The organism is Sphingobium sp. MI1205 (genome assembly GCF_001563285.1).
Lineage (GTDB): Bacteria > Pseudomonadota > Alphaproteobacteria > Sphingomonadales > Sphingomonadaceae > Sphingobium.
Genome location: NZ_CP005188.1, coordinates 2,912,541 through 2,968,927, shown reverse-complemented (window position 1 = coordinate 2,968,927; position 56,387 = coordinate 2,912,541). Strand labels below are relative to the sequence as shown.

Sequence of the window (56,387 nt, the reverse complement as noted above, 5' to 3'; positions counted from 1 at the left end):
GCTATGAAATGGACATGGACATGAAAATGACCGGTGCGCCAGGTGGCATGAACATGAGCATGAAGGCGAAGACCACTGGCAAGTGGGTTGGCGCGACCTGCACGACATCCTGACGCAGCGACGGCTATGCGCGGGAGAGCCGATTTTGCTGCGGCGATATTTCGCTTGCGCTTTTGATGCCGCAGAGCGAGCCTCCCGCCGTTCCGCAAGTGAACAGGGGAGAGGATATGCGAGAGACGATACTGGCGGCAGCCCCGCTGGCGGTGCTGCTTTGCCTGGCTGGATGCGGCAAAGAGGCGCCCGCGCCCGAACCGGTGGAAGCGCCGATCCTGATGAAGGCCGGGGAGTGGACGATCACCCGCAAGACCACCGGCTACAACACACCGACCGTCACACCTGCACAATATCAGGCCGCGCTCGAGAAAACAGACGAGGATAATATTTGTATCGCTGTCGATGCAGCCGGAGTGCCGGACGCCAATGCACTGGCGGGGGATGAGGGGGAGGATTGCACCTACAAGGACAAGATGCTGCGCAAGGGGCGATTGATCGCGACCCTGTCCTGTAAGTCCGGCGCCGGCACTTCGGAGATCGTGCTCGAAGGCAACTACACCGCCGACACGCTGACGCTGGGCAGCACCATGACGAAGACTGTGGACGGCAGCCCCGTGCTGCGCACGACCCACGATGTCAGCGGCAAGCTGGCAGGGGAATGCAGCAAGGTCTGACGCGGTTGCGTCTTTTCCATCCGCATCCTCCACTCGCCGTCGAAGGGAGGATGCGGGTGGGCCCGTTTTCTGTCATTCTGCAACGAGCATCAAAAGCGCGACGGAGAGTCGTCCCATGCTGTTTCATCTTTCGATCGCCGCTCATGATCCCAGGCGTGTCGCAGAGGTCATCGCGGAAATGTGGCGCGGCGAAGCCTTTTATTTTCCGCCGGTGACGCCGGCTAGCTGGATCGCCGTGGCGGGCGACGATCGCGGCACCGCGGTGGAGGTCTATCCGATCGACACTGTTTTGCGCGAGGAGGAGGGAGACGCCGACTCCTTTGGCGAGCGGACCGGCGAGACCCGCTTCACCGCTACCCACGCTGCCCTGGCGACGCCACTTACAATGTCAGAGGTGATGGCCATCGCGGCGCGCGAAGGCTGGCCCGCCAAATATCGCAAGCGCGGGGGCGTCTTCGGCGTGATCGAATTGTGGATCGAAGGACGGCAGATGATGGAACTGCTGACTTCGGAGATGCAGGCCGAATATCTCGCCGCGATGGCGGGACGGAATTATCGCGCTATGTTTGCGCCTTCGGCTCCGGCCTGAACTCGACTGGGATCAGTTTTCATCCAGCGCCCTGATCGCTCGCTGGTCGCATCGTTTAGGCCCGCGTGGTACGGCCGAATAGGCTGGCACCTGAATGTGCTGCCCGATGCGTAACGGTGCGAAACGGCTCCGCTCTATCCCGGCGCACCGCAGGTAAATCTCCAGCAGGCGTGGTGGCGTGCTCCATTGCTCATAAGACAAGCGGAATGTTCCCCAATGGATAGGTATCGCAGTCGATGCCTTCAGCTTTTCAAAGACGCTGACCGCCCGTTCCGGGCCGATGTGCGAGTTCGACTCCATTTGGCCCGCCCAAAAGCGGAACGCGCCTATCGGAATCATCGCCAGCCGGATCGGTCCCAGCCGTGCTGCTTCCTCCGGCCAGGCCATGTCCCCGGCGCCAGTGTCGCCTGCGAAGAAGATATTGCCCGCCCGCGTCGTGATGACGAAGCTTGACCATAAAGCGCGGCTGCGGTCCGCGCCCCAGCGGCTGCTCCAATGATGATTGCGCAGCACGTGAACGCGATAGTCGGGGCAATGCTCGTAATTTTCGCACTGGATCACGGTTTCCGCGCCTAGGCCATTTAGAGCGGCTCCGCTGATGGATTGCCCCCAGTCGAGCGCCGTCGATGGGATGCCGTTCGCTTTCAGGATCGTGTCGTTGCCGAGGCTGGTGACGATCTTGGGCCGATCTCGCTGCCACAGTTTTTTCAGCGTCGGCACATCCATATGGTCGTAATGATTGTGGCTTATGATGATCAGGTCGATCTTGGGCAGATCCTCGAAGCGGATGCCCGGTTGTGCCACGCGCTTCGGGCCCAACGGCGGAAAGGGGCTGGCATAATCCGACCAGATCGGATCGGTCAGTATGTTCAGGCCGGCGGCCTGCACCAGTACCGTCGCATGGCCAACCCAGGTTGCTGTCATGCCCCGGGGGGCCGCGAAGGACGGAGGCTGCGCAGGCTTCACGACCACTACGTCGGGCCATTCGGGCCGGTCGTCACCTCCTATCAGCCAGCGGGCGATAAAACCGCGACGGTTGCTTCCGGGCGGCGCTGAAAACTCGATTTCCCCATCGGGATTGAAGAAGCGCTCGCCATCATAATGGCGGCTGAGCGGACCGTCATAATAAGTGCGATCTAGGAAAGGGGGAATGATGGTGACCGCAAGGCAAAGGACGATGATGAGAAAAAGAAGTGCGACCCCCGCCCCGCGCATGAATTTTCCGATGACGCGGCCCATGCCGTCTCCTGCAATGATCACGATGCAGGGTCATAAACGTCATATGGCGGCGGGCAAGTGGCTGGGCGGCATCCGACCTTAATGTTGAATATGCCGCAGCCACGGTAGCAAGCGCCGTTCTACCGTGGCCTTGCCCGGATCTTCGCCGTCGAGAAGGGGAATGGCATAGGCTTTCAGGTCGTCCTTCAGCAGGCTCACCCCTTCGCTCTGACGGTGCAGGTCCACGACGGCGCCGTCGGGAAAATGGCTGGCAAGGGCGGCGATGCCGTCGCTTACATTCGAATAGGGGCCATCGACCTCATAGTCCTGCGCCTGCAAGAGATCGACGATCATCCCGGCCAGCGCCGGGTCATCCTCCACCAGAAGAATGCGCCCGTGATTGTAGGGCATCGTCGTCACCCCAGCCTGAAATGAGCGCGATACCGATCGAAACAGCGTTCGCCACAGCTCAAGCGGATCAGCGCGCCTTCGGCGATCGCCGTGGCACGGCGCGGATCCTCCGCCACCAGAGGCTTGATCGCCAATTCGTTCCAATCCCGGCTGTGCTTGACGTCCAGCACCGCGTGGAGGTCGAAATAACGGCGTTCAGACTGGGTGAGGCCGATGCGGCGCAGCGCTCGCGCGGTGTGCGCTGACCTGCCCGGCGCGGTCAGTTCGATCGCGCCCAGCGCGCCGACGCTGTGCCATGCATAACATCGGTTAGTCGCCATCGCGGTCATGGCGTTGGCAAGCGCGAGACTTTCCCAAACCGTGGCTTCTATCGAAGGGGACAGATCCAGCGTCATCACTAACTGGGACAACATCGGGCCATGCATGCCCTTGGCGTTGCCCCGGCCCATTTCGTCCCAATAATTTCTGGCCAGTTCAAGTTTAGGCGAATCGGGCAGCTTGACCTGCGTCAGCGCGACGAGGTCATCGAAGCCAGCCTCTCCCGCCGCCTCCTGCGTCAGGAACCAGCGTATCTCGTCCCGCTCCGCCTCTTCGGCTAGCCAGGGGAACAAGGCGTCGTACTGGCCGGGTCCAGACTGTTCCAGCGCCTCGAACCATCTGATGAAGCCATCTGGATCGGTCGGCGCCTGCGCAGCGCGGTCGCGTATCTGGACTCTCAATTCCTCGATAAAGCCATGCTCCAGCCGCAACATCACCTGATCCTGATGGAACCTCTCCTCCCAGTCGCCAGGATAGGCTGGAGCAAGTCGTTGCCGGTTCCAATGACTAAGTCGTTCTTGAAAATCTTGCTGAAGAAACTGCGATTCGCATTGAGGTGTAATGAAACGTGTAGCCACGGAAAATTCTCTCCTGCTTGTATGCTTGTTCAATTCGGGGGGCGGCGCGGCGTTCCCCTGAAATTGCCTAACCAGGATCAACCGTGCATGTTTTCCTTCATAGAAAGCGGCTTTTCGGCCGAGTTGGATCGAAGTCTTGGCGACTATGATCAGCCAGCAGTGTCGCCGTGCCGGAACCGGGCCTCATCATTTTGGGCGTCGAGCAAGCCGTCGCCTGTTTCCATCCACCGATTTGCGGTAATGCGTGATGGAGGCCCGCATGGCCTTTTCAGGCGTCGAACCCAAACTACCCGTCAGCGCCTTCCATTGCAGCACTCCCACGGCCTCGATCTTCTCGACCACCATGCGCTGTGCCTCCAACGCGGCGGCTGGATTGCCAGCGAGCAACTTGGGTATGCGGAGTCCGATCACCGTCCAGGCTTCCATGCCCAGCCGCCAGCTGTCGAACGCCAGCCCAAGCGGATCAGCCTTTAGCGTCGCGCCGGAAAGGCCGGTTTTTCGGCTTCCTTTGGTCCGTGCCGCTCGCGGCATCATCGTTGCTCGAGGAAACGCAGCAGATCGGCGTTTAGCCGGTCCGGCGCTGTCGCGAACAGTCCGTGCGGTTCGCCATCATATTCGACCAGTTCCGCGCCAGCTATGCCTGCCGCTGCCGCCCGTCCCGTGGGATCAATCGGCAACGTCTTGTCGCTCGTTCCGTGAATGATCAGTGTGGGAATGTTGAAAGCGGCAAGGTCCGGGCGGAAATCGGTGCGGCCAAAGGCGTTGATGCAATCGATCGTCGCCTTGGGACTCGCCATGATCGCCAGCGCGAAGGTCCAGTCCAACAGGGCACTGCTCACCGGCTTTGAGACCAGGCCAATGCCATAGAAGGTCTTGGCGAAGGTCTGGAGGAAAGCGAAGCGATCCTCGCGCACCTGCGCCTGCATCTGGTCCAGTACGGATTCCTCAACCCCATCGGGATTGCTGTCGTCTTTCAGCACATAGGGCACGACCGATGATATCAGCACCGCCCGATCGACTCTGGCCGATCCGTGGCGTGAAAGGTAACGGGCGATTTCGCCGCCGCCCATCGAAAAGCCTACGAGCGATACTCTGGGCGCACCGACATGGTCGATGACCGCCGCGAGATCATCGGCAAAAACATCATAATTATAGCCGTCTGCGGGGTGGCCCGAATGGCCGAAGCCACGCCGGTCATAGGTTATCACCCGATAGCCTGCTTCGAGTAGCGCCAGCACCTGATACTCCCACATGTCGCCTGTCAGCGGCCAGCCATGGATGAGGAGGACCGGGTGCCCGGAGCCCATGTCCTTGACGTGGATGGCATGGCCTTCAGCTGTTTGAATGTGCATCGAAGCCGCTCCTTATTACTTTAAGTTACGGCAACTGGCAGCCAGCCGCGACGTTCCATCAAATGCGTCAGGGAGCCATGAGCGGCGCGCTGAGTTGGGAAGGGCAAGGAGATGGAGATGACCCACAAACCCCGAGTTCCCACCGCCAGCCAGTCCCCCTATCCGCTGCACCCAGTTCCCACACAGCGGCAGAGGCGAACCCGCCCCGCCCGCGAGCGTCCGTTCGAAACGGAGCGGGCACCGCAGCGGGCGATGCATTCCAACGGCTGGACGATAGGAATGGGCCTGGTCGTGACGGCTTTTGCTTACCTGCTGTTTCGCCGCCGCTGAGCGCGGAACAAAGCGCTATCGACCAAGGTTAACAGCGGCAGCGGTGGGCGCCATCAGCGGCCTCAACAGGCCAAGGAGGATGTCATGGTGACGCTTACTCCCCTGGAAATCGGCTTGGGACTGGTCGTACTTGTCCTATTGGCTGGGATCTTCGCGCTCCTCATGCGCAACCGGCATCGCGCCAACCTGCGGTCGAAGTTCGGACCGGAATATTCCCGCACCGTCGAAGAGGTCGGCAGCTCCCGCAGGGCAGAAGCCGAATTGCAGGAACGCGAAAGGCGTGTGGCGAGCTTTTCGTTGAGGCGGCTGTCACCCCAGCAGGTTGATATGTTCAACGATGGCTGGATGAAGGTGCAAAGCCAGTTTGTCGATGATCCCCAAGGTGCGGTTTCTCGCGCCGACGTCCTGCTGACCGAAGTCATGGAAGCGCGGGGCTATCCGATCACCGACTTCGATCGCCGCTCGGCTGACCTATCCGTCGATCATCCGGAAGTTGTCCAAAACTACCGCTCTGCCCATGACATTGCCATCCGGCATGCCAGAGGCGAAGCCGATACCGAGGATCTTCGTCAGGCGATGATTCACTATCGCGCGTTGTTCGAAGAGTTGGTTCATGAGCCGGGCGAACCTAACGGTGCTTCGCATCTCCCTCGACAGAGTCGCTTTGGCGATGCCGATCATGGCAGGCGCGACCTGCATTAAAAGGGGGGATGTGGATTATTGCCGCCGCGCAGCCTGCGAACAGGATGCGCGGCGGCTTCAGTTTCAGGCGGCCCCCGTCAGCCCCGACCCACGAAGGTCGAAGCGGTCGGCATCCATCACCTTCACCCAGGCCGCGACGAAATCATCGACGAATTTCCTGCCTGCGTCAGCGGCGGCATAGACCTCGGACAGGGCGCGAAGCTGCGAATTGGAGCCGAAGACCAGATCGACGCGCGTTGCCGTCCATTTCTGCTCATCCGTCTCCCGACATGTGCCGATGAACAGGTCGCCCTTATCGCTATCCGCCTTCCATGCCGTGCCCATGTCGAGCAGGTTGACGAAGAAGTCGTTGGTCAGCTGCCCCGGCCGATCGGTGAACATACCATGCCGCGAACCGCCATGATTAACGCCCAGCACACGCAGGCCGCCGATCAGCACTGTCATTTGCGGCGCGCTTAATCGCAGCAGACTGGCGCGATCGATCAGCAGTTCCTCGACCGGCACACTGTAGCTGACGGGCAGATAGTTGCGGAAACCGTCCACCTTCGGCTCAAGCACGGCAAAGCCTTCAACATCGGTCTGATCCTGCGATGCGTCGGTGCGGCCGGCCGTGAACGGCACGACGATGTCGTGGCCCGCCTCTTTCGCTGCCTTTTCGATACCGACGGAACCGCCAAGCACGATGAGGTCGGCGATGCTGACCTTCTTGCCGCCCGTGGCGCTACCGTCGAACTCTGCCTTGATACGTTCCAGCACGCCGAGCACATGGGCGAGCTGACTTGGCTGATTGACGTCCCAATCCTTCTGGGGGGCCAGCCGGATGCGCGCGCCATTGGCGCCGCCCCGTTTGTCCGAACCCCGAAAGGTGGAGGCGGAAGCCCAAGCCGTCTGCACAAGTTCGGTTACCGTCAGCTCCGAAGCCGAAATCTTCTGCTTCAGAGCCGCCACATCCGCCTCCGCGATCGCAGCGTAATCCGCGACAGGGACGGGATCCTGCCAGATCAGGTCCTCGGCGGGGACGTCAGGGCCGAGGTAGCGGCTCTTCGGCCCCATGTCGCGATGACATAGTTTGAACCAGGCGCGGGCGAAGGCATCGGCAAACGCAACCGGATCATGGCGGAAGCGCTCGGCGATCTTGCGATAGTCCGGGTCTTCCCGGAACGCCATGTCCGCCGTCGTCATCATCGTCGGCAGGCGCTTGTCGGGGCTATGCGCGCCCGGCGCCATGTCTTCCGGCTTCTGGTTGATCGGTTGCCACTGTTTTGCGCCCGCCGGGCTCTTCACCAACTGATACTCATAGTCGAGCAGCATGTGAAAGAAGCTCATGTCCCACTGGATCGGAGTCGGCGTCCACGCGCCTTCGATGCCGCTGGTGATTGTGTGATCGCCGATGCCGCTTTCATGGCCGCTTTGCCAGCCAAGGCCCTGCTGCGCGATATCCGCGCCCTCCGGCTCCGCTCCCACCTTTGATGCGTCGCCCGCGCCATGCGCCTTCCCAAAGGTGTGACCTCCAGCGGTCAGCGCCAGTGTTTCCTCGTCATTCATGCCCATGCGCGCGAAAGTTTCACGAATGTCGCGCGCCGACTGAAGCGGGTCGGGATTACCGCCTGGACCTTCGGGATTGACGTAGATCAGGCCCATCTGAATCGCGGCAAGCGGGTCTTCCAGCGCCATTTCCTTGTCAGGTTGAATGCGCGTCTGGTTGTCGGGATTGCCGACCCACTGTTCCTCGGTGCCCCAGTAAATGTCCTTCTCCGGTTCCCATACATCCTCGCGCCCGCCGCCGAAGCCGAAGACAGGACCGCCCATCGATTCGATGGCGACGTTGCCGGTCAGGATCATCAGGTCGGCCCAGGACAGCTTGCGGCCATATTTCTGCTTGATCGGCCAGAGCAGGCGGCGTGCCTTGTCCAGATTGGCGTTGTCGGGCCAACTGTTGAGCGGTGCGAACCGCTGCCCGCCCGAAGACGCGCCACCGCGACCGTCGCCAGTACGGTAGGTGCCTGCGCTATGCCATGCCATGCGGATGAAGAACGGGCCGTAATGCCCGTAGTCCGCTGGCCACCAGGGCTGGCTGTCGGTCATCAACGCATGCAGGTCTTTCTTGACCGCTTCCAGGTCGAGCGACTGGAATTCCTTCGCATAGTCGAAAGACTCGCCCATCGGATTGGCGTGGGCGCCATCCCGGTGGAGGATTTCAAGAGACAGCTGATTGGGCCACCAATCGCGGTTCGTGCGTCCCAGGAGCGACCTGAGCGCGGCAGGCTCCTTGGCTGGGCAGCTAAGCGGGCTTCCGCCGGTTTTTGCGTCCATTGATGGCTCTCCTATCAAACATGGTTACGCAAACTAGGCCCGGCAGGCAGAGGGGGAAAGCGATTAACCTTCGTCATTATGATCGACAAAAACGATCAAAGGGAGATCGATCCTGCCCAGGTTCATGCTCCTGCGGCTTTCCTGTTCCGCTTCTTCCTGCTTTGGTGTAATGTCGGTTCGTTGGCCATGAGGCGTTCCTCATGCCGAGACGATACGCAGTGCAGGTCATGCAGAATGGCCGCCCCCGTACCGGTCCCGACTGAGGATGAGAATTTCTGAGCGTCATTCATGGTGACTTCGCAGGGAGAGCGACCATGGCAATTGCGCATCCAGCAGATCTTGTACCGGGCAGCGGCGATTATGAAATCCGCAAGATCGGCTTTGACGATCTTAGAATCTCGCTTCGTCAGGGTTGGGAGGACTTTCAGGCAAAGCGTGGCGACTTGGTGTTTATCGGGTTCATTTATCCTCTTGTGGTGCTCTTTGCCATCCTGATAGCCAGTCGTGTATCCATTTTGCCGCTGCTCTTTCCGCTGCTGGCCGGTTCCATCCTGTTCAGCCCACCGCTGGCAAGCGGCTTTTACGAATTGGCGCGACGCCGGGAACAGGGCCTGGATGCGCGGTGGCGGCATTTTCTGGATGTGGTTCGCGGGCCGTCCGCCCCGTCGCTCTTCGACCTGACCAGCGTCACGGCCATGCTGTTCCTGGCATGGATCGCCGCTGCCTGGTTCATCTATAATGCGACCGTAGGCGGGCTCGGGCCGGACGCTGTTTCTTCCGTAGAGGCCTTCCTGAATGCGGTATTCGGTACGACCGAAGGTTGGAAGATGATCATCATTGGCAATCTGGTGGGGCTGGGCTTCGCCATTGTGGCGCTGGCCATCAGTGTGGTGTCCTTCCCGATGATCATCGACAAGAACGTCAATTGGGGCGTCGCGCTGCGGACGTCGGTTCGGGTGGCGTGGAACAATCCCGTGACAGTCGCGACATGGGGGCTGATCGTGGTCGGCCTGCTGACCCTGGGCGCGTTGCCGGGTTTGGTCGGGCTTGCGGTGGTGCTGCCCTTGTTGGGCTATGCGACCTGGCACCTTTACACGCGAGCCGTGGTTCGCTGATTATTGGGGAGCGCCGTCCTGCGCGAGTTTCGGCAGCGGCGGCGCGCCACTTCCCAAAGTAGCGAGATACCTGATCAACGCTGCCCGATCCTCCGGTCGCCTAAGACCGGCAAAGGCCATCTTCGTCCCGGGCATGTCGCGTGCTGGCGACGCGAGGAATTCGAACAGCTTGTCATAGGTCCAGTCGCCACCCTGCGCATTCATCGCGGGCGAATAGGCAAAGCCGGGATGGCTTCCGACCGGACGTCCAACCACGCCCCACAAATTCGGCCCGATGCGGTTGGGCCCACCCAGGGTGAAGTCGTGGCAACTGGCGCATAACTGCATCTTCGCCTTTCCCATGGCGACATCGGCACGGGCGAGCAGCATGCCAAGATCGACCGGGGCTGAAGTCGGGCCGGTTCCGTCGGCGACGGGCAGGGGGGTCTTCCCTCGCATCTCACGATGATAGGCGATCAGCCGATTGCCCTCGCCGGGGCCGCCGAGGCTCTCGGGCCAGTCCCGCTGCACGGATACCATGTCGATGCGTGGCGGCATATCGTCCGCGGGCTTGTAGGCAAGGCCTCCGACATTGCCGTGTGGATAGAGCTGCCAGGCGAACCAGTTGACGCTCCAGAGCACGCCCATCGCTCCGGCAATGCAAAGGCCCGTGACCAGCCAGCGCATCCTGTTCATGGCTTCATCCTCCCCCGCCCATGAAGATCGCCCGCGTCCAATAGGCATAGTCCGCTTCGATCATCATGATGCGCACCAGCACCAGCAGCAGCAGTGGCGGCACCAGGATCGCGTAGATCAGCGACAGCCTTTCCCAGGCAAGATGCATGAAGATCGACAGGATAAGGCCCGCCTTCAGCAGCATGAACAGGATGATCAGCGTCCAGCGGATGATCCCCTGCACATGCATGTAATCGACCATGTACGACATGGCGCTCAGCACGAAGAGATAGCCCCATACCTTGAGGTAGAGGCTGGTGGGATGCTGCTGTCCTTCAGGGGAGGCAGTGGTTTCGGGACTGGCTATTTCATGTTTCATGGCCATCACCAGAGATAGAAGAAGGCGAATATGAAGACCCAGACCAGATCGACGAAATGCCAGTAGAGACCGGCAATCTCGACCGCACTGTAATCGCCATTCCGATCATAATGGCCGCGCGCTACCTTGGACGCGACGATCAACAGCAGGATGACCCCGCATGTGACATGCAGGCCGTGGAATCCGGTGATCATGAAGAAGGAAGCGCCGAATTGCGGCGCGCCCATGGGATTGCTCCAGGGGCGTACGCCTTCGTGGATCAGCTTGGTCCATTCAAAGGCCTGCATGCCGACGAACATCATGCCGAACACAGCGGTCAGCAGCATCAGTTTCGCCGTCTTGCGCCGGTCACGCCGGTATCCAAAATTGACCGCCATCGCCATCGTGCCGCTGGAACTGATCAGGACAAACGTCATGATCGCGATGAGGATGAGAGGGACGTCCTGTCCGCCGATGTTGAGCGCAAATACTTCGGCTGCGTTGGGCCAGGGCAGTGTGGCGGACGATCGCATCGTCATATAGCCCGTGAGGAAGCAGGAGAAGATGAAGGTGTCGGAAAGCAGAAAGATCCACATCATCGCCTTGCCCCAATGGGTATGGCGAAACACCTCCTGATCGGCCGACCAGTCGGCGGCTATTTCACGCAGGGAGGGGGTTATGATCTCCCGATCTCTTTTCTCCGACAGGCTATTGGACATGGCGATGTGACCTCATGTCGATACGAGCAGCGCGGTAATCAGAATCCAGATGAAGAGAAGGAAGTGCCAGTAGATGGCGCAAAGGCGGGCATGTGCCGGGTTCCGCTCCGCCAGCACCCATGCGGCGGCGACCAGCCCGCCAAGGATGTGAATGCCATGCAGCGCGGTCAGCAGATAGAAGAAGGCGTTGCTGGGATTGGACGAGAGATAATAGCCCCCCGCCTGATAATGGCGCCACAGCGCCCACTGGCCGATAAGGAAGCAAAGACCGAGCGCCGCTCCGGCAAGCGAAGCGCGCGCTCTGCGGCTTTCCGCATCGGACCGCCGCGCAATCTCCCAAGCCACACTGCTCGCGACCAAAATGGCGCTGTTGATCCACAGCAGAGGCGGATGGGGCATGGGGACCCAGTCGTCCGCATGGCCCATCGCGGCGTGTAGCCCCATGCGCATGAGATAGGCCGCGCCGAGCAGAGAGAACATGACCATCGCAACGGCGAAATAAACGGCAAGGCCGACGCTCCCTGCGGAAGGCCGGTCGCCGGGCAGGGCGTCGGGGTCACGGTCGCTCGTCGGCTCCCAGCTTTTTTCGGTGAGGCGCGAGAGGATGGTCATGTGCGCGGTTCCGTCTGGGGGATGAAGTCGCGCGGCGCACCCGGCACGCTATAGTCATAGGCCCAGCGATACACGACCGGCAGTTTCGTTCCCCAATTGCCGTGGGTTGGCGGCGTCTGGGGCGTCAGCCATTCAAGGCTCGCTGCGCCCCAGGGATTGGGGTCGGCGCGCGGCCCCCGGAACAGGCTCCAGATCATGTTGAAGAAGAAGAGGCCCTGTGCCGCGAACACGACCAGCGCGGCAATGCTGATCCATTCATTCGCCAGATGCACCGATTGTGGGATGAAGGCCGTTTCCCCCAACGCATAATAGCGGCGCGGCACGCCCAATATGCCCAGATAGTGCATCGGCAGGAAAATGGCGTAGGTCCCGAGAAAGGTGATCCAGAAGTGGAGCTTGCCCAGCGTCTCGTTCCACATCCGGCCGAAAATCTTGGGATACCAGTGATAAATGGCGCCGAAGATGACCAGAACCGGCGACACGCCCATCACCATGTGGAAATGCGCGACGACAAAGAAGGTGTCGGACAGTGGCACATCGACGCTGACATTGCCCAGAAACAGTCCCGACAGGCCGCCATGGATGAAGGTGAAGATGAAGGCGATGGCGAACAGCATCGGCACGCGCATATGAATGTCGCCACGCCACAGTGTCAGCAGCCAGTTATAGACCTTGATCGCGGTCGGAATGGCGATGATCAGCGTCGATGTGGCAAAGAAGAACCCGAAATAGGGGTTCATCCCGCTTACATACATATGATGCGCCCAGACGAGGAAGCTCAAGGCGCCGATGATGACGATCGCCCAGACCATCATGCGATATCCAAAGATGTTGCGTCGCGCATGGACGCTGATCAGGTCGGACACGATGCCAAAGGCTGGCAGGGCGACGATATAGACTTCGGGATGACCGAAGAACCAGAAGAGATGCTGGAACAGCAGGGGGCTGCCGCCTTGCGTATCGGTGACTGCGCCCATCGACTGCATCGTCGGCATGAAGAAGCTGGTGCCTGCAAAATGATCGAACAGCATCATGATCGCGGCGACGAACAGTGCCGGGAAGGCAAGCAGGCCCATGACCGAGGCGGTGAAGATGCCCCATACCGAAAGGGGCATCCGCATCAGGGTCATGCCCTTGGTCCGCGCCTGCAGCACGGTCGTCACATAATTAAGGCCTCCCATGGTGAAGGCGGCGACGAAGATGGCCAGGCTGACCAGCATCGTGGCGATGCCCCACTGATGCCCGGGCGTCCCTTCGCTGATCGCTTGCGGCGGATAGAGTGTCCACCCCGCCCCCGTCGGCCCGCCCGGTACGAAGAAGCCCGCCACCAGTACGATCACCGACAGCAGATAAAGCCAGTAGCTCAGCATATTGACGAAGGGGAATACCATGTCCCGCGCCCCGATCATCAACGGGATCAGATAATTGCCAAAGCCACCGAGCAGCAGGGCTGTCAGCAGATAAACGACCATGATCATGCCGTGCATCGACACGAACTGGAGATAATTGTCCGGCTGGATGGAGGGAAAGACCCCCGGAAAGCCCAGCTGCAACCGCATCAGCCCGGACAGCGCCAACGCCACCAGTCCGATCGAAATCGCGGTGACGCTATATTGGATGGCGATGACCTTGTGATCCTGGCTCCAGACATATTTGGTGATCCAACTGCGCGGATGATGCAGCGGTCGCAGGTCGTCAGCCAGGGTGGTAGCCATCAACGGGTGCTCCAGTTGGCAGGAACGATACAGGCGTTTGCCTTGATAAGCAGGATGGACATGGCGGCGGGCGGTGCTTCTGCAAGGATCTGACCAAAGCTTGTCTGCTGTGCCCGCCATTGCGCGAAGGCCTTGGGCGACTCGACAATCACCTTGCCCCGCATCTCATGATGCCCCGCACCGCACAGTTCCGCGCAGAGTATGTCGAAGGTCCCCGCCTTTGTGGGAGTCATCCAGAAATAGGTGACGATGCCCGGCACCAGATCCATCTTCGCCCTGAACTCAGGCACATAAAAGTTGTGCAGTACGTCTTTTGACCGCAGCACGATCTTCATTGGCTTGCCCAGCGGCAGATGCATGTCCCCGGCTTCTACCAGCAGATCGTCCCGTCCGAACGGGTCGAGAGGATCGAGGCCGAGTACATTTTCTGGGGTTATATATTTGACCCCGGCCGCGCCCAGCACGCCGTCGGGACCGGGGTAGCGGAAGGACCACTGCCACTGCTGGCCAACAGCCTCGACAACCGCCGCGTCTTGCGGCACCGACACAAAGCGGCCCCACGCCGCCAGTCCCGGCGCGAGCATCCCGGCTATGCCGATCGCGGTCCAGAAGGTCAGTCTCTTTTCCAGCGAGCTGTTTTCCGGCTCATAATGCGCGCGATGCCCTGCGCGATGCCGATAGCGAACCAGTGTCCACGCCATGAACAGGTTCAGCAGTACGAATGCCGCCGCGCAGATCCACAACGTTACGTCGAGCGCGGAGTCGATGGAGCCCCAATTGGAGGCAAGCGGTGTTTGCCACCACGGACTGAACAGATGAAATGCGACGGAACCCAACACCAGCATGGCGATGGCGACCGCAATCGGCACAAGCCCTCTCCCATCAATGTAGAAGCGCCTCGATGCCGTCTATTCCGGCTTCTTTCGATTCGCCTCGGAAATAAATCGCGAATGCCAGCTTATAGAAAAATGCACTCAAGTGAAAGCCGTGGGCCCGGCGGCCAGAAAGCCGACTTTAGTTGTCGCATATGACGCCTTCACGCCGAATGGCGGGCAACTTCTCTTTCGCGCGGTGATGCTCGAAGGGGTTAATCATTATTCCTGCCGACTGCGCCCTAAGATTGTTTGATTAGGTCCTTTAAAAGCAGGAGGGTCGGCGACTTATGGGGTCATGAACCCTGGTGGAGGACATTTTCATGTTATCGCAATCGGGAACGCTGAACGCACCGCTTCTCGAAGACAGATCTGACCGGCCGGTTGAAGGTGGAACAGGACCTTCCGGCCTCTCGGTTCGCCAGGTCATCAAGATTATCCGCCGGCATGAACTGTTGCTTGGCGCAATCGTGTTCTTCACCGTGCTGACCGTTCTCCTGATACAATTGACGGCAACGCCTGTTTATCAAGCCACTGCGACGGTCCAGGTTGAACTGAACGATGATAGCGGATCGCCGGATCTGGCCGCGCGCAACCAGCAGCGCGTCGCCAATGAAGCTGGCATCTATCGGTCCCGCTCTCTCGCCGAACGCGTGGTGCAGGATTTGAAGCTCGCCTATGATCCGCGCTTTACCGAGACGCCGCTCCCCGCAAACGCGATTCTGGATAATCGGCGGTTGCAGCGCCTTGCCGGGAGGCTGATGTCCAGCACGTCGATCACAAGCCTCAAGGAATCCGATTTCATCGAGATCACCGTGCGGTCCACATCGCCGGATCTGGCGTCGGAGATCGCCAACCAGTTTCCCGCCAGCCTCGCTGCTCACCGGTCGGTCATGCGCGATGACCGGCAGACAAAGATCGTCCGCCAATTGGATGACGAGCGGGCACGGCTTGCCACCGAGGCTCACGAGGCCGAGCGGGTGGTCGCCGACTTCCGCCGCGAGCATCAGCTGCTCACTGGCGCGGGCGGGGCGGAAGATTATGCACAGATCAATCGGATCGCGGCGGAAGCCGCATCCGCCGCCGCCATGCGTGCCGCGCAGAGCGCGCGCGCCGCTGGCGTAGCGCAGGCTGTAGGAAACATCACGACGGTTGGCGCGACCTCTCCCTTGCTTGACCAGCAAAGGCGGCAATTGGATGATCTGACCCGCACGCGCAGCGAACTGGCTATGATGTATGGGTCGGAACATCCCAAGATGCGTGGCCTCGAAGCGCAGATCTCGGAAACGTCCACCAGCATGCGCCAGGAACAGGCCAGGGTTCTTGCCGCGGCTTCAACGCAGGCGCAGGCGCAGGCCGCCCGCGAAGCGGGCATGGCGCGGAGCGAGGCCGCCTCCGCGGCATCCCGCGCCGGTCAATTGGAAGGAACGCTTCGGTCGATCACCGGTAAGGCGTTTGCGAATACGGCTGCTACCGTCGAACTGAACGCGCTTGAGCGGAATGCGGAGGCGGCTCGCAGCGCATTCGCCGCGATGAGCACGCGGGCGGAACAGGTAAAGACCAGTCTTGCCGCTTCGGGCATTCATTCGCGCCTGATGTCACCCGCAGCCGTCCCGCAGGATCCGATCTCGCCGCGCCCGAAGTCCGCAACCTTCGCCGCCTTCGCGGGGTCATTGATTCTTGGACTGCTGATAGTGTTTGGGATTGAGTTGACGGATAATCGCCTCTGGAATGCCGAGCAGATATACCATCAGTTCGGCCTTCGCACCTTCGCCATGTTGCCGGAACTGGCCGGTGACGCCCTGATGTCGGCGAAGGCGAATCCTGTGCTTCAGGATCCTCAGTCGCTGTTCGCCGAAGTGGCTCGGGGCCTTGGAAGCGAGGTGGCCGAGATAGCCCAGCCCGGAAAGGCGCAGACGGTGCTGATCACTTCGCCAATCACGGGCGATGGCAAATCAACGGTGACCCTTACATTGCTCGCGGCGGCTGTTGCCATGGGCCGCCGCGCCATCGTCATTGATCTCGATCTGCGCCGTCCCAGTGATGAGATGCGACGTTCGACCGACGATTCCGATGGAAGGCCTGACCTGGTCGATTATCTGACCGGGGCTGTCGATGCGCGTCACATACTTCCTGCGCCTTTGAGGCCACAATTGCCTGGAAGTGCAGAGTCGCCTGGGGTCACCGCCGTGGAGCCGGTTGTGCTCAGCGCACGGGAACCTGCGCGCAACCCGGTCGCGCTCATGCGGCTAGGCAGGGTCAACGAATTGCTGGATCATCTGCGCGAGCAATATGACCTCATGATCATCAACGCGCCACCCACGCTCGCCACCCGGGATTCACGTATGCTGATGAAGGCAGCCGACCACACCCTGCTGGTCGTGCGCTGGGGTCGCACCACGATCGAGCAAGTGCGCGCCGCCCTGCAGGTGCTGCAAAAGCCGGTGGACGGCGTGGTCATAAATCGTGTGGATTATGCAGAACATGCGCGCCGCGGTTATGGCGACCCCGTTCAGTTCTACATGGATTCAGCGGAATATTTCGACGGCGAGATGCCTACCCGCCGTCGTTGGTACGAGCGGGTAGCTTCGTTCCGCTGGCGGGATCGTGCAGGCCATATGGCGTGATCAGATTGGCTGGATCCGGATCGCCGGCGGCATAATCTGAGTTCTGTATAATAATTGACCTAATGTACAGGGGGGGCAACCCAGATCCTGGTCAGTCTCGAATGGGCAGAGAATAGACTCGTTTGCACGCAAGCCAACGAAGAGGATTTTCTACCATTACGTTGATAATTCAGGGATTGTTCGAACTCATAATCATGGCGGAATGACGCTGACCTATATCCATAAGCGTCGCAAATTGCCCCTTTTGATCCTGCGGCGACACTGGTTTGGCGCAGACCTCTATGGCAATACTATCTGCAACATTGCGCATGATAACGGTCAGCGAGCGAGTCTCGTTCGGTCAGCGATCGCTACGAGCGGGATTAGCTTATCTGCATTGCCGGAAGGAGCAGAAAGTGATGATCAACCAGTCTGACGCCACAAACCCGGGCGCCATTCCCTCTCAAGCATCGCTGCGCGACTATCTTGCAATCGCGCGCTTTGATCACATGACGAAGCACGTCTTCATCATCCCGGGCATTGTGTTGGCCTATGCTATCCACCAGGGCGCGGCGCATTTTTCGATCGATCGACTGGTGATTGGCTTCCTGAGCGCTATCCTGATTGCATCGGCCAATTATGTCATCAACGAATGGCTGGATCGCGAATCCGACGCCTTTCATCCGGTCAAATCAAAGCGTACCGCAGTTCATCATGCGCTTTCGCCGACTCTTGTTTATGCCGAATATTTCACGTTGCTGCTCCTTGGGCTATTCCTGGGCTACCAACTGGGACATCTCTTCTTCGTCGCTTCGGTGGCGTTCGGGCTCTCGGGGATAAGCTACAATGTCGAGCCGATCCGGACCAAGGACAAGGTCTATCTCGATGTCATCAGCGAATCGGTAAATAACCCGATCCGTCTGGTGCTTGGCTGGGCCATGGTTGATCCTAGCGCTCTCCCGCCGGTCAGTCTTGTCATAGCATATTGGGCAGGGGGCGCGTTCCTGATGGGCGCCAAACGACTGAGTGAATATCGCGATGTCGTTGCTGGTCAGGGCGTCGAGATGCTGCACCGTTATCGCAAGTCGTTCCGTAGCTATTCGAGTGAAAACCTCACGGTATCCTGCTTCCTCTACGCTATGCTGTCGGCATTCTTCATTGCCGTGTTTCTGATTAAGTATCGCCTCGAATATATTGTCGCCTTCCCTTTCATCGCAGGGCTGTTCGCAATCTATATGTGGTTAGCGTTGCGGCAGGGGTCGGTCGCGCAGCGGCCTGAACGACTATTCCGTTCGCGCCGCCTGCTGGCCGCGACTGGCCTGGCGGTACTGGCGGTGGCGGTCGCGACCTTTGTGGACCTGCCATGGCTGGACTCGCTCTCGCAGCCTTATCTTATAAAAGTCGATTGATCGGGCGCGACATGGCGGCACAGATGTCCATTCCGTTCGACTGGAACGCGATCGATCTCGTCATCTTCGATATGGACGGCACGCTCTACGATCAAAAGCGCTTGCGCGCGCGCATGCTGGTGGCTCTGATGCGCGACGCGATCGCCCGCCGAAGCCTCGACACGCTGCTGACGCTTCGTGAATTTCGTCGCTGTCGTGAGGCGCTGGCGGAAAGCCCGACCGCGGACTTCCTGGTTGCTCAATATGCCGTTCCCGCGACCCGGCGTGGTTGCACCGCCGACGCTGTGCGCGCGCTGGTCGCCGAATGGATGGAAGATCGCCCCCTTTCCATGCTTGCGGCCTGTCGCCGCTCGGGGGTCCAGCGGCTCTTCGAAGCAATAGCTCGCGAGGGCAAGCGGATCGCAATCTTTTCCGATTACCCGGCGGCGGCGAAGCTCGCCGCGCTGGGCCTCACCGCCGATTTTGTCGTCGCCGCTACTGATCCCGATGTGGGCCGTCCCAAGCCAGACCCGACAGGCCTTGAGAAACTGCTGCGGTTGACGGGGGTTGCTCCCGACCGTGCGGTGCTGATTGGCGATCGTGTCGATCGAGACTGGGCGGTGGCTGCTCGTCTTAATGTGCGCGCGCTTATCTTGTCCCGTGGTGCTTCAGGGGAAGTCGAGCGCTTCGCGTCTTTTGCGGACGCTTTGTTCCAGCCTCTATATACGGAAATGGCTTGACGCTTGGCGGCCGTAACAGTCCGGTAAGCACAAGGTTCAGAGGCGTGACGTCTGTACCAGCACGCCGGAGAGCTTTTCCGCCCTGTCCTTCGAGGACACGGAGAGGCCGATCAGCACCACTCCAAAAACAATGGCTCCGACCCCTACGAGCTTGGTCATGGGCATTGGTTCCCCAAGGATGAAGTAGCCCGACGCTACCGTGAGGACCAGGCCCAGTCCAATGAAGGGGTAAGCCGTCGAAAGATCGACGTGCGCCAGAACCAGTAACCACACCACCGCACTCAATATGAAGCAGCCAAGCCCAAGAATGATCAGAGGCGAGGTTGCAATGACGACTGCCGCACGGAACAACGACTGCTCAGATTGGGCTAGCGCGCTTTGCACTGTAGCGCTGGACATGCCGATCTTCAGGATCAGCTGTGCAGCCGCGGATAGGAGTACGCTTGTCACAATCAGTCCGAGGAGCATTGCCTTTGCCATAAATCCGATTTCCTTTTCGTAGGCATCGCCTTGTGCGACTACCAGACATGTCGTTAGCCAAGCCACCGTCTCTTCGGCACCTGCGGAGCATGGGTGTCGCCACGCCTCCTTAGCTAACGCTTGGCGAGGGTTTAGAGCCTTCGGCCTCTGCCAGGGTCGTAAACGGCGGGATGGAGCCCCTTGACCTTGCCACACTGCGCCCGGAATTATTCAGTGCGCGCGAACCCGCGCCTAGTGATGACCGCGCCATGCTCTCGACCGCGCCAAGCAGGAAAAGCGGCATTGAGAACATGACTATCCGGCCGACATTATACTGAACGTCAAGTGCTAGGGCGAACAGGAACAGGGCGATTATGCTGCCCAGATCGCAGACATAGACCATAGGATCACGGCTCTGCCTGATGCCCGTCCACCCCAAGACGAGCAAGACGATCGCCGGCCAAAGATTTTGATAGGCTCCCTTCATGCCGACGAGACTGCCGACCGAACCGATTATCCCGGAAAGATAGGTGCTCGGATCCCGTTGATTGTCGAGGCCAGGCAGTGCGAGCGTGAGGACCGCTGCGGCATAAGCTGCAAGCGCGACGGCGGCGATGCCCGCCATGACCAAATGAGCCCTGCGATGCTCTGCGACGAACAGCGTTCGAAGGCTCGTCGCAAAGAAGGCAATCAGCGCCACTTTCTCGTTGACGATTGTCCCGAGAATAACTGCGGCGGCGAAGGTGGCGATTCTGCGCTCCACCATGGCAATGGCCGCGATAATAAGCGGCAGCGTCGCTATGCCATCCACGGAGCCCATGCCCAGGTAGCGCGTCAGTAAAAGGAACATGAGGGCCGCGGAAAAGGCCCAGCCCATCGAAACATTGCGCCAGAATGCGAGATAAAGTCCCCCGATACAGGCGGAAAGGGTCGCATAGGCGGCATTGGCCGCGCACATTGCCTGCAATGCTCTGATATGTTCGGGATCCATCAATATGGGCGCTTGCTGAATGCCCTGACCGGAAAACATAACGACCGGCAGATAGTAGAATGGCGCCGCCAGGATTATGGAACCGAGACGATATGGGTGAGGGCTGGGTGGAATCTCTGCTCCGGGTTCGCCCAGCAGCCACAGCAGATATCGGGAATAATCATCATATGACATGATGCCAAAATAGGCGGCTCTATAGGATTCGAAGAACATGGGCAGGATAGCTGCCACGACTATGGTGACCAGAAATATTGGGGTCAGATAGGCTTCGCGCGTTTCCGTAGGATGCATTTCGAATGCCATGTCTTCGCCTCCTCATCCCCGCGCCGCGGTGAGTGATATCCATTTGGGAAGGAATCGATCGATCGGGATTGAGCGCAGAGTATGGCGGCCGGTCACGAGACATTCCCTTGGCTTTGGCTAATCACGACTTTTTTACAGTAGGCCCCCTTAATTCACACGTGCGATTTCGGGCAAACGCCACCCCTTGGGGGAATGCTCTGCCTCGTTGGATAAGTCCGGAATAGTTGTTTCGATTTTCGCCACGTAGGCGATCATTACGCAATGAAATTGGCGCGAAAAGCAGGCACGACCTGGGAAATGGTGCCCGCCGGGCACATCATGCTGCACCCCTTGCAAGCGGACGGCATGTCGCCGACACATGCCCGACGCGTGCCAGCCGCTGCATTGCCCCGGGTAAGCGTTGGGCGTTCGTGCGTCGCGCGTAGGGGCCTCCCAAAATTATGCATAATCTTCCTGATGATTACCCCGGCTGTTGCGGAGGCAAGGACCCAGGAGGCCTTTCCCGGGGCGGTCGGCCATGGTCGGTATGCCAGTGGCGGGCGAGGCGGCGCGATCATAGCGGTGACAAGCCTTGCCGACAGTGGTCCCGGGACATTGCGCGCCTGCATTGACGCTTCGGGGCCGCGCACTTGCGTTTTTCGTGTGAGTGGCGTGATCCGCTGGACGACTGAGCGCCCCGTGATCAGCAATCCCTATATAACTATCGCAGGACAGACGGCTCCCGGTGGTGGAATTCTGATAACGCATGCTGGCGGCAAATATGGCTTGACGCCGCTCGTCGTCAAAAACACGCATGATGTCATCATTCGCCACATCCGGGTGCGGCTGGACAACCGCGGTGAAACGCGAGCTTCCGACAGCGGGATCATCTTCGAAAAAAGCTCCAACGTCATCATCGACCATGTGAGCGTTTCATGGGCAGAGGATGAAAGCATTGGCGGGCAAGGCCAAAACGACAATATAACCATATCCAATTCGATCCTAGCCGAAGGTTTGCGCAAACATGACAAATGCGCACTTCTAAGCAGCGATCCGAAAGGAAAACAGAATCTGACATTCATAGGAAATATCTGCGCCCACAACGGAGATCGCAATCCCGATGTCAATTTCTTTCCCGGCTCTTGTGTCGATGTCGTCAACAACCTTATCTACAATGCGCGATCCGATTTTGTTGAGGTTTGGGAACAACATGGCGGAAGCCCCGTCAACATAGTAGGAAACTACTTCAAAGCCGGCCCTAACATGATCCCTGGACGATATATTGTCGCTCGTCAGTCGGTGAAGGCGACAGGCCGCGCGCGGATCTACGTAGCTGGTAACCACATTGACGGGATGATTGATCGTGAACCTCCGGCCTACGTCCGCGAAGCGATCGTGCAGACACCGTCATGTCCCATTGGCGTTCCGGTCATCGGCGCGAAGCGGGCCTATGATCGCGCGCTGACGATGGCCGGGGCCTTTCCCAGGGATGCGGTGGACAAACGGGTTGTGGATGAGGTGAAAAAGGGAACGGGCAATATCCGCCACAACCCCGGCACCATTCCCGAGATTACCGAGGGGACGCCTTATACCGATTCTGACGGTGACGGCATGGCCGACAGCTGGGAGAAAGCGAACGGCACCGATCCCAACAGAAACGATGCTTGGGAAGATGTGGATGGCGATGGATGGTCCAATTTGGATGAATTTCTGGATCATGCGCATCGGCACGTGTTGACAGGTTCAAGCCTTGCGGAAACCCAGGGATACTCCGTCAAAGCCGGGATTGTCACCGCAGGTGTCGTTGCTCTCGCCGTCGCCGCGATCGCTGGTCTGAGAGGCTTTCTAAAGGCGGCTGTGGCTTGAAGATGGAGGCAAGTCTGGCATCGTCCGTCCCCACTGAAAGGACATTCAACTCTCCAGCGGTGGAAGGGTGTTGCGCATGCCTCGGCGCTGCGTGGTAGAGGGGAAAAAGCGGGGATTGATCACACCCTGCCCCACCAGTGCCGGACTTACGGCAAGGAAGACGAACAGGAACCAGCAGCGTCCATAAGTATGCGGCATCGCCATGAGGGCGTTGGCAAATGTGACGACTGTGGTGAATATCGTCAGGAGCACGAGCTTCCCATATCGAGTTCTGTACCCTGCAATTCCCGTCAGCACTGGAACGGCCAGTAACACTAAATATCCCAGCAGCGAGAGGCCGCCACCTTCGTTCAGCAGCAGCAGGTAAAGGTTGTGGACAGGAAGACCATGTCGGCTGGCATGGCGATACTGATCTGCGCCCAGGCCAATGAGGAGATTCTCATCAGCCATCTCCAATGCTTCCTTGTTCAACTCCTGACGGCCCTCGAACGTCCCTGCGCTCGAAAGATCACCGGAGTTTACTGCGGAAAGGACCCTGGTTTGGAATGTTGCGGGAAGATAATTTTGGCCCAAGGTCAGCGCCGCGCTGCCGAGCAATGCAATAATGATCAGGGTTTTGAAATTGCGCCTGCCGCCGAAGAAGATCAGGGCAGCAGCGATCATGCTGTAGAGGCCGGTATTGGAACTGGTCAGGATTACGCCTGTGATGAGAAGGGTCATGCAGAGCAGCGCAACCCAGGGCCGCATCTGTTTGGAAAGCAGTAAAAGCCAGACGAGCGGCATGGCCATGACCGTCAGCACGGCCATGCCGTTGGGATTGCCGGCAAAACCCTGCAGCCGCCTGTTGCCCGTGACCAAGGCCATCTGCACCCTTTCCGTGCTGTAATGGCCGGCCCAATAGACGATGGCACCCAGAAGGCACATTGCCACCATGCCCAATATCCCGCATTTGATCAGGCGGATGACTTCCTCTTCCGGCCGCCGCAGCAGGACAAGAGGGACAAGCAGATAGGCAAAGCAGTATTGCGCGGTCAGCACCAGGCATCGGACAACGTCACCCTTGAAGACACTGCCGATGAAGAGGCCTCCACTGAGCATCAGCAGGCCCAGCAACCAAAGCCAGGTGAGATTGGCGAAGGGGGCGGCAACCCGGCCGGTAGAAACGCGCAGAAAGAAAGCGCCCGCGAACATCATGTCGCTCAAGGTGATGTAGATGCTTGGATATCGGAACGAATTATAAGGCGCAAAAAACACCGCACCTTGCAAAAGCATGAACTCCCACCTGTGAAGTTCGTCAGTCCAGAACTGAGGCTGTACCTGTGGGGGCCCGCTGCGGCCTCGCATGGGCAGAACATAGCTGCTTGTCTGATAACGACTCGTCTGCACGCCTGACGCTCCGGCTTCGGATTCTTCTCGGTTTCGTAGTTAGGATGCAAATCTCGCTTTGCTTAGTCCATTGCACATATTGCCTTGCCGAGCGTTAAAAAGGGCAGTCGGCAATACCCGATTGGATAAGTGGCCGACAGTAAAGCTGATAGCAGCGGCTGATGATAGTGCAGTTCCCGCCGCCAAGGGTTTCAGCTGCTGGCGGCGAATCCCGATGTGCTGGAGCCGGATGCTTTTGCAGAAAGCCCAAATGCCTTTACCGATGAAGACGAAGAGATTGCAGGGCCGCTGTCAGTCGCCGGGCCGTGCAGTCCCTGACTAGCAGCCCAAATGGCCGCCTGAGTGCGGTTGGATACTCGCAATTTGCGGAGAACCGCTTTCACATGAACCTTAACGGTAGCCTCGCTGATCGAAAGTTGACGCGAGATGATCTTATTGGGGAATCCTGCGGCCAGGCGGCGTAATATCTCCATTTCCCGCACCGACAAATTTGCGCAGTCAATCGACGATGCACTGGGCGTTTCCTCGCACAAGGCCGATTGATCGAGCAATTTCTGAGCCAGTTGCGACGGGAAAATCTTTTCGCCCAAGGCGATCAGGTCGAGATATCCTCCCAATCTTTCGCAGGACAGGTCGTTGATTAGATAGCCTTCGGCGCCGGATCGGAAGGCCTCCAGCATGCTGTCGAAATCGAACTTATTGGCCAGTATCGCGATCCTGGCGGCGGGACACTGCTCTCGAACTTCCGCAAGCGCTGCGCCGGTCCATTCCATGCCCTGATCCTCGATCAAGAGCATAAGGCATGCCGAATCGGCGACGTCAGCGAGACCAGGCTCGTCAAGCCGAGCGCCGGTATAGAGAATTTGTCGATGTTGAGAGGAAAGAACCCGCCGGAGACCCTCCCTGACGATCGAACTTCCACCCACGAGCACAACATCGGAAACAATTGTCATCGTCCGCTTCCTCTCAGCACCACGCAAGAGCTGTGATGGATTGAAATGCAAAAGCATTTTGACCGGAACGACCCAATTTATTGTGCGGGAGAGTATCACAAATGTTGTTCTGAACAACCATGCATACACATTGAAAAAAACTTAACCCAAATAAGGAATGGATTTTCATTAACTTGGTAACCGCATGAATATGAGGCTATTTTTCGTAGATTGCACACCGGCCTATATCAGCCCTGTCGCTAAGCGTTGAATATCCTGCGTGAAATCGAAGCGATCGATTCGTTTCGCACTCAATGAGAGTTCTGCCGCTGCCATGGATTTCATCGGACAGCCGCCCCGCAGACAAATTGCCGGGAACGTTTTCTCGGAACAGCGCTGGTGCAGCGATTCTTATGGTTTTGGACGACTCTGAATGTTGGCGGAGACGCACCGCTGGGCATGTCAACTAACCAAAAAGATTTAACCCTGCTTCATCGGGGAAATCATTCTGGCCGTTAGCCTCCATATCTGTTGCTCGTTCGGCCATCATTCGGCTCGTTCCTGCCACAAGGGATGATAGCTGTCTGGTTCATTGCGGAGCGGGACCAAGTCGCTACCGTTTCGTCAGTGATTTGGACAATCGAGGTCCTGCATGCTGTGACAGATCCTTTCTGGCTGCATGCGGCGCTCGCCGATCGAAGGTCTTTTTTTTGAACCGCAAAGGTTTTGCCATGGATGCGAGCGCGCCGCCCGCTGGATCTGACCCAATTCTCGATGACCTCGCGGATCGACGCGCAGGTGTTCCGGCGGGAGCCCCGGTTTGGGCGGTACTGCTTCACGATCTTCTGACCCGGCCGACCGGCTTCCCCGGCCCGGCCCGCTTCGCCGCGTTGATGCTGATCGACGCATCGCTGATCCTGGTCACGTTGCTTCTCGTTGTAATGGCTGTGCCAGGCGATGTGTCGGCGGCCTTCCATGATCGCCCCAGCCTCATGGTCTTCTTCAGCCTGGTGGCGGTGTTCACTATTTGCCTCACTGGCCTTTACTGGCGAAGCTGGCGCTTCCTGTCATTTGGCGACTGCATTGCCCTTTCGACGGCGGTGGCAGGCGGCGCGGGGGCGGCATGGGGTCTGTGTCTGATTATCTCGACAAAGATCCGCTCTGCTCCGCTGGAGGTGGTGGGCTTCGGACTGCTTCACTCGGCTCTGCTGCTGGTGGCGATGATCGGCGTGCGAACCATACGCCGGGGCCTGCGTGAATTTGCCCTGGCCCATATCGTGCCGCCGGGCGCCAGCCATAACATCTTGCTGCTGGGCGAGCTGGACTGGATCCGTTCGCTCATGGACATGCTCCGTGCGGAACGGGTCAATCGGTTCAATGTGGTAGGGGCGCTGACGTTCGACAGCCGCGAGACGAGGCTGCAGGTAGCCGGCGTGCCCGTGCTGGGCTCACCTGACAAACTGCCGCATATTGTGGAAATGCTGGCCATGCGGGGGCAGAAGCCGGAAAGCCTTGTCATTCGCAGTGACACGGCGATGCCGCGCCGTTCCTTTTCTCATCTGGTGAAGCTGGCTGATCAATGCGACCTCACCGTCGCGCATGCCAATGACCTTCAAAAGACGAAGGACGGCACTCCGCACATCGAGATCAAGCAGTTTGAGTTGGCCGATCTGCTCGGTCGTCCCGAGGTTTCGCTTCAGCGCAATATAGTGGATCGGTTGATCCGGGCGCGACGTATACTGGTCACGGGGGCGGGTGGTACGATCGGGGGCGAACTGGTGCGACAGATCGCAACCTTCAGGCCCGCGGAAATCGTGCTTCTCGACCATTGCGAGTTTAATCTCTATTCTATCGAAATGCAGGCGCGGGATATGTTCCCGGACCTGATCTGCCGCCCGGAACTATGCTCGATACGCGATAGCGCGGCGCTCAACGACGTATTCCAACGCCATCAGCCGGAGGTCGTGTTCCACGCGGCCGCCCTCAAGCATGTGCCGATCGTCGAAGCCAATCCCTGCGAAGGCGCGCATACGAATGTGCTTGGCACGCGGAACGTCGCCGATGCCGTTTGCGCCTATGGTTCGCTTGCCATGATTCAGGTTTCCACGGACAAGGCGGTCAATCCGGTCGGCGTCATGGGCGCCACCAAGCGCCTGGGTGAACTTTATTGCCAGGCGCTGGACCTCATCGGCCAATGCGACCCTGACAGCCCCCGCTTCATGACCGTGCGTTTCGGCAATGTGCTGGGGTCCAGCGGATCGCTTGTGCCCCTGTTGCAGCAGCAGATGGCCGCCGGCAAGCCGCTCACCATCACGCATCCGGACATCAAGCGCTACTTCATGACGGTGGGAGAGGCGGTGCAGCTCATCCTGCAGAGTAGCGCCCGCGCCATGGAAACGAATATCGACCGTGGCACCATCTTCGTCCTCGACATGGGCGAGCCGATCAAGATCGTCGATATCGCCCGGCGGATGATCCGGTTGGCCGGCCTGCGCCCCGACATTGACGTACCGATCAAGTTCGTCGGCTTGCGCCCGGGCGAAAAGCTTTATGAGGAGCTGTTCGATGCCACCGAGGAACAGCTTCGTTCCACCATTCCGGGCATCATTGAAGCCAGTCCGTGCCCCGTTCCGCTCGAAAAGCTGGTAAACGCCTTCACTGCGTTGGCGAGCCTCATCCATGCCCATGATGAAGATGGGGTGCGCGACCTGATGAAGGAAATGCTGCGCGCGCCGGCACAGTCCAACTGGGCAAAGACACTACGGGAGCTGACTCGCGATATCGATCTCGTGGGGAAGGCTGCAAATGAATGATGGACCGCGCCCGCAACGGCTTCGGTCCGTCACTATCCCTACGAACAGCGGAAGGGCTGGGGGTAATATGAAACAGATTGTCCAGGCTGGGGAAATGGGTGGGGCGGCCGTCCTTGACCCCACTTTCCCGCCGCCGGAACGACGCTGGCCCCAATATGAACCGGACGAGATTGATGCGGTGGTCCAGGTGCTGGAAAGCGGCCGGGTCAATTCGCTCGTGCATGGAGAGCAATGCCGCGCTTTTGAGCGAGAGTTCGCGGATTATTGCGGTATGCCGCACGCTATCTCCCTGGCTAACGGCACGCTGGCGCTCGAGTTGGCGTTTCGCGCTCTCGGCGTCGGGTCGGGTGATGAAGTCATCGTGCCAGCACGTAGCTTCTTCGCTAGCACTTCGGCCGTGGTTGCCGTCGGAGCAGTGCCGATATTCGCGGACATCAATCCAAATAGTCACAATATTGATCCGGCTGCCGTCATCCCCCTGATTGGTGAGCGGACAAGGGCGATACTCTGCGTTCACCTGGCTGGCTGGCCGTGTGACATGGACGCGCTAAACGACATCGCGGATCAGCACGGCCTGTGGTTAGTCGAAGACTGTGCGCAGGCGCACGGCGCGGCGATCAACGGAAGGATGGCGGGCTCATTGGGCCATGCTTCCGCCTTCTCCTTCTGCACCGACAAGATCATGTCGACGGGTGGCGAGGGGGGCATGTTGCTGCTGAAAGACGGCGCACATTGGGAGCGAGCCTGGGCTTACAAGGATCATGGAAAGAATGTCGGGATGCTTGGGAAGCCTGCCGCCGGCAACGCCTTCCGCTATTTGCATGAAAGTTTCGGGACCAACTGGCGACTGACGGAGATGCAGGCCGCAATCGGGCGGGCGCAATTGCGCAAGCTGTCGTCCTGGCTGGCAAGGCGGCGCGCAAATGCCGCTATTCTGGCGGCAGGATTGAGCGGTCACCGGTTGGTCCATGTTCCCCAGGTGCCCGACGGAGTGGATCATGCCTTCTACAAATTTTACGTCATGCTGGATCCTGCCGCCGCCAGGCCAGCTGTCATCGCTGCCCTTGCTCAGCGCGGAATCCCAGCCGGAACCGGCTCCTGTCCTGACATGTCGCGGGAGCTGGCTGTCCAGAATAGCGACTACCCCAATCTCCGTCCCTTGCCGGTGGCCACTTGGGTTGGTGAGCGCAGCTTAATACTTCCTGTGGATCATCTTTTGGGTGAAGAGGAAATGTACTTAATCCTCGACGCGGTGCTGGAGGCGCTCGGCGACGCCGCTGAGGATGAACCGAAAACATCATTTGCAGACAGATGATAATTTTGCAGCAATTGACTTTAATTCATTTCTGTTATGAAACGGAAAGAAAACGGCCAGCGATGGTCAGATATGGGAGGTGGTCATGCGGCTCGTCCAATCTATCGGCATTTCCCTCATGCTTGCGGTTACGGGTTGTGCCGGCTCGGTTTCCGGCCTGCCTGCGGTCTCCACTGCCAACGCCGATCAGTACAGGCTAGGGCCGGGCGATGAGCTCCGCGTGATCGTTCCCGGCCTGACCGAAATCGACAGTGGCACGGCCTTCGTCGTCAATGATCGGGGCGAACTGACGCTGCCGCTCATGGGCGGGATTCCGGTCAGGGGATCGACCATTCCCGAACTGGAACAGCGGATCGCCGCCCTGCTGGTGGAGAAAAGACTGATGGTGTCACCCGCCGTCAGTATTCAGCCCATGAGGCTGCGGCCCATCTATATTCTTGGGGAAGTGCGCAGCCCCGGCGAATATCCGTACCGCCCCGGTATGACTGTCGTGACCGCTGTATCGGTGGCAGGGGGATACACGTTCCGCGCCAATCGCAATACGGTTGCCATCATCCGCCAGGTGGATGGGCAGGCATCTACCGCCAAGGCGTCTGAAAATACGCCGGTCCAGCCAGGTGACACCATTAAAGTCGTGGAGAAATGGTTTTGAGCCCAACGCGCTTCATCCCGCTTTGCTCATGCGCCATGTTGGCCACCATCGCCTTTCCGGCGATGGCCCAGGAACTCGACAGGGCAACGCCGCTGCTGGAAACGCCCGAAGAATATGAAGCGAAGGCGGTGCAGCTGGGCAGGATATCGGCTTATCTCGGCACTGATGTCAGGCTGGAATATGATTCCAATATCTACGCGCTGTCGTCAGATGAGATTGATGATGAACGCCTGACCATTTCGCCTTGGCTCAACCTGAAACTGAGCGATGACAAACTCCAGTTGGCGGCGCAGGCGCGGGGGGTGGTGCGGCGTTATTTCAAGAATGAAACCGAGAATTCCGAAGGACTGAACACAAGTCTTGGAGGGGTGTTCCGCCTGTCGGGGAGCGACAGCATTTCTGCCAATGCGGGCTGGACGCGGCTGGTCGAAGAACGTGGCGTGCCTGAATCCCTTGTCGGCGTGGGCACGTCGCCGCGTAAATATGACCAGTGGCAGGGCGATCTGGGCTACACCCATAGCGGCGCGCGCTTCACGATCGGCTTGAAGGGGACCGTGCTCAAGAACAATGCGCTCGCGTCCGTCGATGCAGAGCGGGACTTCAATCAATATTCCGGTTCCGCCCGGCTCGGCTACCGGGTGAGCGGGATGATGAATGTCTTTGGCGAAGGCTTTGTCGCGGTAAGGGATTTCCGGCTGCCGGTGGACGCATCGGGCTTCAACCGCAATTCAAAGACTTACGGCGCGCGGGCGGGTGTTTCGTTTGAGCCTGGCGGGCTGATCCGTGGCGAGGCCGCAGTAGGCGTGTTCCGCTTCAACCCCGAAGATGCCCAATTCGACAGCAGGACAGGATTGTCGGTTTCGGCCGGACTGGTCTACACGCCTTCGCCGCGATGGGCGTTCACGCTCGACGGATTCCGGGGTGATGTAGCCACCGTTCGAAACGGCGCACAGTCGCGGACCGATACAAGGTTCCGTGTGGGCGTGCAGAATGAAGTTTATCATAATCTGCGCTGGCAGGCTTCGGTGGTTTATCGTCGCAGCAATTTCATCGGCACTGCGCAGCATGAGCGGACTATCGCGGGCGTAGCTGAAATAGAATATCTGGTGAACCGCAACATTTCCTTCGCCCTGACGGGGCGTATTGCCAGTCGCGAAAGCACAAGGGCTTTCGATGATTTCGATCGCCGCATCGTCGGAGCAGAAATTCGCCTGCAATATTGATCGGAGCGGGAGTCAGTTAATCTGCCGTCCGGCCATGACTTCACGATGGGCAAAGTCCAGGAACTCGTCGAGGTTCAGCCAATTGTCATTGTCGGTGTCTTCCCAGGCGTCGTTGCGCCGGGGATCCATTCCGTTGGCGCGTTCCCAATTGTCGGCCATGCCATCATCGTCCAGGTCCAGATAAGGCTTGCCCGGCGCGATCCGGGGCAGGGGGCGAGGCCCGTTCAGCATCTTCGGATCGCGCAGGATAGCCCCTTTGCGCTCCTTCACCTCGGCAACCGTTCGCAGGTCCAGCCCGTCGCGGGGAAAAGCGCCCGCGCGGTCCAGCGCCTGAATATAGGCGTTCTCGGCCGGAACCACCCGGACGCTTAAAGGACAAGCGGGAAGTTTCGCCAGTGCGACGTCGCTATCCTTTGTATTGAGCCGGGGAACGCCGTCCAGGATGTTGCCGGAAAGAAATATTTCGGACTGCCCCGCTTTGTTATAAATTATGCGGTCCACAGCAGCGAGATTGTAACCCTTATTCGGTCCATTTTTGTAATAATTTCCGGCAATGTTGACGGATGACCCGCCAAATCCTTCCCGAACTTCGGTGAAGCGCGATCGAGCATTATAAAGAACATTATTGACTATTTCGACGCAGGATTCCGGCATGAAGTTCACGTCTGGATTGCGACTGCCATTGTGCGCGCAAATGTTTCTAACGAAGCTGATCTTCTGTGGCCTTCCAGGATGAGAGGCAAGCACCGCGCATTTATCATCTCGCGGTATGCTCTGTGTGAAGATCGAATTCGAAATCGTTATATTGTCGTTTACGCCGGATCCGGTCATGATCTGGCTCAGCGCCCAAGCGCCACTGACATGATCGAATATGATATTGTGGCTGTTTTCAAACAGAAACGAACCATTGCTCCCGCGAGCCATGCCATTGAGGTCTGTTCGCACGCGGACATGGCGAATGATGACGTCATGCGTATTCTTGGCGACAATGGGGGTGTAACCGTCCGTGCCACCTGCATGGGTGAGCAATATGCCGCCGCCTGGCGCAGTCTGGCCAGCGATCGTGATATAGGGATGGGTGATCACCGGCCGCCCGGTTGTAAAGCGGATCACGCCGCCCACGCGGAAAACGCAAATGCGTGGCCGTTTAGTCTCGATGCAGGCGCGCAGGGAACCGGGGCCGTGATCTGCAAGGGTGGTGACGGGGATGATCATGCCGCCGCGCCCTCCGCGCGCACGTCGGCCAAAACCCTCTGCTCCAGGAAAGGCTTCGGCGCCCGGCACTTCAGGCAGTACCGACATTCCGTCCCGATCCACATCCGCCCCGACAGGTTGCCGGCTCATGTCGAACGGATTGACGAACGGTATTACCAGCAGCGCAGCGATCCCGACACCCAGGGCAGCGACTGCATTGGAACTCACCGTGGTCTCCGCAACCGCCGCGGCTCGGAGTCGAGAAGCGACTGATAGATGGTAGTGACCTGCGACACATGCTGGTCGACGCTGTAGCGGTGGCTGGCAACGGCAAGCGCCTGGCCAGCGATCCGGTCCAGCCGATCCGGGTGATTGAGCAGTTCCACGATTGATCGCGCCATCGCGGCCGGGTCGTCCGGTTCGACCAACATGCCAGTCACGCCATGATCGATCGCCTCGATATTGCCGCCCGAGGCGGCGGCAACCACCGGCGTGCCGAGCAACATCGCTTCGATCAATGACCGGCCAAAGGGTTCGTGGACGGCAGGCACGACATGGATGTCGCACCCTGCCATCAAAGCGGCCGATGGATAGCGAAATCCCATGAGGCGCAGGCTATCGGACACGCCGACTGCTTTTGCTCTTTCCGCCAGTTGTTCGTCTATACCATCAGCAAGGGGCAGGCCGAACATCAAACCCATAACGGGCAGGTCAGGCTGCATCCGGGCGATATGCGCCAGCATTTCAACGAACATCAGGGGCCGTTTTCGGTCGATGAAGTGGCCGAAGAAACCCAGAAGGCGGGTGTTGGGATCAACGCCCAGTTCCGACGTCAGCGCCAGATGCGCCTGCGCCCTGTCGATCGGCTCCTGTTCGGCGTCGAAGGGGCTGTAGATCACCGATGTTCGCCGCGCCGTTCGCTTCAGGCGGCGCACTTCCGAAAGTGCATAGGCCGACACCCCCACGATGCGATCCGCCGCGATCGGGGCGAGGAAACGCACGGCGCGCGCGTCATGGCTACCCCGATGGTGCCAGAGCATTCTGGCCCCCGCCAATTGTGCCGGCAGTGCCCAGCTGGCATGCATCGCGCCTTCATTGGTGTGGACGATGCGAACATTGTTCCGCCGCAAAAAGCGCGCCATGCGCCACTGATCCAGCCAGGCACTGACCGCATTTGCCGTTCCGGCCGCCTTGGGAACGCCCGCCGAATTGCCGAAAAACCGTGTGTCGGCAAGGGTGACAAACTCCAGTCCTTCGGATCGGAGAAAGTCCCCAAACTGCCCTGAACCGTAATGCAGGACAATGAGCGGAGTGAAACGGTTTCTATCAAGCTGCTGGATGAGCTTGGTCGCCGAGATATGACTGCCCCCGACGACGCCGCCTCCAAACGGGAAGCAGATGCGTACCGGGGCGGCATCTCTGCTTTTGCCAGGCACGGACGCAGCGGATACGGGATGAGAAGAGGAAGCGGGCAAGACCTGAAGCATCTACATCACCTTTGCCTGGCGTGGTGGGTTGGCGGCTTCCCGTTCTTCAAGCAATGGACTGCGTACATGCTGATAAAGCTGTTGGTAGCGCGCGGCTATCGTTCCCATTGAAAACTCGCCCTGAATGCGCGCGCGCCCGGTCTCGCCTAACCGACGGCGGCCATCGCGGCCCAGCTTGTCCATGGTCATGATCGCTTCGGCAAGCCGCGCCGGGTCGCGCGGCGGAACGATGATCCCGCTCCGTCCGATAATCCAGGAGCTGTCGCCGACATCGGTCGCGATGCAAGGCAGGCCGCATGCCATCGCTTCCCCCACGATGTTGGGAAATCCCTCCCCCCAGGCTGAAGGCAGAGCGAGTACATCGAGGCCTGGCAGCAATTCCGCCAGCGCGCGGTCATGGCTTCGCAAGGTCAGCCGGTCGGCAGGCAGGGCGGCGAGCAAATGTTGAAGTGGTTCGGGGGGGCTGTCCATGCCTTGGCCGGTAAGCAGAAGGTGAACATCCGTACCGCACTCTCTGGCGCGTAGGACCGCCTCGACCAGGTTGGCCGCATCCTTCATCGGATGGTTGCGCGCGGCCATGCCGACGATCAGCGCGCCCGGCGCGACGCCGAGGTCACGGACAAGCCGGTCGCGTGCTTCCTGCCGGGGGCGGAAGAGGTCACAGTCGAAGCCGTTGGGAATGACCATCATCCGTTCGGCGTGAAAGCCCAGCCGTCGATGCTGCGCTGCCGCTGCATGGGAATTGTAGACGATCATGCGCGGCCAGGACGAAAATAATGCCGCCATGCGGACAATGGCGCGCATCATGGGCTTTTCCTGCGCCAGATCGTCGATGCTGTGGCGCACGTTCCAGATCACCGGCGCATTGCCGGGCCGCAGCAATGTCCCGAGCCGCGTTGCGAGATGGGCATGGTACATCCACGCCATGATGAGGTCAGGCTGTTCCCGGTTGATGACGGCGCGGAGACGGGCCAGTCCAGGCAACAGGTCCGTGGCCCCCCGCATGCCGCAATGATGAAGCGGCACGCCGCTGGCGCGGATACGCTCTCCTGCGGCTCCCGGCGGCATCAGCGACACGACCGATGGCTTCATCGCGCCGCCCTGCATGCGTTCATGATCCACCAGCCTTGCGAGCATGGTTTCCGCGCCCCCGACGTTCAAAGCGGTTATGACGTGGAGTATTTTCATAGGGACTCCCGAAGCAGCCTTGCTCAAGCCGTGGCCAGCAGCATTTCTATTTCCGATCCGGCGCCGACCCGTTCCACGATCCCAAGCGTACCGCTCTCGTTCATCTCGAACAGCGTCCCGTGATGTTCGCCCGATGCCAGCGTGCGCACGATGAACAACAGCGATCCCGGACCTTTCAGATAAGAACGCAGATTATCCACAGCTTTCCTGAGGTCGGCTTCGGCGAAATAATTCTGGTTGAGGACATTGGCCGCGCGGACCAGATCGAAACGCCCCGTAAAGGAGTCACGGGGGGCGAGCACATCGTCCTCTATGATCGTAATGAGGTCATGGTTACGGATACGCGGGCTGACCAGTTCGACCTTGCGAACGCCTGCGCCCTCACGCAGCTTGCGCGCCGCCAGACGGCCCAGGATGCGGGAAAGGATTGGACGGACAAGCCACATGCCGGTCAGATAATCCAGGCGGCGGCGCCAGGGCTGTAGCGACCGGCCGAACAGATCCACCTGCAGCAACTGGCCTTCAGTGTTCAGCAGCGCCGCGCACCGCTTGCCCAGGGGGACGATCCAGGCGTGAATGGCATAATCGGTGCCGGTGATGCGCGGCTGGTAGCCTGCCCGTTTCAGGGCATCGCACAGGTCCAGCGTCGTGGTTCCCGAAGAAACGCCGACATCCAGCAGTTCCCTCACATCCAGCCGCCGCGCCTTCACCGCCTGCACAAGACGGTCGTCAAGCTGCTCGAACCGTCCGCCCCACGTGCATTTGAACGTGTTATTCGGGTTCTTGATTGAACTGAAGAAGGCGTCCTCCACCTGCTGCGGAAGGCCTTCTGCCGGGCGCGAGAAAAATTGCGTTGCTGCGAGTATCATAGCTTCGAACCTACAATGTGTGGCGGCAGCATGAAGTGGGCGCTTGGCTAGCAGACAGGCCAATAGGGATTAGCCCAAATGCGAGCGCCGCCTGCATTGGTTAAGCCGCATGGACGCGAAGCCGACTGGCAGTAATACGCAAGCGCCATGGATTTGGGACGGCTAACGCCGCACTATGGGGCCATGACAACACCGATCCCGGCGGATGCCCCATCCAGAGGCAAGTCCATTGCCTTTGTTCTGCCCGGTCTGCGCGCTGGCGGATCGGAACATATCGTCAGCCTGCTGTGCAATCATTTCAGCCGGTCGGGCTGGACGGTCAGCTTGTTCGCCTTCGAAGATGCTGGCGCTTCCCCTTATTATCCGCATGACCCGGCGGTGAGTGTCAGGCAACTGGGCCATCCGGTTGGCCGCTTGCCGGTCCTGCAAGCGGCGGTCACGGTCATCAATCGCGTCAGGGCGCTCCGCAGGGCGCTGGCCAGCGCCCGACCGGATCTGGTCGTCAGCTTCCTGACACGAACCAATGTCGTCAGCGTACTTGCCGCAAGGCCGCTCCGCATCCCCGTGATCGTGTCGGAGCGCAACAATCCCGCCATGCAACATCCCGGCGCGTTCTGGTCGGCCCTACGCCGCTATGCCTACGCTCGCGCGCATGGGCTGGTGACGATGACGGAGGGGGCGATGAAATATTTCCCCAAGGTAATGCGCCGCCGCCAATGGGTCATTCCCAATCCCACTTATGCTCCGGTCGGTATGGATGGCCCACGGCCATGCGGCAGGCAGATTGTCGCTGTCGGGCGGCTGGTGCCGCAAAAGGGGTTCGACCTGCTGCTGGAGGCCTTCGCCCGTGCGGCCCCAAGGATCCCCGGCTGGTCGCTCGTGATCTGGGGCGAGGGGCCTGAGCGCGCCAGGCTTGAAGCGCAGCGGGATGCGCTTGGCCTGGGCGACCGCGTGGCGATGCCGGGTGTCACACAGGAACATGGCGCTTGGCTGCGCGAGGCCGATATCTTCGTCCTTTCCTCGCGCTTTGAAGGGTGGGGCATCGTCGTCGGCGAAGCGATGGCCGCAGGCATCCCGACGATTTCCTTCGATTGCCGCTGGGGGCCGGGCGAAATGATCTCCGACGGGATCAGCGGCCTGCTGGTTCCAGACGGCGACGTACCCGCTCTGGGTGAGGCGATCGCTGCACTGTGCGCTGACTCGGAACAGCGGCGTCGCCTGTCCGAAGCGGCACGCATATCATCGCAGCGTTTCACCATCGACCGCATCCTGATAGAATGGGAACGCGCAGCGTTGGAGGCGATTGTTCCGAAGCAAGTCCTGGCAGGAGCGATGAGGACTGCCGCCGCCTAAAACGGAGTAGCCCGTTTTTGCCACCTCTAGACGATGCCGATTCTTATCGGAGCAGGGGCATCCAGCCGTGTGAACCTGGCAGCATTGTCGTCGAAGTCACTGGACCGAAATGCAAAATGCCGGGATGAGCGGTCGGTTTTTCCACTGTCGTACTCCACAGGCCGGTGGGAACCCTGTTTCACCCGGCAATTCAATAAACGCATCTTTCCCACTAACCTGAGTAAATTGCGATCGGTCTGGCGCCATTTGACAGCGCTCAGGCCTGTTTCAGGAGCGGGTGAATGGCAAAATTTAACGGCACTAGCGGCAATGACTTCATCAGAGGAACGGCATCGGCCGACAGCATATATGGGCTGACGGGCCATGATCAGCTCTGGGGCGGGTCCGGCGACGATTTCATTGATGGCAGCGATGGCAATGATGTGATCCATGGGGAAGCGGGGGCCGACTATCTCAAAGGCGGCCTTGGCGATGACCAGATCTGGGGCGAGGATGGCAACGACCGGATCGACGGCGGCGCTGGTTATGATCGTATTTATGCCGGTCTGGGGAATAATATCGTTGACGGAGGGGACGGCAACGACTGGATCGAAACCACCGACGGGCACGACCAGATATTGGGAGGCATCGGAAACGACACCATTTATGCAGGCGGCGGCCGCGACTATATTGACGGGGGGGCTGGGGATGACATCATCTATGCCGGGGCTGGCGACGACGGTTTCCTGAATGAGATCAATCCGGCCACGGGCAAGCTGACGAGCCAGGCCGTGGCTGGAGGCGCTGGCAATGACTGGATCTATGGCGAGGACGGCAACGACAAGCTGAAGGGCCAGTCGGGCGACGACCATCTCTTTGGCGGCAATGGCAATGACCGGGTCGATGGCGGCGACGGCAACAACTATCTCTCAGGCGGCAGCGGCGACGATATTCTCGATTCCGAAACCGGCGCAGACAAGCTCTACGGCGGCGACGGCCGGGATATTCTGGAATCGGGCGGGGGCAACGACTTCCTGGACGGCGGCAAGGACGCCGATTCCCTGAATGGCGAGGCCGGGAATGATATTCTCTACGGCGGCGATGGCGACGACATGCTGTTGGGCGGCGACGGCGCCGACAATCTCTATGGCGATGCCGGGTTCGACAAGTTGATCGGCGAAGCGGGCGCCGACAGGCTCTGGGGTGGGGCCGGCGCTGACTGGTTCGTCTTCAAGGGCGCAGGCGCGCTGGGCGGCGGCGACCGGATCGAGGATTTCCAGGATGGCGTGGATCGCATCGTGCTGGAAAAGCTGGGGGTCACCAAATATGCGGCGGGTGGCGGACTGGGAACGGTGTTCGCGCGCGACGGCGCGGGTGGAAATGTCTTCCTGGACGTCGTCACCTCGGCAGGGGTGAAGTTCAGCATCGATGTGGCCGACCCCACAGCCTCGCTGACCGCCGCCAACTTCACGGCATCGGATTTCATTCTCGTCTGACGGGTTTTCGCCAGACTGTTCTTGTGAATGGGCGGCGCGCCGCATGGCTGGCATCAGCGCCGTCCTGTTTCTCTTTTTCTCCCCTCGCGGGAGTTATTTAGGAGTAAGACGACAGAGAAGCTGCGTCTTTCGCCCTTTAGTCTCATGATAAGGTTCGAAAAGCAGGGCTGAAGGTGTGCTGCCGATGAATGCGGGCGGATTTCGTTTGAAAATGACCTTCTCCCCGGTTCGGCTGCGCGATGCCCTGGCTCACAGGCGGGTGAAGGCGGTCTTTCATCTTCTGACCGGAACCGCGGCGACGCTGGCGCTCACGTTGTTATCCATCGCCCTTGTCGCGCGCCTTCTCACCCCCGCGCCTTATGGCGTCTTCGCCATGATCCTTGCGCTGGGGCAGGCGTGCGAGCGGCTGCTCAGCTTTCAATCCTGGCAACCGCTGATACGCAGCGGCGCGACAGTCGATCTTGAGAATGACCAGGCTTCCTACTTCAAGCTGCTCAAATTCGGCTGGCTGCTCGATATCGGCGGCGGCGTAGCGGCGTGGATGATCGCCAGCAGCCTGACGATTGCCGGATATTTCCTGTTCGGCATTTCTCTTCAAAATGTTGGCTACACGCTGCTGTTCGCCGCCTCACTGCTGTTCAACTTCAACGGCGTGTCGACCGCCATATTTCGGCTCGCGGGCCAGTATCGGGCAATCGCTACTATTCAGGTGGTGAACGCCCTCGTTCGCCTGCTCTGCGTGGCGGGCGCTTATGTGGCCGGGGCCGGGCTGTTCGAACTTATTCTCATATGGACGATCACCCAGATTTTGGGATCGTTCACCAATTTCGCTTTCGCCGTGCGCCTGCTGCCCCGGCCTGGTTTCCGCCAACTGCTGAAGGCCCGTGCCAAGGGGATCAACAGCCGCTTTCCGGGCATCTGGCGCTTCGCGCTCGGGTCGAACTTCTCGCTTACCCTATGGTCGAGCGCGCAGGCGGTGGACACGCTGATCGTGGGCTGGCTCGCCGACCCCGCCAGTGCGGGCCTGTTCCACATCGCCAAACGCATCAGTCGCATCGTCATGCAGGTCGGTGCGCAGGTGCAGGCCGTGGTCTATCCCGATCTCAGCCGGCTCGCGGCGGCGGGTAAGCGCCACGCCTTTGTCCGTGTGCTGGTTCAGACCGAACTGCTGCTCGCGGCTTTCGGCGCATGCTGCTTTCTTGCCGTGCTGCTGGTGGGCGGGCCGTTGATGCGGATCGCCGTTGGCCCACATTTCGCCGGAGCCGTGCCTTTGCTCATCGTGCAGATACTGGCGGTCACCCTGACCATGAGCGGGTCCGCGAGCCGCGCCGGGCTGCTTGCCTTGGGGGACCAGCGGTCACTTCTGCGGACGGTGATGGCCTGCACGCTGGCATTTTATTGCGCCGTGTTCCCCCTGGTCCTGTGGATCGGGCCAATGGGCGCGAACATAGCCCATCTGCTGTTCGCCGCCATCTGGCTGGGCGGGCTTGGCTTGTATCTGCGCCGTGCGATCAGCGTCGCGCCATGGAAGGAAGGCGCCGGAAAATAGCGGCGATGATCAGAGTTCTTCGAGGGACTCGATGATCCGGTCGGCTGGCACATGCGTTTTCACCGACGTATGTATGCGCTCGGGCCGTGCGATCTGAACGGTGTTCCATCCCAGCAGCCGGGGGGCGTTGAAATCCTTGGACGGATTATCCGCGACATAGGTCAGGTCCAGGCCTGACCGGCCGAACCACTGCTCCACATGCTGGAAGGCCCGAGGATTGGGTTTCCAGCAATCCCGGCCCCATGTGTCAGTGCATATGCCAAGGTGGATGCCGCGCCCGTACAGGCCCAAAGCCCTGATCTTCCGCCTTTGCGCGTCCAGAAAACCGTCGGTGATGACGGCGAAACCGGTTGCGTCATCACGGCTTGCCAGGAATTGATCGGTGTCAGGGGCCAACCTTATCGTCGGGCGATGCTGGCGGTAGGCGGCCAGCATTCGGCCGATCGTCCCGGGTTGCGCCTCCAGTCCCATGTCTTTCAGGCTGTGGTCGAAGATCCTGGTGCGGCAGCCCGCGTCGAAACGGTCGCGCATTACCTTTCCAAGGCCGCTGATCCCCAGCGCTGCGGTCGCCCATTGGCCCACCGCCTGAAGGCCGCTCAACACATAGTCGCGCTCCAGATAGAGCGTATCGTCCAGATCGAAGACGATGACCCGTTCGAAGCAACCGGATCGCGGCCCTCTGGCTTCAGACGAAAACCGCATCGTCGAACCGCAGCATCAGTACGCCCTCCTGCCAGTCATCATTCGCCGTCCGGGGCAGCCCAAGCCGCTCCTCCAGCATCCACTGGGCGAACTGCGCCCCCGCCTGATGAGCCAGCGGATAGCCGCCGCCGAAGCGGGCGTTTATCTCGAAGATGGACGGCTCCCCATTCTCGTCCACCCGCACCTGAAAGCACATGGCGCCGCGTGCGCCGTGCAGCGCCTTGCCAAGCCGCCAGGCCATGTCGGACAAAGATGGGTCGCGTACCGTCACGCCCTTTTCGACCTCGCCCGAACGCACCCGCAACCGCTCGTGCGGGATGGCGCATTGCAGTTGTCCTTCCCAGTCGAAATAGAGGCTGACCGTGAATTCGCGGCCATGCAGATATTCCTGCAGGATATAGGGCTCGCTCTTGTCCAGCCCCAGCACGTCTTCGCGATCTCGCGCCATCATGATGCCGCGGCTGGAACTGCCATGCCGCGGCTTGGCGAGTAGTGGCAGGGTAAGATCGGCGTCGCCGCTCAGAAATTCCTCTACCGTGATGGTGCGCGGGGAACGGAGGGCGGAGTCCGTCAGGAATCGCGCCGTCGCCAGCTTGTCGCGCGCCATCAGGACGAGCGGTTCGTCCGCTACTGCGACATGGCAGTTTATCGCGCTGAAACGATCCCGAGCCCTGCTATAGGCCAGAAGTTCGGTATCTATCGTCGGCACGACAAGGCCGATCTGCTCGCGTTTGCAGATGTCGAGCATTGCGGGGATGAACTCTTCGCTCTCTGCGGGCGGGGCCGTGAATGCCTTGTCCGCTTCGATGCAGGCGGGGCTCCATTCTGGCGTCAGATCGCAAGCGAACATGGTGAGATCCGCGCCCAACAAGCCTGCCGATTGCCGAAAGCTGCGCATCAGGCCGACGCGCCGACCTGCCGAACTCAGCATCATGCGCAGCGGCCGGCCCCCCGGCGTTCCTCGTTCCAATTCCGTGCCTGACAATGCGGGGACTTCCCTATGGCTTGTGGTTGCCAGGTCCATTTTCAGGACACCTCCCGGATCATGACGAACGCTTCGGCGGCTCTTCTGCTGACGCAACTGCCCCGGACCTGCGCCAGCGCCCGCAATGTCTCTGGGGACCGTTCGTTGGGGAAAGGGCGCAGCTGGGACGCGAAACAGCTGAATGCCTCGATCTTGTGGTCGAGGTGATCGCTGATGTCGATAAACAGGTTGGGCTGGAAGGCGGGCGTCAGATAGGAGGCTGCCCAGTTTGTTTCCGACACCGTCTCATAGGCCAATATCCGGGCGGGATATTGGGCGCCAACGGGCCTCGCCGCCACCATCGCCGCATCGAAGATCAGCCCATGGTCGAAATGCAGGTCGTGAGCGAAGGGAATGAACAGGGCATCGGGACGGCACTGCGCGACGAACTCTGCGATGCCCCGGTTCAATTCCGCGCGCGGGACGCGGTCAAGCTCGGCGGCTGGAAAGTCCAGGAAATGCGTTCGCGTGACGCCCAGCAGTGCATGCGCACGCCGGGCTTCGGCCAGTACTTGCTCGACCTGGCCGGGATCAAACAAAGGTTTGCGGCCCCGTGTCGCAATGACAACCTCGACATGGCGGCCCAGCGCGACCAGCCGGGCAATCGTGCCGCCACACCCCAGTACCTCGTCATCGGGGTGAGGAGCGATCACCAGCGCGCGCTGGATAGTGTCGATCATGGTCATGCCGCAGCCGCCTTTGGCCGTCCAAGCACGGCATGGTTGGGCAAGGGCGCTTCCCGCGTCGTCTGCCATTGTGACACCAGCAGGCCCTGATCGTCGCCGCACTTCACCGTGAAGCTCGCTTCGCCTCGTTCCACAATCTGTCCGGCCATGGCCGCGGCATGATGTTGGAGGAGCACGGGAACGGCCGTCTTTATCACGATCCGGTCATTGCCAAAGGTCGTCCATGCGCCCGGATAGGGATCGCCACAGGCGCGGACGCAACGCCAGACCGCGGCTGTCGGCTGGGCCCAGTCGATCAGCGCGTCCTCCGGCCGCCTGCGCGCCGCATAGGTCGCGTTTCGTTCGTCCTGGATTGAAAGCTGCGGCGAGCCGCTTGCGATATCCTCCAGCACCGGCGGCAGCATCTCGTTCAGCTTCGCCATATGCTTGGCGTACAGCGTGGCCGCGGTCTCGTCAGGGGCCAGGTGAAAATATCGCTGGCCCAGCAACGGGCCGCTATCGACCCCTTCATCAATCAAAAAGAGGGACGAGGCCGAAATTGGTTCATTCAGCAGGATGGTCCAGGGAATGACCGCGCGCCCGCGCAGACGCGGTAGGGGCGCGGGGTGATAGCCGATCACGCCCTTGCCGGCGGTGGCCCTGAAATCCGCGCCGCAAATCTGCGACCAGCCGATGACAAAGATATAGTCCGGTTCCATTGCACGGATCGCCTGAAGCGCCGCGTCGGAATTTATGTTGGCGGTGTGCACGATCCGCGTTCCCGCATTTTCACAGTCCGCAGACAGATCGACGAAATCCGAATGGCGGCTGGCAAGGTCGGGTGGCAGGGTGAATACTGCCTTCAGATCCCATCGAGGGGAGGCGGCAAGGCATTTCAGCGCGATCCTGCTACTTTCAACCGCACCTACGAGTATGGCCTTCATGCGCCCTCCCTTTCAGCCGCAGGTTGAAACGTTCGCCCCGCAGGGCCACGCCGACCGTGCGCGCAAGAATGACAAGGTCGATCCAGAGCGAGCGGTTCTCTATGTACCAGAGGTCCAGCGCGATCTTGTCCTCGTCGCTGAGCAACGTGTTGCCGTTGACCTGCGCCCAACCGGTCAGCCCGGGCCGTACGGCGCACCGCAATTGCCCCTTTTCCCCAGTGGCGGCGATGGTCTGCGGAAGGAGCGGGCGCGGCCCGATCAGCGACATCTCCCCGAGCAGGATGTTCCAGAGCTGCGGCAGTTCATCGAGGCGCGAGCGCCGGAGAAAGCGGCCGAGCGCCGTCGTCCGCATCCCGTCGGGCAGCAGTTGCCCCTGGGCGTCGCGCCTGTCATTCATCGTGCGGAACTTCAGGACCTGGAACAGCCGCCCTCCCTTCGTAAGCCTGTTCTGCCTGAACAACACCGGCGCGCCGTCGAACAGGCGTATGGAGCCGCCGATGATGGCCATTACCGGCGCGAGCAGCACAAGCCCGGTGGACGCCAGCATGATATCGGTCATGCGTCTTGTCCCCATCAAAATTCTCCGGCGACAAGTTGTGCGTTCATGGCTGGCCTTTCGGCGCGATCGGCGGCGTTGCAGTCCATCTTCATTGTCGAAAGCAGCAGGGCGTTCACCTTTTCGACTGAGTAATCTTGCTCTGCCGTCCGGCGCGCGGCGGCAGCGAGGCTGGCGGGCAGGGCGGGGTCGTTGCAGACGCGCAGCATCGCCTCGGCGAGCGCCTGGGCACTGCGCGGTTCGACGACAAAGCCGTTGATGCCCTGATCTATCGGCTCGCGGCATCCCGGCATGTCGGTCGTGATGACGCCGCGCCCCACCGACATGGCTTCCAATATGGTGCGGGGAAGCCCCTCCCTGTACCAGCTGGGCAGCACGAATATGCTCGCTTTTGCCAGATAGGGGCGCACGTCGCGCGTTTCGCCGAGATATTCAATGATCCCGCGATTGTGCCACTGGTCTATTTCCGCGCGGGGAATGGCCGCCGGATTTTCATCGAGCGGCCCCAGCAGCAGGAAGCACGCTTCCGGGAACCGTGCCTTCACGATCTTTGCGGCCTCGACATATTCGATCAGCCCCTTGTTCCGCAGCAGCCGCGCGATCATCAGGAACACCGGCGGCCCGTCGGGCATGGGTGCCTGGGCATAATGGGACAGGTCCACGCCGGAACCTGGCACCTGTATGACCCGGCAATCGGGCGTGATGATGCGATGGCGCAGCATTTCGCTGCGGTCGTCGCTGTTGAAGACGAATATCGCCTTCGCCCTGCCGATTGCCAGCCGGTAAAGAATGGAGACCATCGTGCGCACGCTGGCCAGCAGGCGGGATCCGCCGTCGCTGTACATGTGGCCAAGGCCGCTCACCATGGAGTAGAAGTCGACGTTGCGGAAAAACCGGCTCGCGATGCCGCCGTAGATGATGGGCTTTTGCGTGTAGGCCAGCACGACCTGCGGGCGTTCGCGCCAGAAACAGCGGACCAGCCATGCCAGCGTCACGATGTCGATGAAGGGGTTCATCCCGGCGCGGGCCATCGGCATCTGCCGATAGGTTGCGCCCATTGACCTCAGCCTTGCCTCGACATCTGGATCGTGATCGGGCGCGCATAGCACGACCTCATGCCCATTTTCGATCATCGCGGCGATCAGCCGACCGCGGAAGTTGATCAGCGAATATGCGAGGCTGGCGACGACGATGATCTTCATGCCATTTCAAGCTGAACGGGCAGCGTCCCTGTTGATGCCAGCCCGGAATTGCGGCAGCGACTGCAAAAGCCGGTGAAGAGATGCGATGGGTTCATCCTGGGCCAATCTGCTCCAGCGTTTGATCATTCACCCCTGCGGAGCCGGGGATCAGCCCATATTAAGGCGAAGTCTTTGAAATCGGAGGCACCATTTCGCGACCTATACTCATGAACTGGCGGCGCGCGCGCCATGTACCCTTTCGGATAGCGGCCGAGTTTATCGGAGCCTTCCCTGCCCAAATGGGGAGTATGCTAACCCTTATCGGATCGTACCGATGCACAACTGCCCTTTTGCCGATCTTCATCTAGCTTTGCGGAAATTCCCGGGGATGCGCATCGCCGGGGGAAGGGCGATAATGTCGGATGTCCGGGGCGGCATTGCGTCGGGAAATGTTCGCGTATGCGCGTCCTTCGGCTCGGGGAGGAACACAGCCCAGTCCACGATTGCAAAGGTATATCGAACGACCATGAACGATCGCCAGCCAGCCTTTATCGTGATCGGCGCCGTCAAGGGCGCAACTACCTGGATCGCCCATCAGCTCCGCAGTCATCCACAGCTCTGGCTGCCGAAAGCCGAGCCGCATTATTTCAGTTCGGAACATGAGCGCGGTCCCCAATGGTATGCTTCGCTGTTCGACGCCGCGCCCGCCGAGCGGATCATCGGGGAAAAGTCGGCGGACTATCTTGCCCATCCACAGGCTGCCGCGCGAATGGCCGATGCGCTTCCCGACGCTCGCCTGATCGTTCAGCTGCGCGATCCGGTGCAGCGGGCCTATTCGGATTATTGCATGCTGTTCCGCCGCGGATGGGTGAAGGGCGATCCCCGCGCCTATCTGGAGCACGCCAATCCCGAACAGTCGCGTTTCCTGTCGGGAGGACTGTATGGCGCCCATCTTGAGCGCTTCCTGCTCCACTATCCGCGAGAGCAAATCCATGTGATCCTGTATGATGATCTGCTGCAGTCGCCCGAGCAGGAAATTGCCCGCGTCTGCGGCCATATCGGCGTGCCCGTGCATATCGCGGAGGAAGAGGTCGCCAGCCGTCAGAATGACAGCGCGAGTCCGATGCTGCCGCTCCCAATCCGCCGCGTCCTGCAACCCATGCGTCCCATCCTTGATCCGCTCCGGTCCATTCCCCTTTTCGCCAAGCTTCGCGCGTCCATGGCGGCGCCGGTCAGCTACCCGCCCTTGACTCCCGAACTACAGCAGATGCTCCGGGAATTTTATCGCGAGGACATTCTCGTCCTGCAGGAACTGCTGCAGAGGGATCTCAGTCATTGGCTCGCCAGCCCGCCCGCCAGGAAAGCGGTCGCGCCCATCCGGGCAGAGCCATGCCGGAGATGATAGCTCAACAAGTGCGCGTTCTTCGTTGCACCGCACAAATGAGGCTGCCTGACTTCAATACGGCCTGAGTTGGTGGACCCCTGCTTGTAGTAGGGCTACCCTCAAGGCTCTCTGCTGGAGGGTGCCATCGCGTAGTTCAGGCTCGATACGGAAATGAGGTGCGCTGATGTCGGGTACAAAGCTGGTTCGATCCTGGTTCCTGAACCTCTATGTTCATCAACTGCCGCCATTTCGCGGGAAGTGGCGTCTTCTGTCGCCATTCGCTGCGTTGTTGGACGGCGTTCCGGTCCGGTCGAGCTATGGCGATGTCCGTCTGGGGTTCGATGTTCGCGACCGGACCCATTTGCTTGGTGTCTCGGGCAAATATGGCAAACGGGTTGCCACCGAAGTGGAAAGCCTTCAGCCGGGCGACTGCTTCATCGATGTCGGCGCGAACTGCGGCATTTTCACTCTCTTCGCGGCGGAGGGTGTAGGCCATGACGGGCTGGTGGTGGCCTTTGAACCCTGTTTCGCCACTTTTGCCAAGCTCGTAAGGAACATCGGCCTCAACGCCTTCGGCAATGTTTTGCCCTTCAACATGGCGGTTGCCGCGCTGACCCGGCCTGACCTGCTCGATAGCAGTACGAAGGGGCATTCCGGACGCTTTTCCATCGCACCTGAACCGATCGAAGCCGGTGAGCGCATCATGTCGCTTTCGATCGGTGATTTTCCTGGCCTTCTCAAGCTCATCGGGGATCGGCCGATCATGGTGAAGATCGATGTCGAGGGATTTGAATATGCCGCTCTGCAGGGTCTGGAGCCGATCCTCGCCTTACCGCAGACACGCGGCGCGGTCGTGGAGATCGACGATCGCAACCTGGTCCGCTACGGTGCCGATGCGGAGGCAGTGTTCCGTCTTTTGGAGCGCCATGGGTTCGTGCAGACCAATGCTGGTGAGAATGCGGTCCATTTCGATGCCGTATTCCTTCGCCGGAATGCCTCTGTCCGACAGCCTGCCCCACGTCCCGCAGCTCGTCGGCCTCGATCCTCTGTCCCGGTTCCGGCATCGCTGACGCCTACGCCGCGATGGACCTATCTCTCCCGGATTGCTGCGGCGATACTGGTGCTGACGGGCGGCTGGTTCATCGTCGGCAAGGGACTTTTTGCCGACAGCGGCCGTGCAGAAGAATCCTTCATTCAGGAAGCCCTGCAGTCGCACCATGTGGCAGAAATGCGCGCGCAGCTGCGTCGCTCGCCGGCTACCGTTTACAACGCCGGGGAGGTTGGTTCTTCGGCACGCATCGCTTTGCCCATCCTGCCCCGGGGTTGGCACATTACGGAGGTTCAACTTTTCCCCTCCGACAGCGGCCCGAGCATGCAAATGACCATCACCAATGGCATTAGCCGGCCGATCTCGCTGTTTGCAGTCCGTGACGATCATGTAGCCCCGGTGCAGCCTGCGGTGCTCACTCGGGCGGGAAAGACAGTCGCCTACTGGCAGGAAGGGGATCTGGCCTACGCGTTGATCAGCAAGAAGGAACTGCCTGCTGAACTCGATCGGCTTGCGGAAGATATCGCGGACAACGTATCCTCCTGATCCAGACTACCGTCTCTTGATGCCCCCTTGCCGTTGAACCCGTGCGGGATGGCTTTAGCCCGTACCCCGCGCCCTCATCGAACCGGGGTAGCGGGCGGCGATGGCTCATCCTTGGTCAGCGGACCTTCCAGCCCGTCGCCTGTCCGCATCCGCGTCACGATGTTCCAGGTGGCGATGAACAGCGCGGCGATCACCGGGCCGATGACGATGCCGTTGAAACCGAACATGTCGATCCCGCCCAATGTGGTGATGAGCACCACATAATCCGGGATGCGCGTGTCGCGCCCGACGAGGATGGGACGCAATATATTGTCGATCATGCCGATGACGAAGACGCCGCAGGCGATCAGGATGATGCCTTTGATCAATGCGCCCGTCGCCAACAGATAGAGCGCGACCGGCAGCCATACTAGCCCCGTCCCCACCGCCGGGATCAACGAGAAGCACCCCATCAGCACGCCCCAAAGCAGCGACCCCTGTATCCCCAGCGCCCAGAACACGCCGCCGCCGATAAAGCCCTGGACGATGGCCACGACGACGCTGCCCTTGATCGTGGCGCGGGTCACAAGGACAAACTGTTGCATCAGCGCGCGCCTGTGCGAGGTGCGCAGCGGTGCAGCGCGGTCCAGAGCGGCGGCCAGCGCGGGTCCGTCCCGCAACAGGAAAAAGGTTAGGTAGAGCGTGACGCCAAGGGCAATGAAGAAGCTGAACGCGCCTTGCCCGATCAGGAAGACCTGCGCCGCGACCGATCGAAAGCTGTTGGCGACGCCCCGGCTCAATGCCTCTCGAACGGTTGCGAAATCAGTGATGCCCAATCGCGCCATCAATGCCGAAGCCCAATTGGGAAGCCGCGACTGGAACTGGTCGAATGTCCGCGCGATGTCGATCTCGCCCGACTCGATCTTGCCGTAAAAGAGCGTTGCTTCCTGCACCAGCGCCACGCCCAGAATGATCGCGGGCAGGATGACCACGGCCACGATCAGCAGCAGCGTCAGTCCAGCGGCGCTGTTGCGCCGTCCCGGCATCTGCCGCACCAGATTCTGGTTCACCGGCCCGAACAGGATGGCGGCGATCACGCCCCAGAGGATGGCGGCGAAAAACGGCTCTATAACCAGTGCAAAGGCGATCGACACCAGCAAGACGAAGCCCAGGAAAACTCCATCTTCAATGCGGACATTCTGGGGCTTGTCGCTCATCCTCACGCTTTGGCAGAATTGGGAAGGCAAATCCACGCCCGCTTATTTTGCCTGGGCATCGAACCGGAAATCCACCGCGACCTTGGGATCCAGACCCGTGCTGCTTTCGCCATTGCCGACGCCGAACAAAGTGCGCCCGATACTGGCCGACCCGGATACTTTCCGCTTTTCCCCGCTGCCCGACAGGGTGAAACGGATGACCTGGGGTTTGCTGACCCCCTTCAGGGTCAGGGTTCCCGCCGCGCGATAGCTGTTCGCACCCGTTTTTTCAGCACCCTTCGCGGTGAAGTTCGCCCTGGGATGTGCCGCGACGCCGAAGAACTCGTCACCGGCAAGCATTCCGTCCTGATAGGCGTCGCCCACTGTCGCGCTCGCCAGATCGATCTCGACATCTATGTCCGCGCTCTCGGGCCGGTCGGGATCCATGGTGATCCTGGCGGTCCATCTGGAAAATCTGCCCTGGATGGTATCGTTGCCATTGCCGACGGAAAAGGTGATGCTTCCCCCCGGCTGCACCGTCCATGACGGCGGCGGACCGATGGGCGCCACGACCGTCGCATTTTCTGTTGGAGCCGGATCAGCCTCACCAGCCGCATTGTTAGTTGCCGCGACTATATTGACTGGCTCAGCCTCCTCCACCGCGGCGACTTTTTCAGGGGCGGCAACGGCTTGGGGCGCTGTGGCAGGCAGGATCAACCTTCCGAGCAGAAACCCGGCCCCAATCAAGGCAGGCAAAGCAAGCAGCAGCACCGGCGATCGCGCGGGCATCATCCGCCAGATCAGCCCGTCGCGCAGCAGCGCATGATGCCGCAGCGCGCCCGCGACATGCAGGACAATCAAGGCGATGCCTATCCACGCAAGCACGGCATGCGCAGCAGATGCCGGATCGCCAGCACCCGCTGGCAGCGGCAGGTGGGGCAGGGGCATGATGCCGAAGATCAGCGTCGGCACTTTCACCTTCGCGGTCGATACCAGTGCCCAGCCGGTCAGGGGCGCGCCCAGCATGAACAGATAGAGGCCCCCATGCACGGTTTTGGCCAGCATGCCCTGCCAGCCGCCTTCGACGGGGTCGGGACGTGGTCGCCCGTATCGCACCGCAATGCGGGCGACCGTCAGGGCCAGGATGGTGATGCCGATGGATTTGTGCAATTGAAACAGGGCGAACCCCTGTGCGCCCAGATCCTCGAGCGCCCAGCCGAGGCTGATCTGGAACGCGAGCAGCGCCGCGATGATCCAGTGGAGGAAGATGGCGATCTGGCTATAGCGGCGCATGGATCCTCGACGGGTGAAGGCAGGTCAGGCGCACGCTATGAACCAGCCCGCGCAAAGTCCATCGCGGCTAACGGAAACACAGCGTTCCCTATCGCGTCATGACGGCTGACCTGTGCTAAAAAGGTCGCAGTTAGGTCAATTTTCGCCGAACGATTGCATCCCCGCCCGCACTGGCTAAGAGCTTGAGGATAACGGTTGGAAAGCAGGACTATGGCAAAACCCGAATCCTGGCGATTGAGCCCCGAAGCCTACAGTTTCATCACCAGCATGGACACGCGCTTCCAGGATATCGACACGATGGGACACATCAACAATGTGGCCATCTCCGGCATTTTTGAAACCGCCCGTATTCGCTTCCACCATCATCTCGGCCGCCACCCGCAGGAACAGGGCGTGCGCTGGCTGGTGGCTGCCGTATCGCTGAACTTCGTTGAGGAATCGCACTTCCCCTATCCGTTCGAAGTGCATTGCGGCATTGGCCATATCGGCCGCACCAGCTGGACTGTCAGTTCGGCGGCGTTTCAGAAGGGCGTTTGTGTCGCGACCTGCGATACCACCGTGGTCACCCATGGTGCGGAAGGGCGCCGGACGATCGACGTCAATCTTCGCGAAGCCATGGAACGCAATTTCCTGCGTCAACCGGGGTGAGATGAGCAGGCTGGGCGACGCTCAGCCAGCCGGATGAAAAGGGCGGCGATCCGTCTTCAGGCAAAGCCATCCATTCGCCGGGTCCATTGAAAGGCGATCACCGCCCCCTTGACCGGCTGGATCATCAGCGCGGCGAGTATCACCGCCAACCCCGGCCACAGGGCGGCTTGCACCCCCAATGGGATCGCCAGCGTGCTGTTCACCTCGATCATCAGCGGCACCAATATGTGGCCGAGCAGCAGGATGACTATGTAGGCGGGGAAATCGTCCGCCTGCGACACATTCCATGGCTGTCCGCAAGCATTGCAGGCGGGACTCGGCTTCAGGAACCGCACGAACATCGCGCCATCGCCACAAGCAGGACACCGGCCCCGCAGCGCCAGCGCAAGGGCGGGGCGCAGCGGCCGTTGTGTGGCGTCGATGGGCGGCGGATTGCTCATGCGCTCCTCCTATGGCCTGGCGGCTGGAAGCGCAACGGTGCATAAAGCGCAGTTGCCCTTTCGCCTGTCCAAAAGGCTGTTAAGACGGCCCGATGCGACTGCCCGGTCCTTCCGAAGCCTTTGTCCTGTTCGACGACGCGCGAGAGCGTGGCGCCGCACCGGCCCGCCTTTACCGCGACCCGGTCGAGATAATCGCCGCCCATGCCCTTGAGGACGTTCAGCCCGCGCTCGACCGCATTGCCGAGGCGGCGGAGAGGGGGCTGCATGCCGCTGGCTATATCAGTTACGAGGCAGGACTGGTTCTGGAGGATCGACTGCGCCAGCTCGCCTTTGATCACCGGGGCCGGGCGTCCGCGATGCCGCTGCTATGGTTCGGCCTGTTTGAAGGGCATCGCCCGATCGATCCCGCGCTGATGCCCGGCCTTCTGCCCGATCCTGCCGCCGCAAGCATCGAACCCCCGCAGCCGCTGGTGGACGAGCAGGCATATCGCGCCGCCTTTGACCGGGTGCAGGAATATATCCGCGCAGGCGACATTTATCAGGTGAACCTTACCTTTCCCTGCGCCGTGCGTTTCACAGGCGACATCATGGCCCTTTATGCCGCCATCCGGCCACGCCAGCGCGCGGGATACGGGGGCGTGATGCGCACCGGCGCGCATGACATATTGTCTTTTTCGCCAGAGTTGTTCTTCACCAATGTGCGCGGGCAGCTGACCGCCCGGCCGATGAAGGGCACCGCGCGCCGTTCCGCCGATCCCGCCACCGACGCCGCGCTCGCACGGGAACTGGAGGCCGACGCCAAGCAGCGTGCCGAAAATCTGATGATCGTCGATCTGCTGCGCAATGACCTGTCCCGCGTGTCGCGTGCTGGCACGGTCACTGTCCCTGACCTCTTCCATGTCGAAACCTATCCGACCGTTCACCAGCTGGTGTCGAGCATTCGCGCCCGGCTGCTGCCCGGTTTGGGCCCGGTCGATATCCTGCGCATCCTCTTTCCCTGCGGATCGATCACCGGCGCGCCCAAGGTGCGGGCGATGGAGATCATCGACATGGTCGAACCGTTCTCCCGCGACGTCTACACCGGGGCGATGGGCTGGATTGATCCGAATGGCGATGCTGCCTTCAATGTTGCCATCCGCACGATTTGGGTTGAAGAAGGCATGACGGAGGGGCGCCTTGGATTGGGTTCGGGCATTGTTGCAGACTCGGATGCAGCATCCGAGTGGGCGGAATGTCTCGCCAAGGGGCGCTTTCTCACCACCGCCGGGTAGTTGGGCTAAGGGGGCTTGAATAGTTTCGATGTCGTTGGCTGACGGACGGTTTGACTTGCTGGAAACAATGGCCTTCGATCCGGTCGATGGCATCAGGCTGCTGGAGCTGCATCTTGAACGGCTGAAGGCGAGCGCCGCTGCGCTGGACTTCATCTTCGACCGTCACGACGTGCGCAACGAACTTCAGGCCGCGACTTTTCGCCTGCGCGAACGCAGCCGCCTGCGCCTGCTCGTTTCCCGCCGGGGATCGATCGCGATCGAAGTGCGCGAACATCGCACCTGGCCACAGGCGATCATGCAGGTGGCGGTCGTGCCGCGGAAAGTTCCCGGCGATGATCCCAGTCTGGCGCACAAGACCACCGATCGCGCGATTTACCGCGACGCCTTGAAGCGGGGCGGCACCTATGAGGTGCTGATGACCGACCATGAAGGTTTCCTCACCGAAGGCTGCTTCTCGTCCGTTTTCGTCGAGCGCGGTGACAAGCTGGTGACGCCGCCCCTGTCACGTGGGCTGCTTCCCGGCGTCCTGCGCCGCAGTCTCCTGGAAATGGGCGAAGCGGTCGAAGCTGACCTTAGGCCTCGCGATCTGGAGAATGGCTTCTTCATCGGCAACGCCGCGCGGGGCATGGTCGCTGCGACACTGGCCAGATAACGCCGCCACCCCAGCGCAAGCTGGTATCTCATGCGGATTGCGCTTCACAGGTCAGATTCCAGCTTGCGCTGGAATGACGGAGAAGGAGCCATGTCAACCCAACTGGCGGTTGCCCCTCAAGCCATAGCGCACTAAAGGAGCGCGCGTCCGCATCGCGGATTCAAAGCGATCCTTCAGAAAGAGTGTCACGATGAGCCAGACTTCCGCTGCCCTCGGCCGCATCCAGCCCTCCGCCACCCTGGCGATGAGCGCGCGCGTGAATGCCCTCAAAGCCGATGGCGTCGATGTTATTGGCCTGTCGGCGGGCGAGCCCGATTTCGACACCCCCGATTTCGTCAAGGAAGCTGGCATTGCCGCGATCCGCAAGAACCTGACCCGCTACACCGATGTGGACGGCACCGCTGAACTCAAGGATGCCGTTGCGTTCAAGTTCAACCGCGACAATGGCCTGACCTACAAGCGCAGCCAGATCAGCGTGAACTCCGGCGGCAAGCACACCTTGTTCAACGCGCTGGTCGCGACCGTCGATGTGGGCGATGAAGTCATCATTCCGGCCCCCTATTGGGTCAGCTATCCCGACATCGTGAACTTCGCGGGCGGCACGCCTGTCTTCGTCGAAGGCCCGGCGAGCCAGGGTTACAAGATCACCGCCGCGCAGCTTGACGCCGCGATCACGCCCAGGACCAAGTGGCTGATCCTGAACTCGCCGTCCAACCCTTCGGGCGCGGCCTATTCGGCGAGCGAGCTGAAGGAACTGGGCGAAGTGCTGCGCCGTCATCCGCATGTGTTGATCATGACCGACGACATGTATGAACATGTCTGGTACGCGCCGACCCCCTTCGCGACCATCGCGCAGGTTTGCCCGGACCTCTATGATCGGACCCTGACGGTGAACGGCTGTTCCAAGGCGTTTTCGATGACCGGCTGGCGCATCGGTTTCGCTGGTGGCCCGGAATGGATCATCAAGGCGATGGGCAAGCTGCAGTCGCAGTCTACCTCCAATCCCTGCTCGATCAGCCAGGCGGCGGCGGTTGCCGCGCTGACCGGCGATCAGGATTTCCTGGAAGAGCGCAACGCCGCCTTCAAGAAGCGCCGCGACATGGTCGTTTCGATGCTGAACGACGCGCCAGGCCTCGATTGCCCGACGCCCGAAGGCGCCTTCTACGTCTATCCCGACGCCAGCGGCGTGATGGGCAAGACCACGCCCAAGGGGCAGTTGATCGACAGCGATGAAAAGCTGATCGGCTACTTCCTGGATGAGGCTCGCGTCGCCGCGGTCCATGGCGCGGCCTTCGGTCTCTCGCCTGCTTTCCGCATCAGCTATGCGACGTCGGAAGAAGTGCTGGCCAAGGCGTGCAAGCGCATCCAGGAAGCCTGCGCCGCGCTGAAATAAGCGTGAAATTCTCGCCGTCGGAAGACGGGAGAACCGGGCATTAGGAGCGGGCGACGCCTGCCCGTTCCTTCTATCCTGTCAGAATCGGAAACGGATATTTTCCCGCACGCCGTCTTGTAGATGACCGTGGCGGTTTATATCCCGTTTCGATTCAAAACCTGATTTGACCTGTTAACACCGGGCTAAGCTACAAGCTGCTAATCGTCCCGCCTTGGTAAAGATGAAAAGGAACATGGCCATGTTGGCATTCCTGAAATCCGATCTGTTCCTGCGCTTTCTGGGCGGGTTTGTCGTGGGTGCGATCGGCGTCTTGGCTCTCCAGCCCAGCGCTCCTCCGGCGCTCACCACTCCCGCCATGGCCGCATCGTCCAGCATGAGTGCCTCTTCGGTGGCGGAAAATGCGCCGCTCTGACGGCATAGCTATGGCCATATTGGCGGCTCTAGCCGTCGCTGTTCCGGTGCGCGCCGAGCGTCCGGTGCATGCTCCTGTCCCCGCAATTGACGTGCCCGCTGGCGGTAAAAGCGAAACCGCTATTTTCGCGGGTGGCTGCTTCTGGGGCGTCGAAGGGGTTTTTTCCCATGTGAAGGGCGTGCGGCAGGTTGTGTCCGGCTTTGACGGTGGACCTGCTGGGCGCAAAGTCGATTATGAGCGGGTCAGCCGCGGCGATACCGGCTTTGCCGAAGCGGTGCGCGTGACCTACGATCCTAAACAGGTCAGCTATGCGACGCTGCTGCGCATCTTCTTTTCCGTGGTCGCCGATCCGACGACGCTCAATTATCAGGGGCCGGACCGTGGCACCCATTATCGCAGTGCGCTTTTTCCGTTGAACAAAGGGCAGGACAAGGCGGCGAGGGCTTATCTGGCGCAACTTGGCAAAGCGGGCCTGTGGCGCGATCCGATCGTGACGCGTGTCGAACGGTCGGGCGGCTTTCAGCTGGCCGACAGCTATCATCAGGATTTCATGAAGCGCAACCCGCGTCACCCTTATATCCAGCGTTGGGATGCACCCAAGCTCGCCGCGTTCAAGGCGATGTTTCCAGGGCTCTACAGTGCCAGGCCAGCGGCGTGAGCGGATAAGGAGATGGTCCGGTTTGCGGACAGCCCTCACCTGA

At 60.5% G+C, this 56,387-nt stretch carries 54 protein-coding genes (1 of these 54 only partly in view); 25 read left to right on the top strand and 29 right to left on the bottom strand.

The features are described from left to right. The 3 genes from K663_RS14665 to K663_RS14655 form a co-directional block, all read left to right on the top strand. A protein-coding gene (locus K663_RS14665) for a DUF3617 domain-containing protein (RefSeq protein ID WP_062119106.1) crosses the window boundary here: on the top strand, positions 1-113 show its 3' end. Its footprint begins 424 nt before the window's first position; the window shows 113 of its 537 coding nt (coding positions 425-537); its start codon lies off the left edge, out of view; its stop codon occupies positions 111-113. 114 nt (positions 114-227) lie between these two features. After that, entirely contained in the window at positions 228-728 is a 501-nt protein-coding gene (locus K663_RS14660) for a DUF3617 domain-containing protein (protein ID WP_062119103.1), read from the top strand. A 115-nt stretch (positions 729-843) separates the two neighbouring features. Next, positions 844-1,317, top strand: coding sequence for a hypothetical protein (locus tag K663_RS14655; protein ID WP_062119100.1), 474 nt, complete (start codon positions 844-846; stop codon positions 1,315-1,317). Positions 1,318-1,329: 12 nt separating this feature from the next. On the opposite strand, the gene K663_RS14650 is transcribed toward K663_RS14655, so the two are convergent. The 5 genes from K663_RS14650 to K663_RS14630 form a co-directional block, all read right to left on the bottom strand. Then, entirely contained in the window at positions 1,330-2,556 is a 1,227-nt protein-coding gene (locus tag K663_RS14650) for an MBL fold metallo-hydrolase (protein WP_062119097.1), read from the bottom strand. Between the two features lie 78 nt (positions 2,557-2,634). Continuing rightward, positions 2,635-2,946 (bottom strand): response regulator, encoded by a 312-nt coding sequence (locus K663_RS14645; RefSeq protein ID WP_062119094.1) that lies wholly within the window; start codon positions 2,944-2,946, stop codon positions 2,635-2,637. A gap of 5 nt (positions 2,947-2,951) precedes the next feature. Then, a complete protein-coding gene (locus tag K663_RS14640; protein WP_235589457.1) occupies positions 2,952-3,698 on the bottom strand; it encodes an iron-containing redox enzyme family protein in 747 nt (248 codons plus the stop codon). A 330-nt stretch (positions 3,699-4,028) separates the two neighbouring features. Beyond that, a complete protein-coding gene (locus K663_RS14635; RefSeq protein WP_235589456.1) occupies positions 4,029-4,376 on the bottom strand; it encodes a hypothetical protein in 348 nt (115 codons plus the stop codon). Continuing rightward, entirely contained in the window at positions 4,373-5,194 is an 822-nt protein-coding gene (locus tag K663_RS14630; RefSeq protein ID WP_062119088.1) for an alpha/beta fold hydrolase, read from the bottom strand. Before K663_RS14630 ends, K663_RS14635 begins: the two co-directional genes overlap by 4 nt. A 117-nt stretch (positions 5,195-5,311) precedes the next feature. Between K663_RS14630 and K663_RS23910 the strand changes: the two genes are divergently transcribed. Both K663_RS23910 and K663_RS14625 read left to right on the top strand, forming a co-directional pair. Further along, positions 5,312-5,524, top strand: coding sequence for a hypothetical protein (locus tag K663_RS23910; RefSeq protein ID WP_145902284.1), 213 nt, complete (start codon positions 5,312-5,314; stop codon positions 5,522-5,524). Positions 5,525-5,608: 84 nt separating this feature from the next. Continuing rightward, a complete protein-coding gene (locus tag K663_RS14625; RefSeq protein ID WP_063619042.1) occupies positions 5,609-6,226 on the top strand; it encodes a hypothetical protein in 618 nt (205 codons plus the stop codon). 63 nt (positions 6,227-6,289) lie between these two features. On the opposite strand, the gene katG is transcribed toward K663_RS14625, so the two are convergent. Continuing rightward, entirely contained in the window at positions 6,290-8,539 is a 2,250-nt protein-coding gene (gene katG / locus K663_RS14620) for a catalase/peroxidase HPI (RefSeq protein ID WP_062119085.1), read from the bottom strand. Positions 8,540-8,853: 314 nt separating this feature from the next. On the opposite strand from katG, the gene K663_RS14615 reads away from it, so the two are divergent. Continuing rightward, the gene (locus tag K663_RS14615; protein ID WP_062119082.1) at positions 8,854-9,654 is read left to right on the top strand and encodes a DUF2189 domain-containing protein; all 801 of its coding nucleotides are present in this window, start codon (positions 8,854-8,856) and stop codon (positions 9,652-9,654) included. Here the strand turns inward: K663_RS14615 and K663_RS14610 are convergent, their stop codons facing one another. Genes K663_RS14610 through K663_RS14585 form a run of 6 tightly spaced genes read right to left on the bottom strand, consistent with a single transcriptional unit; the run spans position 9,655 to position 14,581 of the window. After that, the gene (locus tag K663_RS14610; protein WP_062119079.1) at positions 9,655-10,329 is read right to left on the bottom strand and encodes a c-type cytochrome; all 675 of its coding nucleotides are present in this window, start codon (positions 10,327-10,329) and stop codon (positions 9,655-9,657) included. A 4-nt stretch (positions 10,330-10,333) separates the two neighbouring features. After that, positions 10,334-10,687, bottom strand: coding sequence for a cytochrome C oxidase subunit IV family protein (locus tag K663_RS14605; protein WP_062121019.1), 354 nt, complete (start codon positions 10,685-10,687; stop codon positions 10,334-10,336). A gap of 5 nt (positions 10,688-10,692) precedes the next feature. Then, on the bottom strand, positions 10,693-11,385 hold the full coding sequence (locus K663_RS14600) for a heme-copper oxidase subunit III family protein (protein WP_062119075.1): 693 nt from the start codon (positions 11,383-11,385) through the stop codon (positions 10,693-10,695). 12 nt (positions 11,386-11,397) lie between these two features. Then, on the bottom strand, positions 11,398-11,997 hold the full coding sequence (locus K663_RS14595) for a cytochrome c oxidase subunit 3 (RefSeq protein WP_062119072.1): 600 nt from the start codon (positions 11,995-11,997) through the stop codon (positions 11,398-11,400). Continuing rightward, entirely contained in the window at positions 11,994-13,712 is a 1,719-nt protein-coding gene (locus K663_RS14590; RefSeq protein ID WP_062119067.1) for a cytochrome c oxidase subunit I, read from the bottom strand. Before K663_RS14590 ends, K663_RS14595 begins: the two co-directional genes overlap by 4 nt. Beyond that, the gene (locus tag K663_RS14585) at positions 13,712-14,581 is read right to left on the bottom strand and encodes a cytochrome c oxidase subunit II (protein ID WP_062119065.1); all 870 of its coding nucleotides are present in this window, start codon (positions 14,579-14,581) and stop codon (positions 13,712-13,714) included. The genes K663_RS14590 and K663_RS14585 overlap by 1 nt, the downstream gene beginning before the upstream one ends. Positions 14,582-14,907: 326 nt before the next feature. Here K663_RS14585 and K663_RS14580 point away from each other — a divergent pair, with 326 nt between their 5' ends. From K663_RS14580 to K663_RS14570, 3 genes are all read left to right on the top strand, one after another. Then, on the top strand, positions 14,908-17,211 hold the full coding sequence (locus K663_RS14580) for a GumC family protein (RefSeq protein ID WP_145902283.1): 2,304 nt from the start codon (positions 14,908-14,910) through the stop codon (positions 17,209-17,211). Positions 17,212-17,519: 308 nt separating this feature from the next. Continuing rightward, a complete protein-coding gene (locus K663_RS14575) occupies positions 17,520-18,599 on the top strand; it encodes a UbiA family prenyltransferase (RefSeq protein WP_201026642.1) in 1,080 nt (359 codons plus the stop codon). Between the two features lie 23 nt (positions 18,600-18,622). Then, positions 18,623-19,318 (top strand): HAD family hydrolase, encoded by a 696-nt coding sequence (locus K663_RS14570; protein WP_063619070.1) that lies wholly within the window; start codon positions 18,623-18,625, stop codon positions 19,316-19,318. Positions 19,319-19,354: 36 nt separating this feature from the next. Here the strand turns inward: K663_RS14570 and K663_RS14565 are convergent, their stop codons facing one another. Beyond that, a complete protein-coding gene (locus K663_RS14565) occupies positions 19,355-19,798 on the bottom strand; it encodes a hypothetical protein (protein WP_063619041.1) in 444 nt (147 codons plus the stop codon). A 109-nt stretch (positions 19,799-19,907) separates the two neighbouring features. Next, the gene (locus K663_RS14560) at positions 19,908-21,071 is read right to left on the bottom strand and encodes a hypothetical protein (RefSeq protein ID WP_062119058.1); all 1,164 of its coding nucleotides are present in this window, start codon (positions 21,069-21,071) and stop codon (positions 19,908-19,910) included. A gap of 678 nt (positions 21,072-21,749) precedes the next feature. On the opposite strand from K663_RS14560, the gene K663_RS14555 reads away from it, so the two are divergent. Continuing rightward, the gene (locus K663_RS14555; RefSeq protein ID WP_235589455.1) at positions 21,750-22,916 is read left to right on the top strand and encodes a pectate lyase; all 1,167 of its coding nucleotides are present in this window, start codon (positions 21,750-21,752) and stop codon (positions 22,914-22,916) included. Positions 22,917-22,961: 45 nt separating this feature from the next. Here the strand turns inward: K663_RS14555 and K663_RS14550 are convergent, their stop codons facing one another. Continuing rightward, complete coding sequence (locus K663_RS14550) at positions 22,962-24,110, bottom strand: O-antigen ligase family protein (protein WP_158511187.1); 1,149 nt, start codon at positions 24,108-24,110, stop codon at positions 22,962-22,964. 383 nt (positions 24,111-24,493) lie between these two features. Next, positions 24,494-25,312, bottom strand: a complete 819-nt coding sequence (locus tag K663_RS14545) for a response regulator transcription factor (protein WP_083535919.1) — start codon at positions 25,310-25,312, stop codon at positions 24,494-24,496. 653 nt (positions 25,313-25,965) lie between these two features. Between K663_RS14545 and K663_RS14540 the strand changes: the two genes are divergently transcribed. The 4 genes from K663_RS14540 to K663_RS14525 all read left to right on the top strand — a co-directional run bounded on the left by K663_RS14540 (position 25,966) and on the right by K663_RS14525 (position 31,237). Continuing rightward, entirely contained in the window at positions 25,966-28,047 is a 2,082-nt protein-coding gene (locus K663_RS14540; RefSeq protein WP_062119046.1) for a polysaccharide biosynthesis protein, read from the top strand. Positions 28,048-28,114: 67 nt separating this feature from the next. Next, positions 28,115-29,362 carry a DegT/DnrJ/EryC1/StrS family aminotransferase gene (locus K663_RS14535; protein ID WP_083535918.1) on the top strand — a complete coding sequence of 416 codons (1,248 nt, stop codon included), beginning with the start codon at positions 28,115-28,117 and terminating at the stop codon, positions 29,360-29,362. Between the two features lie 85 nt (positions 29,363-29,447). Further along, positions 29,448-30,014 (top strand): polysaccharide biosynthesis/export family protein, encoded by a 567-nt coding sequence (locus tag K663_RS14530; protein ID WP_062119041.1) that lies wholly within the window; start codon positions 29,448-29,450, stop codon positions 30,012-30,014. 35 nt (positions 30,015-30,049) lie between these two features. Then, complete coding sequence (locus K663_RS14525) at positions 30,050-31,237, top strand: outer membrane beta-barrel protein (protein WP_062119038.1); 1,188 nt, start codon at positions 30,050-30,052, stop codon at positions 31,235-31,237. A gap of 12 nt (positions 31,238-31,249) precedes the next feature. Here the strand turns inward: K663_RS14525 and K663_RS14520 are convergent, their stop codons facing one another. Genes K663_RS14520 through K663_RS14505 form a run of 4 tightly spaced genes read right to left on the bottom strand, consistent with a single transcriptional unit; the run spans position 31,250 to position 35,975 of the window. Next, the gene (locus K663_RS14520) at positions 31,250-32,659 is read right to left on the bottom strand and encodes a hypothetical protein (protein ID WP_062119035.1); all 1,410 of its coding nucleotides are present in this window, start codon (positions 32,657-32,659) and stop codon (positions 31,250-31,252) included. Next, positions 32,656-33,867, bottom strand: a complete 1,212-nt coding sequence (locus tag K663_RS14515) for a glycosyltransferase family 4 protein (RefSeq protein ID WP_062119032.1) — start codon at positions 33,865-33,867, stop codon at positions 32,656-32,658. The genes K663_RS14520 and K663_RS14515 overlap by 4 nt, the downstream gene beginning before the upstream one ends. A 51-nt stretch (positions 33,868-33,918) precedes the next feature. Continuing rightward, positions 33,919-35,106: a glycosyltransferase gene (locus K663_RS14510; RefSeq protein WP_062119029.1), complete on the bottom strand. Its 1,188-nt coding sequence runs from the start codon at positions 35,104-35,106 to the stop codon at positions 33,919-33,921. 23 nt (positions 35,107-35,129) lie between these two features. After that, positions 35,130-35,975, bottom strand: coding sequence for a hypothetical protein (locus K663_RS14505; protein ID WP_062119026.1), 846 nt, complete (start codon positions 35,973-35,975; stop codon positions 35,130-35,132). A gap of 183 nt (positions 35,976-36,158) precedes the next feature. On the opposite strand from K663_RS14505, the gene K663_RS14500 reads away from it, so the two are divergent. From K663_RS14500 to K663_RS14490, 3 genes are all read left to right on the top strand, one after another. Further along, positions 36,159-37,328: a glycosyltransferase family 4 protein gene (locus K663_RS14500; RefSeq protein ID WP_062119023.1), complete on the top strand. Its 1,170-nt coding sequence runs from the start codon at positions 36,159-36,161 to the stop codon at positions 37,326-37,328. Between the two features lie 281 nt (positions 37,329-37,609). Beyond that, the gene (locus K663_RS14495; RefSeq protein ID WP_062119020.1) at positions 37,610-38,803 is read left to right on the top strand and encodes a calcium-binding protein; all 1,194 of its coding nucleotides are present in this window, start codon (positions 37,610-37,612) and stop codon (positions 38,801-38,803) included. 211 nt (positions 38,804-39,014) lie between these two features. Then, complete coding sequence (locus K663_RS14490; protein WP_063619069.1) at positions 39,015-40,352, top strand: lipopolysaccharide biosynthesis protein; 1,338 nt, start codon at positions 39,015-39,017, stop codon at positions 40,350-40,352. 9 nt (positions 40,353-40,361) lie between these two features. Here the strand turns inward: K663_RS14490 and K663_RS14485 are convergent, their stop codons facing one another. The 6 genes from K663_RS14485 to K663_RS14460 form a co-directional block, all read right to left on the bottom strand. Further along, positions 40,362-41,054, bottom strand: coding sequence for an HAD family hydrolase (locus tag K663_RS14485; RefSeq protein ID WP_062119014.1), 693 nt, complete (start codon positions 41,052-41,054; stop codon positions 40,362-40,364). Continuing rightward, entirely contained in the window at positions 41,038-41,988 is a 951-nt protein-coding gene (locus K663_RS14480) for an ATP-grasp domain-containing protein (protein WP_063619038.1), read from the bottom strand. The genes K663_RS14485 and K663_RS14480 overlap by 17 nt, the downstream gene beginning before the upstream one ends. Before the next feature lie 92 nt (positions 41,989-42,080). Continuing rightward, positions 42,081-42,764, bottom strand: a complete 684-nt coding sequence (locus K663_RS14475; protein ID WP_062119011.1) for a PIG-L deacetylase family protein — start codon at positions 42,762-42,764, stop codon at positions 42,081-42,083. After that, positions 42,761-43,687, bottom strand: coding sequence for a formyltransferase family protein (locus tag K663_RS14470; RefSeq protein ID WP_062119008.1), 927 nt, complete (start codon positions 43,685-43,687; stop codon positions 42,761-42,763). The genes K663_RS14475 and K663_RS14470 overlap by 4 nt, the downstream gene beginning before the upstream one ends. Continuing rightward, complete coding sequence (locus K663_RS14465; protein ID WP_235589454.1) at positions 43,659-44,246, bottom strand: sugar transferase; 588 nt, start codon at positions 44,244-44,246, stop codon at positions 43,659-43,661. The genes K663_RS14470 and K663_RS14465 overlap by 29 nt, the downstream gene beginning before the upstream one ends. Positions 44,247-44,260: 14 nt before the next feature. After that, positions 44,261-45,445, bottom strand: coding sequence for a glycosyltransferase family 4 protein (locus tag K663_RS14460; RefSeq protein WP_062119003.1), 1,185 nt, complete (start codon positions 45,443-45,445; stop codon positions 44,261-44,263). 505 nt (positions 45,446-45,950) lie between these two features. Between K663_RS14460 and K663_RS14455 the strand changes: the two genes are divergently transcribed. Together K663_RS14455 and K663_RS14450 are read left to right on the top strand one after the other, a co-directional pair. Beyond that, entirely contained in the window at positions 45,951-46,826 is an 876-nt protein-coding gene (locus K663_RS14455; RefSeq protein ID WP_062119000.1) for a sulfotransferase family protein, read from the top strand. 166 nt (positions 46,827-46,992) lie between these two features. After that, a complete protein-coding gene (locus K663_RS14450; RefSeq protein WP_062118997.1) occupies positions 46,993-48,402 on the top strand; it encodes an FkbM family methyltransferase in 1,410 nt (469 codons plus the stop codon). Between the two features lie 74 nt (positions 48,403-48,476). Here K663_RS14450 and K663_RS14445 read toward each other — a convergent pair whose 3' ends face one another. Together K663_RS14445 and K663_RS14440 are read right to left on the bottom strand one after the other, a co-directional pair. Further along, positions 48,477-49,598, bottom strand: coding sequence for an AI-2E family transporter (locus K663_RS14445; protein WP_062118994.1), 1,122 nt, complete (start codon positions 49,596-49,598; stop codon positions 48,477-48,479). 42 nt (positions 49,599-49,640) lie between these two features. After that, positions 49,641-50,870, bottom strand: a complete 1,230-nt coding sequence (locus K663_RS14440; protein ID WP_062118991.1) for a YceI family protein — start codon at positions 50,868-50,870, stop codon at positions 49,641-49,643. Between the two features lie 210 nt (positions 50,871-51,080). Here K663_RS14440 and K663_RS14435 point away from each other — a divergent pair, with 210 nt between their 5' ends. Beyond that, complete coding sequence (locus tag K663_RS14435; protein ID WP_062118988.1) at positions 51,081-51,518, top strand: acyl-CoA thioesterase; 438 nt, start codon at positions 51,081-51,083, stop codon at positions 51,516-51,518. A gap of 56 nt (positions 51,519-51,574) precedes the next feature. Here the strand turns inward: K663_RS14435 and K663_RS14430 are convergent, their stop codons facing one another. After that, positions 51,575-51,958, bottom strand: coding sequence for a DUF983 domain-containing protein (locus tag K663_RS14430; RefSeq protein ID WP_062118985.1), 384 nt, complete (start codon positions 51,956-51,958; stop codon positions 51,575-51,577). A gap of 92 nt (positions 51,959-52,050) precedes the next feature. On the opposite strand from K663_RS14430, the gene pabB reads away from it, so the two are divergent. From pabB to msrA, 5 genes are all read left to right on the top strand, one after another. Next, positions 52,051-53,229, top strand: coding sequence for an aminodeoxychorismate synthase component I (pabB, locus tag K663_RS14425; protein WP_062118983.1), 1,179 nt, complete (start codon positions 52,051-52,053; stop codon positions 53,227-53,229). A gap of 28 nt (positions 53,230-53,257) precedes the next feature. Continuing rightward, entirely contained in the window at positions 53,258-53,881 is a 624-nt protein-coding gene (locus K663_RS14420; protein ID WP_062118980.1) for an aminotransferase class IV, read from the top strand. Positions 53,882-54,071: 190 nt separating this feature from the next. Then, entirely contained in the window at positions 54,072-55,274 is a 1,203-nt protein-coding gene (locus K663_RS14415) for a pyridoxal phosphate-dependent aminotransferase (RefSeq protein ID WP_062118976.1), read from the top strand. Between the two features lie 238 nt (positions 55,275-55,512). Further along, positions 55,513-55,686 carry a hypothetical protein gene (locus K663_RS24665; protein WP_201026641.1) on the top strand — a complete coding sequence of 58 codons (174 nt, stop codon included), beginning with the start codon at positions 55,513-55,515 and terminating at the stop codon, positions 55,684-55,686. Beyond that, positions 55,673-56,344 (top strand): peptide-methionine (S)-S-oxide reductase MsrA, encoded by a 672-nt coding sequence (gene msrA, locus K663_RS14405; protein WP_062118970.1) that lies wholly within the window; start codon positions 55,673-55,675, stop codon positions 56,342-56,344. The genes K663_RS24665 and msrA overlap by 14 nt, the downstream gene beginning before the upstream one ends. Positions 56,345-56,387: the final 43 nt, after the last annotated feature.

What these genes read in the sequence shown, in the direction of transcription:
- K663_RS14505 (WP_062119026.1), bottom strand. Translation starts at nt 35,975, where the DNA reads ATGATACTCGCAGCAACGCAATTTTTCTCGCGCCCGGCAGAAGGCCTT.
- K663_RS14645 (WP_062119094.1), bottom strand. Translation starts at nt 2,946, where the DNA reads ATGCCCTACAATCACGGGCGCATTCTTCTGGTGGAGGATGACCCGGCG.
- K663_RS14475 (WP_062119011.1), bottom strand. Translation starts at nt 42,764, where the DNA reads ATGACCATGATCGACACTATCCAGCGCGCGCTGGTGATCGCTCCTCAC.
- K663_RS14630 (WP_062119088.1), bottom strand. Translation starts at nt 5,194, where the DNA reads ATGCACATTCAAACAGCTGAAGGCCATGCCATCCACGTCAAGGACATG.
- K663_RS14510 (WP_062119029.1), bottom strand. Translation starts at nt 35,106, where the DNA reads ATGAAAATACTCCACGTCATAACCGCTTTGAACGTCGGGGGCGCGGAA.
- katG (WP_062119085.1), bottom strand. Translation starts at nt 8,539, where the DNA reads ATGGACGCAAAAACCGGCGGAAGCCCGCTTAGCTGCCCAGCCAAGGAG.
- K663_RS14540 (WP_062119046.1), top strand. Translation starts at nt 25,966, where the DNA reads ATGGATGCGAGCGCGCCGCCCGCTGGATCTGACCCAATTCTCGATGAC.
- K663_RS14500 (WP_062119023.1), top strand. Translation starts at nt 36,159, where the DNA reads ATGACAACACCGATCCCGGCGGATGCCCCATCCAGAGGCAAGTCCATT.
- K663_RS14525 (WP_062119038.1), top strand. Translation starts at nt 30,050, where the DNA reads ATGTTGGCCACCATCGCCTTTCCGGCGATGGCCCAGGAACTCGACAGG.
- K663_RS14415 (WP_062118976.1), top strand. Translation starts at nt 54,072, where the DNA reads ATGAGCCAGACTTCCGCTGCCCTCGGCCGCATCCAGCCCTCCGCCACC.
- K663_RS14545 (WP_083535919.1), bottom strand. Translation starts at nt 25,312, where the DNA reads ATGCTTTTGCATTTCAATCCATCACAGCTCTTGCGTGGTGCTGAGAGG.
- K663_RS14565 (WP_063619041.1), bottom strand. Translation starts at nt 19,798, where the DNA reads ATGGCAAAGGCAATGCTCCTCGGACTGATTGTGACAAGCGTACTCCTA.
- K663_RS14600 (WP_062119075.1), bottom strand. Translation starts at nt 11,385, where the DNA reads ATGTCCAATAGCCTGTCGGAGAAAAGAGATCGGGAGATCATAACCCCC.
- K663_RS14580 (WP_145902283.1), top strand. Translation starts at nt 14,908, where the DNA reads ATGTTATCGCAATCGGGAACGCTGAACGCACCGCTTCTCGAAGACAGA.
- K663_RS14590 (WP_062119067.1), bottom strand. Translation starts at nt 13,712, where the DNA reads ATGGCTACCACCCTGGCTGACGACCTGCGACCGCTGCATCATCCGCGC.
- K663_RS14655 (WP_062119100.1), top strand. Translation starts at nt 844, where the DNA reads ATGCTGTTTCATCTTTCGATCGCCGCTCATGATCCCAGGCGTGTCGCA.
- K663_RS14535 (WP_083535918.1), top strand. Translation starts at nt 28,115, where the DNA reads ATGAAACAGATTGTCCAGGCTGGGGAAATGGGTGGGGCGGCCGTCCTT.
- pabB (WP_062118983.1), top strand. Translation starts at nt 52,051, where the DNA reads ATGCGACTGCCCGGTCCTTCCGAAGCCTTTGTCCTGTTCGACGACGCG.
- K663_RS14470 (WP_062119008.1), bottom strand. Translation starts at nt 43,687, where the DNA reads ATGAAGGCCATACTCGTAGGTGCGGTTGAAAGTAGCAGGATCGCGCTG.
- K663_RS14460 (WP_062119003.1), bottom strand. Translation starts at nt 45,445, where the DNA reads ATGAAGATCATCGTCGTCGCCAGCCTCGCATATTCGCTGATCAACTTC.
- K663_RS14435 (WP_062118988.1), top strand. Translation starts at nt 51,081, where the DNA reads ATGGCAAAACCCGAATCCTGGCGATTGAGCCCCGAAGCCTACAGTTTC.
- K663_RS14640 (WP_235589457.1), bottom strand. Translation starts at nt 3,698, where the DNA reads ATGTTGCGGCTGGAGCATGGCTTTATCGAGGAATTGAGAGTCCAGATA.
- K663_RS14440 (WP_062118991.1), bottom strand. Translation starts at nt 50,870, where the DNA reads ATGCGCCGCTATAGCCAGATCGCCATCTTCCTCCACTGGATCATCGCG.
- K663_RS14650 (WP_062119097.1), bottom strand. Translation starts at nt 2,556, where the DNA reads ATGGGCCGCGTCATCGGAAAATTCATGCGCGGGGCGGGGGTCGCACTT.
- K663_RS14575 (WP_201026642.1), top strand. Translation starts at nt 17,520, where the DNA reads ATGATAACGGTCAGCGAGCGAGTCTCGTTCGGTCAGCGATCGCTACGA.
- K663_RS23910 (WP_145902284.1), top strand. Translation starts at nt 5,312, where the DNA reads ATGACCCACAAACCCCGAGTTCCCACCGCCAGCCAGTCCCCCTATCCG.
- K663_RS14605 (WP_062121019.1), bottom strand. Translation starts at nt 10,687, where the DNA reads ATGAAACATGAAATAGCCAGTCCCGAAACCACTGCCTCCCCTGAAGGA.
- msrA (WP_062118970.1), top strand. Translation starts at nt 55,673, where the DNA reads ATGCGCCGCTCTGACGGCATAGCTATGGCCATATTGGCGGCTCTAGCC.
- K663_RS14465 (WP_235589454.1), bottom strand. Translation starts at nt 44,246, where the DNA reads ATGACCGATATCATGCTGGCGTCCACCGGGCTTGTGCTGCTCGCGCCG.
- K663_RS14420 (WP_062118980.1), top strand. Translation starts at nt 53,258, where the DNA reads ATGTCGTTGGCTGACGGACGGTTTGACTTGCTGGAAACAATGGCCTTC.
- K663_RS14625 (WP_063619042.1), top strand. Translation starts at nt 5,609, where the DNA reads ATGGTGACGCTTACTCCCCTGGAAATCGGCTTGGGACTGGTCGTACTT.
- K663_RS14610 (WP_062119079.1), bottom strand. Translation starts at nt 10,329, where the DNA reads ATGAACAGGATGCGCTGGCTGGTCACGGGCCTTTGCATTGCCGGAGCG.
- K663_RS14635 (WP_235589456.1), bottom strand. Translation starts at nt 4,376, where the DNA reads ATGATGCCGCGAGCGGCACGGACCAAAGGAAGCCGAAAAACCGGCCTT.
- K663_RS14560 (WP_062119058.1), bottom strand. Translation starts at nt 21,071, where the DNA reads ATGGCATTCGAAATGCATCCTACGGAAACGCGCGAAGCCTATCTGACC.
- K663_RS14495 (WP_062119020.1), top strand. Translation starts at nt 37,610, where the DNA reads ATGGCAAAATTTAACGGCACTAGCGGCAATGACTTCATCAGAGGAACG.
- K663_RS24665 (WP_201026641.1), top strand. Translation starts at nt 55,513, where the DNA reads ATGTTGGCATTCCTGAAATCCGATCTGTTCCTGCGCTTTCTGGGCGGG.
- K663_RS14455 (WP_062119000.1), top strand. Translation starts at nt 45,951, where the DNA reads ATGAACGATCGCCAGCCAGCCTTTATCGTGATCGGCGCCGTCAAGGGC.
- K663_RS14450 (WP_062118997.1), top strand. Translation starts at nt 46,993, where the DNA reads ATGTCGGGTACAAAGCTGGTTCGATCCTGGTTCCTGAACCTCTATGTT.
- K663_RS14550 (WP_158511187.1), bottom strand. Translation starts at nt 24,110, where the DNA reads ATGATGTTCGCGGGCGCTTTCTTTCTGCGCGTTTCTACCGGCCGGGTT.
- K663_RS14485 (WP_062119014.1), bottom strand. Translation starts at nt 41,054, where the DNA reads ATGCGGTTTTCGTCTGAAGCCAGAGGGCCGCGATCCGGTTGCTTCGAA.
- K663_RS14490 (WP_063619069.1), top strand. Translation starts at nt 39,015, where the DNA reads ATGACCTTCTCCCCGGTTCGGCTGCGCGATGCCCTGGCTCACAGGCGG.
- K663_RS14660 (WP_062119103.1), top strand. Translation starts at nt 228, where the DNA reads ATGCGAGAGACGATACTGGCGGCAGCCCCGCTGGCGGTGCTGCTTTGC.
- K663_RS14480 (WP_063619038.1), bottom strand. Translation starts at nt 41,988, where the DNA reads ATGATGCTGAGTTCGGCAGGTCGGCGCGTCGGCCTGATGCGCAGCTTT.
- K663_RS14430 (WP_062118985.1), bottom strand. Translation starts at nt 51,958, where the DNA reads ATGAGCAATCCGCCGCCCATCGACGCCACACAACGGCCGCTGCGCCCC.
- K663_RS14445 (WP_062118994.1), bottom strand. Translation starts at nt 49,598, where the DNA reads ATGAGCGACAAGCCCCAGAATGTCCGCATTGAAGATGGAGTTTTCCTG.
- K663_RS14595 (WP_062119072.1), bottom strand. Translation starts at nt 11,997, where the DNA reads ATGACCATCCTCTCGCGCCTCACCGAAAAAAGCTGGGAGCCGACGAGC.
- K663_RS14570 (WP_063619070.1), top strand. Translation starts at nt 18,623, where the DNA reads ATGTCCATTCCGTTCGACTGGAACGCGATCGATCTCGTCATCTTCGAT.
- K663_RS14615 (WP_062119082.1), top strand. Translation starts at nt 8,854, where the DNA reads ATGGCAATTGCGCATCCAGCAGATCTTGTACCGGGCAGCGGCGATTAT.
- K663_RS14530 (WP_062119041.1), top strand. Translation starts at nt 29,448, where the DNA reads ATGCGGCTCGTCCAATCTATCGGCATTTCCCTCATGCTTGCGGTTACG.